The organism is Duncaniella sp. (assembly GCF_029056165.1).
Classification (GTDB): Bacteria; Bacteroidota; Bacteroidia; order Bacteroidales; family Muribaculaceae; genus Duncaniella.
The window spans coordinates 1-41250 of the sequence record NZ_JAIDBW010000022.1; the positions used below are offsets into that span (position 1 = coordinate 1).

33 protein-coding genes are annotated in these 41250 nt (G+C 50.4%); 10 read left to right on the plus strand and 23 right to left on the minus strand.

Annotated features, from left to right (window positions below; all coding sequences use genetic code 11):
• Nucleotides 1-348: 348 nt before the first annotated feature.
• The 5 genes from K2G41_RS05095 to K2G41_RS05115 form a co-directional block, all read right to left on the minus strand.
• On the minus strand, nucleotides 349-1785 hold the full coding sequence (locus tag K2G41_RS05095) for a glutamate decarboxylase (RefSeq protein ID WP_300115558.1): 1437 nt from the start codon (nucleotides 1783-1785) through the stop codon (nucleotides 349-351).
• Between the two features lie 94 nt (nucleotides 1786-1879).
• A complete protein-coding gene (aspT, locus tag K2G41_RS05100) occupies nucleotides 1880-3580 on the minus strand; it encodes an aspartate-alanine antiporter (protein WP_300115567.1) in 1701 nt (566 codons plus the stop codon).
• A gap of 67 nt (nucleotides 3581-3647) precedes the next feature.
• Nucleotides 3648-3821 (minus strand): hypothetical protein, encoded by a 174-nt coding sequence (locus K2G41_RS05105; RefSeq protein ID WP_300115570.1) that lies wholly within the window; start codon nucleotides 3819-3821, stop codon nucleotides 3648-3650.
• A 260-nt stretch (nucleotides 3822-4081) separates the two neighbouring features.
• Complete coding sequence (locus tag K2G41_RS05110; RefSeq protein ID WP_300115573.1) at nucleotides 4082-4363, minus strand: DUF3791 domain-containing protein; 282 nt, start codon at nucleotides 4361-4363, stop codon at nucleotides 4082-4084.
• A 302-nt stretch (nucleotides 4364-4665) separates the two neighbouring features.
• Nucleotides 4666-5715 (minus strand): PDDEXK nuclease domain-containing protein, encoded by a 1050-nt coding sequence (locus K2G41_RS05115; RefSeq protein ID WP_300115584.1) that lies wholly within the window; start codon nucleotides 5713-5715, stop codon nucleotides 4666-4668.
• A 544-nt stretch (nucleotides 5716-6259) separates the two neighbouring features.
• On the opposite strand from K2G41_RS05115, the gene K2G41_RS05120 reads away from it, so the two are divergent.
• The 4 genes from K2G41_RS05120 (at nucleotide 6260) to K2G41_RS05135 (ending at nucleotide 9673) form a co-directional block, all read left to right on the plus strand.
• Nucleotides 6260-8311, plus strand: a complete 2052-nt coding sequence (locus tag K2G41_RS05120) for a cytochrome c biogenesis protein CcdA (protein WP_300115598.1) — start codon at nucleotides 6260-6262, stop codon at nucleotides 8309-8311.
• Nucleotides 8312-8324: 13 nt separating this feature from the next.
• Nucleotides 8325-8864, plus strand: a complete 540-nt coding sequence (locus K2G41_RS05125; RefSeq protein WP_300115601.1) for a DUF6155 family protein — start codon at nucleotides 8325-8327, stop codon at nucleotides 8862-8864.
• A gap of 107 nt (nucleotides 8865-8971) precedes the next feature.
• The gene (locus tag K2G41_RS05130) at nucleotides 8972-9130 is read left to right on the plus strand and encodes a hypothetical protein (protein ID WP_300115603.1); all 159 of its coding nucleotides are present in this window, start codon (nucleotides 8972-8974) and stop codon (nucleotides 9128-9130) included.
• A 9-nt stretch (nucleotides 9131-9139) separates the two neighbouring features.
• Nucleotides 9140-9673, plus strand: a complete 534-nt coding sequence (locus tag K2G41_RS05135) for a GNAT family N-acetyltransferase (protein WP_300115616.1) — start codon at nucleotides 9140-9142, stop codon at nucleotides 9671-9673.
• A gap of 93 nt (nucleotides 9674-9766) precedes the next feature.
• Here K2G41_RS05135 and K2G41_RS05140 read toward each other — a convergent pair whose 3' ends face one another.
• From K2G41_RS05140 to K2G41_RS05175, 8 genes are all read right to left on the minus strand, one after another.
• Nucleotides 9767-10198 carry a DUF695 domain-containing protein gene (locus K2G41_RS05140; RefSeq protein WP_300115624.1) on the minus strand — a complete coding sequence of 144 codons (432 nt, stop codon included), beginning with the start codon at nucleotides 10196-10198 and terminating at the stop codon, nucleotides 9767-9769.
• A gap of 45 nt (nucleotides 10199-10243) precedes the next feature.
• Nucleotides 10244-10579 (minus strand): type II toxin-antitoxin system PemK/MazF family toxin, encoded by a 336-nt coding sequence (locus tag K2G41_RS05145; protein WP_300115627.1) that lies wholly within the window; start codon nucleotides 10577-10579, stop codon nucleotides 10244-10246.
• A complete protein-coding gene (locus tag K2G41_RS05150) occupies nucleotides 10576-10875 on the minus strand; it encodes a hypothetical protein (RefSeq protein ID WP_300115629.1) in 300 nt (99 codons plus the stop codon). Before K2G41_RS05150 ends, K2G41_RS05145 begins: the two co-directional genes overlap by 4 nt.
• A 276-nt stretch (nucleotides 10876-11151) precedes the next feature.
• Nucleotides 11152-12498 (minus strand): TlpA disulfide reductase family protein, encoded by a 1347-nt coding sequence (locus K2G41_RS05155; protein ID WP_300115643.1) that lies wholly within the window; start codon nucleotides 12496-12498, stop codon nucleotides 11152-11154.
• Nucleotides 12499-12505: 7 nt separating this feature from the next.
• Nucleotides 12506-14050 carry a hypothetical protein gene (locus tag K2G41_RS05160; RefSeq protein WP_300115651.1) on the minus strand — a complete coding sequence of 515 codons (1545 nt, stop codon included), beginning with the start codon at nucleotides 14048-14050 and terminating at the stop codon, nucleotides 12506-12508.
• A gap of 55 nt (nucleotides 14051-14105) precedes the next feature.
• Nucleotides 14106-14858, minus strand: coding sequence for a DUF4843 domain-containing protein (locus K2G41_RS05165; protein ID WP_300115654.1), 753 nt, complete (start codon nucleotides 14856-14858; stop codon nucleotides 14106-14108).
• Between the two features lie 33 nt (nucleotides 14859-14891).
• On the minus strand, nucleotides 14892-16355 hold the full coding sequence (locus tag K2G41_RS05170) for a RagB/SusD family nutrient uptake outer membrane protein (protein WP_300115657.1): 1464 nt from the start codon (nucleotides 16353-16355) through the stop codon (nucleotides 14892-14894).
• Nucleotides 16356-16373: 18 nt separating this feature from the next.
• A complete protein-coding gene (locus K2G41_RS05175; protein WP_300115675.1) occupies nucleotides 16374-19430 on the minus strand; it encodes a SusC/RagA family TonB-linked outer membrane protein in 3057 nt (1018 codons plus the stop codon).
• A gap of 358 nt (nucleotides 19431-19788) precedes the next feature.
• On the opposite strand from K2G41_RS05175, the gene K2G41_RS05180 reads away from it, so the two are divergent.
• The 5 genes from K2G41_RS05180 (at nucleotide 19789) to K2G41_RS05200 (ending at nucleotide 24714) form a co-directional block, all read left to right on the plus strand.
• Nucleotides 19789-21153, plus strand: coding sequence for a chloride channel protein (locus tag K2G41_RS05180; protein WP_300115686.1), 1365 nt, complete (start codon nucleotides 19789-19791; stop codon nucleotides 21151-21153).
• 153 nt (nucleotides 21154-21306) lie between these two features.
• Nucleotides 21307-22173: a prolipoprotein diacylglyceryl transferase gene (gene lgt / locus K2G41_RS05185; protein ID WP_300115688.1), complete on the plus strand. Its 867-nt coding sequence runs from the start codon at nucleotides 21307-21309 to the stop codon at nucleotides 22171-22173.
• 67 nt (nucleotides 22174-22240) lie between these two features.
• Nucleotides 22241-23260 carry a phenylalanine--tRNA ligase subunit alpha gene (locus K2G41_RS05190; protein ID WP_300115691.1) on the plus strand — a complete coding sequence of 340 codons (1020 nt, stop codon included), beginning with the start codon at nucleotides 22241-22243 and terminating at the stop codon, nucleotides 23258-23260.
• Nucleotides 23261-23323: 63 nt separating this feature from the next.
• The gene (gene nth, locus K2G41_RS05195; RefSeq protein WP_300115693.1) at nucleotides 23324-23974 is read left to right on the plus strand and encodes an endonuclease III; all 651 of its coding nucleotides are present in this window, start codon (nucleotides 23324-23326) and stop codon (nucleotides 23972-23974) included.
• A gap of 77 nt (nucleotides 23975-24051) precedes the next feature.
• Nucleotides 24052-24714, plus strand: coding sequence for a trimeric intracellular cation channel family protein (locus K2G41_RS05200; RefSeq protein ID WP_300115696.1), 663 nt, complete (start codon nucleotides 24052-24054; stop codon nucleotides 24712-24714).
• Here K2G41_RS05200 and K2G41_RS05205 read toward each other — a convergent pair.
• The 6 genes from K2G41_RS05205 to K2G41_RS05230 form a co-directional block, all read right to left on the minus strand.
• The gene (locus K2G41_RS05205; RefSeq protein WP_300115713.1) at nucleotides 24599-25150 is read right to left on the minus strand and encodes a hypothetical protein; all 552 of its coding nucleotides are present in this window, start codon (nucleotides 25148-25150) and stop codon (nucleotides 24599-24601) included. The two genes, K2G41_RS05200 and K2G41_RS05205, sit on opposite strands and share 116 nt — an antisense overlap.
• A 173-nt stretch (nucleotides 25151-25323) precedes the next feature.
• The gene (locus K2G41_RS05210; protein ID WP_300115719.1) at nucleotides 25324-27486 is read right to left on the minus strand and encodes a S9 family peptidase; all 2163 of its coding nucleotides are present in this window, start codon (nucleotides 27484-27486) and stop codon (nucleotides 25324-25326) included.
• Nucleotides 27487-27574: 88 nt separating this feature from the next.
• A complete protein-coding gene (locus K2G41_RS05215) occupies nucleotides 27575-28519 on the minus strand; it encodes a ribose-phosphate pyrophosphokinase (RefSeq protein WP_300115721.1) in 945 nt (314 codons plus the stop codon).
• Between the two features lie 123 nt (nucleotides 28520-28642).
• On the minus strand, nucleotides 28643-30301 hold the full coding sequence (locus K2G41_RS05220; RefSeq protein ID WP_300115724.1) for a putative transporter: 1659 nt from the start codon (nucleotides 30299-30301) through the stop codon (nucleotides 28643-28645).
• A gap of 263 nt (nucleotides 30302-30564) precedes the next feature.
• Nucleotides 30565-31956: an MATE family efflux transporter gene (locus K2G41_RS05225; protein ID WP_300115739.1), complete on the minus strand. Its 1392-nt coding sequence runs from the start codon at nucleotides 31954-31956 to the stop codon at nucleotides 30565-30567.
• A gap of 300 nt (nucleotides 31957-32256) precedes the next feature.
• Nucleotides 32257-33597 carry a trigger factor gene (locus K2G41_RS05230; protein WP_300115747.1) on the minus strand — a complete coding sequence of 447 codons (1341 nt, stop codon included), beginning with the start codon at nucleotides 33595-33597 and terminating at the stop codon, nucleotides 32257-32259.
• Nucleotides 33598-33821: 224 nt separating this feature from the next.
• Between K2G41_RS05230 and K2G41_RS05235 the strand changes: the two genes are divergently transcribed.
• Entirely contained in the window at nucleotides 33822-34235 is a 414-nt protein-coding gene (locus K2G41_RS05235) for a hypothetical protein (RefSeq protein WP_300115750.1), read from the plus strand.
• Nucleotides 34236-34422: 187 nt separating this feature from the next.
• On the opposite strand, the gene K2G41_RS05240 is transcribed toward K2G41_RS05235, so the two are convergent.
• The 4 genes from K2G41_RS05240 to K2G41_RS05255 all read right to left on the minus strand — a co-directional run.
• Complete coding sequence (locus K2G41_RS05240) at nucleotides 34423-36978, minus strand: alpha-amylase family glycosyl hydrolase (protein WP_300115753.1); 2556 nt, start codon at nucleotides 36976-36978, stop codon at nucleotides 34423-34425.
• Between the two features lie 173 nt (nucleotides 36979-37151).
• Complete coding sequence (locus K2G41_RS05245) at nucleotides 37152-38618, minus strand: hypothetical protein (protein WP_300115755.1); 1467 nt, start codon at nucleotides 38616-38618, stop codon at nucleotides 37152-37154.
• A 220-nt stretch (nucleotides 38619-38838) separates the two neighbouring features.
• Nucleotides 38839-40536: a glutamine--tRNA ligase/YqeY domain fusion protein gene (locus K2G41_RS05250; protein WP_300115771.1), complete on the minus strand. Its 1698-nt coding sequence runs from the start codon at nucleotides 40534-40536 to the stop codon at nucleotides 38839-38841.
• Nucleotides 40537-40903: 367 nt separating this feature from the next.
• On the minus strand, nucleotides 40904-41250 hold a 347-nt coding region (locus K2G41_RS05255; RefSeq protein ID WP_300115795.1), incomplete at its 5' end, for a CPBP family glutamic-type intramembrane protease.

Consider the following 41250-nt stretch of genomic DNA (forward strand, 5'->3'; position numbering starts at 1 on the left):
ATGCTTGAAGTTCATATTTTCCAGTTTTTGTTTCTATTTCTATTAATAAGACCTTTTTGAAGACAAAAGTTTATTTTTGGTGGTAAACAACATCTATTCAATGGCTAATGGAATATAGGGTAAAATGACTTAGGCTGACGCATCTTAAAACCACAAATCTTCTGAAAGTTAGATGAACTGCACCCCAAAAGTTCGGTGTCTAACTTTTGGGGTGCAGTTTTAGGTTCTAATTTTCAGGGGGGATTTGAGAGATGCCTTTTACTTCTGGTCGGTAGCTATTTTGTTATACGTCAGAAGTGAGTACTATCACTTTTTTACTTCGGACAGAAAAATGATTATCCCTACGGATTATTTTCCTGTATGGTTAAAGCTTTTGGTGACGAGAGGGAGATTCTTCTCCATAGCTATACGGCTGGGAGTCGGATACTCAAGCTTGTCAAGTTCGGCCAGTGCGAAACTGATATCGTCAAGCAACTGATCTGCCATATCGCGGCTGAAACCCTGCTTGCAGAGCACGCGCATCACCACCATGTCCTCAATATTGGCCGGCATCGTATAGGCCGGTACCATCCATCCTTTCTGAGCAAGCTTGTCCTGAAGATCATAGAGCGTCCATTTAGCCGATTTCTGATACTCCTCATCCATGCGCCATACGAAGATAGGATTGGGGACTTCAGAAGAGTAGGGCACAAATTCCTTCATGCCGCCGATCTTATCGTGAAGATACTTGGCCACCTGAAGAGAATTGTACTGCACGTTCTTATATCCTTCAAAGCCGAGACGTATGAACTGATAATACTGACCGAGGATCTGTGCGGCAGGACGTGAATAGTTAAGACCGACCTGAGTGACCTCAGCTCCGAGGTAATTGACGGTAAATGACATGTCGGCCGGCAGGTATTTCTTATCTTTCCAAACCACCCAACCGAGTCCCGGATAAACAAGACCGAATTTGTGACCCGACGTGCTGATTGAGAGCACCCATTTCAAGCGGAAATCCCATTTCTTTTCAGGTTCGATAAACGGAAGGATGAAGCCGCCTGATGCGGCATCGATGTGGATGCAGACTTCATTGCCGGTCTCCTTATTATATTTGTCAAGGGCTGCATCGAGGGCCTCGACGTCATCATTCATACCGCTCCATGTCACGCCGAGGATAGGCACGACGCAGATCGTGTTTTCATCGCAGAGACTTATAGCCTTGTCGATGTCGAGGGTCGGATGTTCGGGAGTGAGCGGAACAAGACGCATCTCTACATCCCAGAACGTGGCGAATTTCTCCCATACTACCTGATAGGCTGTACTGATGACAATGTTCGGCTTGTCGTAAGGCTTACCGGCTTTCTTCCGACGCTCTTTCCAGCGTTTGAGAGCTGCGAGACCGCCGAGCATACAGGCTTCGGACGAACCGATGGCCAGTGCGCCGGCCTTCCATTTAGCTGTTTCAGGAGTGTTCCACAGATTGGCCATGATGTTGATACACTTCTGGCACATGACTGCGATACGTGGATATTCAGTCTCGTCGATGTAATTGATGCCGATGGCTTCATTCATCAGACGGGTTGCATATTCATCCATATACGTGGTCACGAAAGTGGCGAGGTTCAGACGTGGTTGTGTCTGCGCATAAGTCTCGTCCTTCACCATCTGATAAGCAATCTCAGGGGTCGTAGGTCCCTGAGGGATTCGCTCGGTAGGAGCCGGCTGGAGCATTGCTTCCGAGCCGAATACGTTTGTCTTGGCATCGCCGTCGCGATAATTCGGATCTGATTTCGGGTCTAACATAGTTATGTGTGTTTTATTGGGTTGAAAAATATTTTAGATATGGAGATGCGACCCGTAGAATTTAATCTACGGAGAGAGGCAATTTACTTAATGGTCAGCTCATGAGAAGTACGATCACCACACCCCAAAGGATCAACAGCGTATTGCCGATGGCGTAAGTCACGGTATAGCCCATGGCGGGGATTGTACTTCCTATGGCATCCTGAATCGCACCCAGCGAAGCGGTGGTCGTGCGGCTGCCGGCACAACAGCCGAGATTGATCGCGGCCGGGAACTTGAAGATGGTCTTTCCGACGATCATACCGAGTACGAGCGGAACCGTAGTGCAGACCACGCCCATGAGGAAGAGCATGAAACCTACTTCCTTGAGTCCGCTTACAAACGACGGTCCGGAGGTGATGCCTATGACGGCGATAAACATGTTAAGACCGAGATTATCCATCAGCCATACTGCCGGCTGAGGTATGCGTCCGAATGTCGGGTGCTGTGTGCGCAACCATCCGCAGACGAGACCTGAGATAAGTGCGCCACCGCTCGTGCTGAGGCTGACAGGTACGCTTCCGAAGTGAATGGTCAACGCTCCGAGCAGTCCTCCGAGGAAAATACCGATACCGACAAGGATGAGATCGGACTTGACCGAACGTTTGTCGGCGAAACCGATGGATGCGGCTGCGGCGTTGACCTCGCTCTGCAGACCGATGATGGTCACCACGTCGCCAGCCTGCAACTTTAGCTGTGCAAGTACCGGGAGGGATGCACCCGAACGGGTGATGCTCTTGATGGAAACGCCATACATCTCCTTGGTCATCCTCAACTGGTCCACAGTCTTTCCGGCCGCGCCCTTCTTGGAGACGGTGACGCTTACCTGTTCGGCGGGAAAGTCAAGAAGTTCAGCATCGTTCACCTCTGCTCCGATCCACTTTTCATCGCCGATGATATATTCGCGGCGTCCGCTGAGCACTATCTCATCACCGCGCGCTATCATGCTGTCAGGAGTCGGATCGGCCACCTTACCGTTTTGACGGATGCGCTCCACGAATATGCGGCGGTCCTGCTGTCGGAAGTAATCCTCGATTTCCTTTACGCTCTTAGGCTCGCTGAAGAAATCTGCTTCGGCCTTGTATGCTCGGAATGCCACCGGACGGAGTGCGTTGATGTAATTTGGGTCTGCCGATGCGCTTCCCTGATTCATCTTCTTCTCAAGTTCAGCAGTCTCGGCCTTAACCTTTTTCAGGCCACCGAGCATTGCCGGGCCTAAGTTGGCGAGGATATAGGCCGAACCGATCGTACCGAACACGTAGGTCACCGCATAGCACACGGGCATCACGTCAATCCATGCTTTTTTCGTCTCCGGAGAACCTGAGATTGATGAAATAGTGTCCGTACCCACTCCGAGTATGGCCGACATGGTCTGAGCTCCGGCGAGGAGTCCTACGGCCTCACCGATATTGTAGCCCATGATTTTCGCTACGATCCATGTGGTCAGTAGGCAGAACACACAGAGCACACAGGCAAATGCCACTTGTTTGAGGCCGTCGCCACGCAGCGAATGGAAAAACTGAGGGCCTACGCTGTAGCCGATTGAAAACAGAAACAGCAGGAAGAAAGCATCTTTGATAGGTCCGGGAATAGAGATGTCGAGCTGGCCGACAACTACACCGACAAGAAGTACGGAAGTGACTGTTCCGAGCGAGAAGGTCTTGTATTTCAATTGTCCGATAAGGAATCCCAGACCGAGGGTGAGGAATATCGCCAGAGAGGGGTTGTCTCTCAGTGTTTCTACAAACCAATGCATAGTATCGTAAAATTAATGTGTGTTTTTATACGGGGTAGGTTGTGTAATTTGGGGCGGTCACACTCCGTCAATTCATGAAATCGGAGGGGTATTGGACGAAGGGGGCGGCTTCATCCGCGATCTGATCCGCAGTCCTGACTCCGGGATTAAGGAAGGCATTTTTTGTGAAACCTTCGATGTGGTATGCTGTACGTGTGTCAGTCACTCGGCCGGCTGTTATGTTTAGGAAGATTTTTTTCATGCTGATGTTGAAACTTATGAGGGAATATAATCATACAACATATCCTGAGTTACAAAAGTTTTAATCTTCTGACCCCTGTCTCCACATCAGCCCCCTCCTTCATGCCTCCCATAGTCCATCTGCCTCGAACCGGTCACTGTGCGCTAATCTTTCAGGTGTGTTAAATTGTTGGTGATTACATTTCAGACTGATTGCCCATTACAAGTTTCCTGATATTCATCCCACACCAAGGTCGCAAGATATTGAAGCATGGTATAATTTCATTGTGGCAACACTCCTTTCTCTTTCATGTAGTCTGTTAGATCATCCATCAGGTAGCGGGAACTGAATGTGTGGAGGACATCGTAAGATGGCACAATATAATCATAGAGTATTCCTGAGCGGTTCAAACGATCATACACCTCATTTTGGCTCAAATTCAATCGTTGTGCAAGCCTACTGATACAGTATGTCATAAATTCAAGAGTATTTTTATCCATGATTGTATTGAGTGATAATGGTGTTCCTGTATAATTGTAATTAATCTGCTCAGAAATTTTCATTTGTCTGCTTGTAAGTCAGCTGTTCTGGCTCAGACCATTTTTGAATATTCTAACAGTTATCAGATATGTTTGATTACTTTAAGAGCAAAGATAGTGATTTTTTAAAATTAGAGCAATACTCCAATAAGTTTATTGCAATTTACTGCTGAATAGAGATATATGAAGCGGAACAAAGTATGGTAAAAATGGAGATAATGCTCATGAATCATCCCCGCGATCTTAAAAATCTTTGCTTATTTGAGATTGCTTTCATCTTAGTGTATTCTCATGGGGGAGTGATCGAGGGGGCATGAAGCCGTATTTTATCCCTTCAGGCGTTTAAAGTTTTCTTTTGTCTGTTCGATTTCTCGTTTTAATTCTTCTTCGGTAGGCAGGATCAGTTTATATTTTGATGCGAATACACCGATATCGTTGCGGTTGCCGAGCGTATATTCAATCACAGTGTCGTTCTTTTCGGCACAAAGGATGATGCCTACAGTCGGATTGTCGTCGGCTGTACAGACTTCGCGGTTAAAATAGTTGACATAGAGCTGCATTTGCCCCACGTCGGCATAACCGGCCTTTGCCATTTTCAGATCGATTATCACGTAGCAGCGGGCCGGGATGTTGTAAAACACCAAGTCGGGATAGAAATGATCACCCTCCAATGTGAATCTTTTCTGTCGGCCAACGAAAGCGAATCCTCTGCCGAGTTCAAGTAGAAAATCCTCGATATGGGTCAGGATTGCACTTTCAAGCTCTTTTTCCTGTAGGGCGGGATCTTCCTTCATGTCAAGAAATTCAAGCACGAACGGATCATGCACTAATCTCAGAGGATCGAATTTTTCGGGATTTACAGGACGATTCTTTGCCATAATCTCTTTGACTTCCGCTTCATCACGGTGCGATGCAAGGAGTCGTTCATAATACTGTGTTTCAATTTGCCTTTCGAGCTGCCTGACACTCCATCCACCTTTAGCAGCCTCCTCGACATAATATTCTCTGGCCTTAGGATTGGATACTCGAATGAGAGTCAAGTAATGTGACCAAGACAATTTACCGGACAGTGTCTGGTAAATTGGGAAAGTCTGATAAAATTTGCGCATATCTCTCAGATTTGAACGTTTGAATCCACGTCCAAACTCTACAGTAAGACGGCGTGAGATCTCGTCGATCAGTCCATTACCATACTTAGCTTTTGCCTCACCGCCCTGTGCGTCAACAATCAGTTTGCCTATGTGCCAATAAGCCTGAACCATTGCCGTATTGACGGTAACAGCGACTTTACTCCGTGCCTCTTTGAGAATCTGACTGATCTGATTGTAAAGATTCTCTGACTGGAGGCCTGTGGTCTTATCTGTGATCTCTGACATGGGAGGGGGGATTGATTTCGATTCTGTCAAATATTTCTATTTTGGCCGTTAATCGCAAAATTAGCAAAAAATACCGGTAACAATATCGATCACATCAAAATTTTCATCAAAACTTTGTCTATCAGATATCGCTTCCGTTTTTGAGAGCCTGTAGAAGCCAGCAGGGGAGAAGGATGAGAATGAGCAGGAGTGTCATAACGGGATGAGGATTTTTGAAGGATAGGGGAGAGGGTTAAGGATTACGGATGCAAAGTTATATGCCGCATGAGTCTGATTAGAGCACGGCGATGTTAATAAATTATAATTCATTTGCTTGTCTCATTGATCCTTTGGTTCTCCGGTCGATGTCGGCGAACGTCCACTTCCGACGGCCGAACCACTGCCTATGGCATGTAAATGTTACAGATCTGTGAGGATTTTACGTTTCAAGAAGGATTTACAGATATTATTAAGGAAATATTCGTAAATTTGCAGAGTGAAATTTCAAACATTCCATATATCAAATCAATCACACATTTCGAAACAAATTGCATTTAACTTCCCCATGAGAAAACTTGCATTGACTTTCTCTCTGTTGGTCGCGCTTATGTGCAACATGGCGTTGGCCCAGATCATGACCCCAGTCAAATGGTCTGCAAAAATTGACATGACCGGAGATGACCGTGGGCAGGTAGTCCTTACGGCTACAATCAGCAACGGATGGCACATGTATTCGCTCGATTGCGATCCCGATGCCGGCCCACAGATCCTTGAGATCTCTTATCCCAAGCTTGAAGGCGTGACGCTGGAGGGAAAGCCGACCCCCGACAAGCCCTCTCACAAGCAGTATGACGAAATGTTTGGCGCAGAGCTCGCTTGGTGGACACAGGGTGTCACCATCAAGCAGAACTTCAAGGCCACTCAGCCCGATTTCAATATCGACGTAATGCTCGTCTGCTCCGCATGCAACGACGAGAACTGCATCCCCCCCTCGCGCTCTACTTTCAATCTCTCAGGAACAGCCAAGGTAAAGGCCGCTCCCGAAAAGAAGGAAGAGGCAAAGGCTGCCGTTGAGGATCTTCCTGCCGTCGTTGAGACGGCTGAGAATGCTCCTGCGGATGAGGCTGCTTCCGCCGATACTCTCGCGGCTGTCTCTGACTCTCTTGCATCGTCAGTTCCTGCCGGAAAGACGGCCGATCTTTGGGCTCCCGTATCGTTCGCCGAATCAGAAAGTGCGGAGGATTTCTCGACCACATCTCTCTGGTACATCTTCTTCACCTGCTTCCTCGGCGGTCTCGTGGCTCTTTTCACACCCTGCGTGTGGCCGATGATCCCCATGACTGTCAGCTTTTTCCTCAAGAAAGGTAAGGACCGCAGCAAGAGCATCATCGATGCCTGCACCTACGGTCTCTCCATCATAGTGATCTATGTAGCTCTCGGTCTGCTCATCACAGGTATCTTCGGCGCAAGCTCGCTCAACGCCCTTTCGACTTCGGCCGTCTGCAACATTATCTTCTTCCTCCTCCTCGTGGTGTTTGCCGTCAGCTTCTTCGGCGCATTCGAGATCAAACTCCCCTCGTCATGGTCAAACAAGATGGATGCAACCGCTGAGAAGACCACCGGTCTCCTCTCCATCTTCTTCATGGCTTTCACACTCACGCTCGTATCATTCTCCTGCACCGGCCCTATCATCGGTACACTCCTTGTAGAAGCCGCTTCGCAGGGCGACCTTTGGGGTCCTGCCATCGGTATGCTCGGATTCTCGACAGCTCTCGCGCTCCCGTTCATGCTCTTCGCCATGTTCCCCACCATGCTTCAGGCAGCACCCAGCTCCGGCGGTTGGATGAACACCCTCAAGGTGGTTCTCGGCTTTGTCGAGCTCGCCCTTTCGCTCAAGTTCCTCTCCGTGGCTGACCTCGCTTATGGATGGCACATCCTTGACCGCGAAGCTTTCCTCGCGCTCTGGATCATCATGTTCTTCCTCCTCGGCCTCTATCTCCTCGGCCAGTTCAATTTCGCTCACTACGGTAAGGCCGACAGCTCCATCGGAGTGTTCCGCTTCTTCCTTGCCCTCTGCTCACTCTCGTTCACCGTTTATCTCATCCCCGGTCTTTGGGGTGCTCCTCTCAAGGGCGTGAGTGCCTTCGTTCCCCCGCTGTTCACTCAGGATTTCAACCTCTACGGCAATGGTTTCAAGGAATATGATGACTTTGAGGAAGGCATGAAGGTGGCCAAGGAAGCCGGCAAGCCCGTCCTGATTGACTTCTCAGGCTTCGGTTGTGTCAACTGCCGCAAGATGGAAGGTGCCGTGCTTGACGAGCCTAACGTCAAGGCCATGATCGAGGACAATTTCACCGTTGTCAAGCTCATGGTCGATGAGAAGAAGAATCTTCCCGAACCCATCACCGTCAAGGAATATGGCAAGGATATGACTCTCTACACCTACGGTGACCGCTGGAGCTATCTCCAACGCTACAAGTTCAACGCCAATGCCCAGCCTTATTATGTCATCCTTAACGATGAAGGCGAGCTCCTTTCAGGCCCCTATACTTATGATGAAAATGTGGCCCGCTTCTCAGCCTTCCTTGAAAAGGGCATAAAGAGCTACAAGAAATAAATTCCATCCGTCTATGTCCAAAACCACTCTCCGTAAGGCCATAAAAGATTTTGAAGCTCCCGAACTCCGGGAGCTTCTTATTGATGTATATACCAAAAGTAAGGAAGCGCGTGAGCTTCTTGACTTCTTCGCCGAACCCGACATCGAGAAGAAAGCCGAGACTTACCGCGCGATGCTCACCAAGGAAGCAACGCGCTACACGCGTCGTGCCCATCATCCGCGCATCACCAAACTTCGGGCCGCTATCAAGCGTTTTCAGACCTTCGAGCCGGGTAGCGAGGCGGTGGCTGATCTCATGGTCCACGCTTCTGTCGCTCTCCTTTCCATCGGCAATGATGGGTGGCTGCGCGAACGGCTCTACATCCAGATTCAGAAATTTTTCGGTGAGACGCTTGACTATCTTCTGCTTAACAATCTACTCGACGATTTCATGCCGCGAATCCGCAAGGCCACCGGTCAGCTCAAACGCATCGGAGCTTTCGCCAATCCCCTCTCACGCATTACCGACGCAGAACTCCGCCGCATCGAATCACTCCGTGAACAGACAAGCTAAAGATGTTCCCATAGAAATGCCGTTGGAATCATTTTATCATCAAAAGATCTTATAATCACACATATTTGTTATATCTTTGTAAACTATAAATTTAAACAATCATTGGTATGGCAAGACCTATTAAAGAAACACCAGAACTCTTTGGAAAGGATGCGGAACGCTTCGAGAAGCTCATTTCGCAACCCAAGCCTGTATCCAAGGAGGAAAAAGAAAGGGCGCGTAAAGCCTATGAAATGATGAGATCCATCAGTAATTTCCAATGGTAGGGTTATCCTATGGATTTTTCAAAATTAATACAGATTCAGTTATCATCTGATACTGACATAAAGCCATTCAAATGTGCGGACGACGATTTGAATGGCTTTCTTTTTGATGATGCAAAGCATTTTCAAGAGGAAATGATGGCTGTGACATATCTCTTGGAAGATCCATTTGAGAATGTTACAGTTGTATATTTCAGCCTTTTGGCGGATAAGATATCATTTAATCCTGATGAAAAATCAGTGTGGAACAGGTTGAACAGGAATATCCCGAATCCGAAACGGAGGAAGAGCTATCCTGCTGTAAAAATTGGCAGGCTTGCTGTTAATGAGATGTTTACTGGTAATGGTGTCGGTACATTTTTACTTGACAACATAAAGTACGCTTTTACTACAGTAAAACGTCTTGGATGCCGTTTCCTTACAGTAGATGCTCGATGTTCTGCAACGTCATTCTATGAGAGGAATGGTTTTCAGTTTTTTACAGAACAGGACAAGGATGAAGAAACCAGATTGATGTTCTATGATCTGAGAAATTTTAATGTATGATAGCTATTTCTGTTAGTTTCTGGTTCTAAAATTCAGTTGGCTACAATTAACGTACAGGTTGATTGCAGACAACTGAATTTTTATTTTCTCCCGTCAGTCCATCTTGATTTCAGCCTCGCTCATTTCGTCATACTCTTCCCAGCCGGGATCATTCTCTGTATAGATGGTGAGCGGCAGAAGTGGGAATGAAGCAAGCGACTCATTGAGCTTACGCCCGAAGATATGCGTGCTGAGTGTGTAGAAAATCCAGTCACGCTGATTATCGCCGGTAAAGATACCGGTCAGCACAGCCACAGGATCTTTCTTGAACTCCTTCTGCAGAGCCTCCTGCACTTCCTCCATGAGTGTGGAGGTCTCCTTGTCGGGCATACCGCTTGCGTCGCCGTCATACTTCCATGTTACCTCCACCCTGATATTGAAGCGGGGATTGGAACGGAATTTTTCAACGTCCTTGCGTCCGGTGACCATTATGAGTTTGCCCGATTCGCTTTCGGTGGGGGCTGTCCACCAATTCTCGTTATCCATAATATTATTGATTTAGCCTGTTGATTAATATTTTAATGGTGTGGATCAGTAGGAAAACAGTTCGAGGAGCGTTTCAGTGACTGCCACCTTCTCCTCATCTGAAATATCACCGATGATTTCATGTATGCGACGTTTATCGACGGTCTTTATCTGGTCGAGCACCGCATAGCTGTCGTTTGTCAGACGGTTCATCTCCGACGGTCTGATCAATATTCTTGTCGGTAGCGTGCGCGGTGGGGTAGAGGTGAGCGGGGCGATGATCACCGTCCGCAACACATTGTTCATCTCCTCCGGTGATATTACGAGACACGGCCGTGTCTTGTTGATCTCCGCGCCAATCGTTGGGTCAAGATTCACTTTGACTAATAGAAATTTCTTCATTGCTGCGGATCGTTGGACTGGTTAGTAATTTCAGAACCTGATATTCGTTCCATGAGGTCTATAGCCTCTGAATCTATGTGGTCGGGGAGCATCAGCTCATCCTCGCCGTCATTGGCATACTGAGTGAACGCCTCAGCCCAACCCTCACGCTTGCTTTTAGCTTTAGTGATCACGATCTTTTGATCGGAAAACTCGATATTAACGGGTGTGCCTTTCGTGAACCCTCCTTCTGTGGCAATGTAGCGCGGGATTATCACTCCGACGGACGTACCGATTTTAGTGATTCTTGCTTGCATGTCATATAGCTTGTTTAGTCATTCACAACTCGTCGGTAGTATGGCCGGTCTAAATTGTTAGTCCGACAGTCTGTCCGACCCTGCAAATATACGAATACTTACCTGCAACTCAAATAATATTATAATAAAAATACTAATGGGATTATAATATGTCAAGAGGGTGTTTAATATCTGTCATGAAAGATCCTCTAAGAAAACAATCAGGGGAACGCATCATTCTGCGCTCCCCTGATCGTTAGTATGGAAATACTTAATATATATAAGTAATGGCTGTTCTTATTTCAATGATTGGAGTATCTCCTTGGTCTCCGGATCGCTTGGACGGGTAGCCTTGTAAGTGTAGAGCTTACCCTCTGGATTATAGATCAGGAAATGGGGGATACCTTTGACATTGAGCTTTTTCGGAAGTTCGCCATCCTTGTTCCAAAGCCGATTTCCGTGCATGTTCAGCTGGGTCATCTTTTTGAGCCAAGGTTCTTCCTTCGAATCGATCGAAATTGACACGAATACTACATTCGAATCCTTGAATTCCTTTTCAAGCTCCTGAAGCGACGGGACTTCGCGGCAGCAAGGACCGCACCATGATGCCCAGAGATCCACATAGACATATTTTCCTCTGAACTTGCTGAAATCAACTTTATTGCCCTCTTTATCCACGAGTACTACATCGGGAAATTCTGCACCGGCTACAGTGGCACGGCGTGCGCGGAATGTCTCTACGGTGCTTTCGGGAAGTGAATACTTCTCGCAGATGGCTATGAGACGGTTTTCACCATCGGCGAAGTCCGCTGTATAGTCGAATGAATCCATGAACGAATTGACCAGCATCCGTGTGCCCTGCTGGCGGATCTCATCAGTCTTGTAGAGATCATGGAGTGCTGCGAGTCGTTCCTCCACTGTCCCCTTAGGAAGCGAGTTTGTGATAGCAAGATAGGATGATGGGAAGGCTGCTGCCATTTTTGTATCGAGTACTGTCTGGGCAGGTGGAAGGATTTCAGATGTCGTGAAGCCCAGTTTGCGACCTGCGCGGTGCGTCAGATGGCCGGCGAGCGAATATGCATCCGAGGCCGAAGTATAGGCCCACAGCTTGATGAAATCCTTGACCTGTGCCGGAATCTCGTTTGCGGAGATGATGGAATCGGCATCGGTCATATAGCTTACCAGCAGACCCTTTATCTGTACATCGGAAAGCTCCGGCAGGTTTTTACCGACAGCTATTGCCTTATCGACAACGCATGATGCGAAGGCACTGAGTGCCTTGTTAGCCGGATCTGTAAGTGATGTGTTGGTGGTGTAGTTCGGACCGTCAGAGATCGTGAGGCTCTGTTTGGTAGTTTGAGGAGCGACATAGACCGGAATTGACATCTGCGCGTTAGGAGTCGTCGAATAGATATAGTACAGACCGTCGGGGTCTGTGCTTACCTGTCCGCTGAAAGTGCTGCCGGCAGAGCGGTTAAGCTCGATGGTTGATTGCGGTGAAGTCTGTCCGATGGGGCAGAGATACACATGGCTTTCATCCGGATTCATGTTGCCGGACACGGTGATGTCCATATCCAAAGTCTGTGCGCCGGCTGTGAGGCCGAGACACAGAGATGCGATTAGTGGTAGTTTGTTCGCTTTCATATAAAGATCAGTTAGCTACACGTGGTTTATAGAAAATATTCGAAATTCTGTCTGCGCAGTTCTTGTATTCAGCGTTTGCAGGGGTGTCGGGCATGTCTGTGCGGACATTTGCGGAGTCATACATATAGACGCTGCCACGGCCGCTCTGCTTGTTGGCGGTAGCCACTATAAGCTCCTCGCTCGACTCGTTGACGGTCATGAAGGTCACTTCCTCGTCGTCCGGATAGGTGAGCACGGCCTGAGTGGTTGCGGGCCAGTTCACGCCGTTTTCGCTGATGAGCATGACATACACACGGTTTCCGCATGAATAATAGACACGGTGATATTTAGCCGACACGGCTATCGCGCCTTCTGTCGCGGGAATAGCACTCTGGGCGTTATATGTGATTTCGTTATGTGACACAAGCACGAGTTCTGTGTCATTCGGGCTGAAACCTCTGATCTTGGAATGGTAATATTTACCGTTGGTGACATCTCGTGTGATGATATGACCCGGATAATAGGAAACCCATCGTCCGCTGATCTGATACTGTTCGGGCTCGCCCATGAATACGTTGACAAGCTCCTTGTCCTTCAGTATCGAATAGCCGTTTCCGTCAGTCAGATCACCGGCATCGATTCTGCCTTCGTATGACTGATGCCAGATGGCGAGAGGTGAACGATTCACGAAAAAGTTATGGTAATACTGAGTTCCGTAGGCGTAATAATTGCCACTGAAGAATGTATCGAACGGATCTCGCTTCACATTGGATTCAACTCCGAGCATATCCTCGCCGCGGATGGTGATGAACCGCTGAAGATCGGTATCGTATGCGATGGCATTTGTTCCGCCGATCAGCATATCCGCGTGAAATCCGGGTATCACCTTTTCATTTTCGATGGTAGTGATGGAGATGAACGTATTCGGATCGATGAACAGGATTTTGCTTCCGCAAGCCACCACTATTCTCGTGATTTCTGATGGCCATGACATACGCATGACGGTAGCACCGGCAATTTTATCCTCGCCGATGTTCTGATTCACGCGCTCCAGACAGTGTTCCATCACGATTGGCGACATTCCGGCCTCCACCTCTTCGGGTGTGAGATCCTTGATGAACGCGAGATTGCCTATATTGCGTGCGTCATTGGAAATGATGATGAAGCCTTGTTCGAAAGTACGGTTAATATTGACCTGATATTCCTGTACCACACCTACTGTGCCGTCTGTCACCTTTAGATGTGCATAGTAACTGCCACCCTTAGGGAAGAAATAGGTAAGGACTTCTTCGTTACTGACCACCTCCAGCTCACCTTTGGAGTCGTTGTCGTATGTTCCGATACTCCACTCGTATTCGAGTTGTCCGTTACCGTCATATCGGATCTGGGGTGTGATCACACAGTTCTCGCCGTAATTGAAATTGACTTCCGGAAGCTTGTCCGGATCGGTGGCGTTTGTTATCACCGAGAGTTCCGGTATCGGCTGACCTCCGTAGGAACTTGAATCATCGATGCAGCCGGTCAGGGTGGCCGTAATGGCCATTAATCCCGGCAATATATATCTGAGTTTCATGTTATGATTCTATTTATTTAGAGCGTAAATTTTTAATATGGGCCGCGATTGTCACTTACCACAGAGGCGACTGTATCCATTCGAGTTCGGGATGATCGTTGTAGAGCGGGATCAGTACGTACTGACGCAGGAATCCTTCATACAGGGTGAACGGGCCGAGTACGCCGGTGGCCTTGACGAAGTAGTCTCCGTAACCATCAATCATCTCATTGAATATTTCCGGACTGGCTTCTGGCGCGAGACGGTAGAAATATTCAAAGAACAGCTGGACATTCTCGTAAGAATAGACCGGTTTCGGACCGAATGTGAGCCACCATGCAGGGCGTTCGGTCGGGCGGATGTCGGAGTATTTGATGGTTATGTGGGTCTCGCCGACCGATTTGAGATCATCGTTCTCGCCGATGGTCAGCATGAGTTTCTTGGATTTTATACGGATTTCAGGATCGAGGTCGCGGAGGAGATTGACGTGGATCGTACCTTTCACGGCATTTGCCGGGATCACGTTGTTGGTGATGGTATAATTAATGCCCTCCTTCATTGTCGTGCTGTCATGGTCCGCGATCAGGCTGATCGTACGCTCATAATCCTTGGGCATACCCATTAGGGTAACGGGTATTTCGATAATGTGTGAGGTCGCTATGTCATAATTGAATGCATAGTCTATCGTATCGGTGATCTCATTGCGATTGTTGCGGTATTCGAAGAACACCGAATCCTTCTGGGTGGGATCATAGAGCTTGTAGTCCTCCTCCGTACAGGCCGAAGCCATGAGGAGAAGAGCTGCGCCCCATAATATATGTTTTGTCATTTTGAGCATCATTCGTTGGCTTGTTTCTGTGGTTTACTTGTTGTCTTCCGGACGGTAGTCAAATTCTTCCTGCGGGATAGGTAGCACATAGATTGCGTCCGATCCGGGAATGGTCATGCTCTCGTTATTCGAGATAATGTCGGCGTTTATGCGCTTCATGTTGAACCAGTGCTGGCCTTCGCCATAAAGTTCCTTATGATATTCATTGAATATACGGTTCGCGGTGAGGACATCTCCTTCACGGAGTTTTGTCAGACCGCGGGCCGAGATTTCATCGTTGAAGTAGCCTACAGCCTTCTGATAATTACTTTCGAGGAGAGCGTCAGCAGCGATCAGATACATTTCGGAGATACCGATGATGTGAATGCCGTGGATAAGTGATTCACGGCGTCCTATGCCGGTTTGATCATTGTCATTGGTGACATAATCCACAAGTTTCAGGCAGGTAGTATAGCCTTTTGCCTGACGGAAATGGCCCTTGCGGTAGTCCTGCATTGTCGCATCGACATCCACTTCGTTGAAAAGTTTATGCCAAGGCATCGGATGGACAGAACCGCTTGAGTCATCGTATGCGGTGTAAGTCTTGTAGAACTGATAGTTGAAAAGAAAATCGGTTGAAAATTCAAGATACTGTGTGGAGTACAGGCCGAAAATAGTCTCCTTGGGGCAGAGCACTCCGGCCACATGCTCCTGAATCTCGGTTACATCCACGAACTGGAAGCGGCCGGAATTGATTACTTCCTCCGCATATTCGGTAGCTTTGGCTTTATTGCCGAAATACCAGTGGACGCGGGCGAGCAGGGCTTTCACCGCATAGAGATTGATATGATTCTCACGCCAGCGGTTGAACGCTTCATACTGATCGTTGTCGCGGGGATAGCTCATGGTCTCCTCGTCGGCCATCAGACGTTCGGCTTCCGTGAGGTCATTCACGATGAATTGGTAGCATTCGCCGACGGTCGAGAACGGTTTAACCGAGAAACTGTAGGCAGTCACGTAAGGGATACCGCGCTTCGACTGGTCGGTCGGAGCGAAGAGGCGCAGCAGATCGAAGTGGAGCATGGCTCTGACGCCGAGCATCTCGCCTTTGTAGAGATTATAGAGGGGAAGAGCGTCTTGGTTGTTATTTTCGAGATTTTTAAGCACATTGTTTGCATAGCCGATAGCTTCATAGGCATTCTTCCATATACCGAGTATCTTGTTTCGGGTTTCGGCATTGGTCGTGTAGTCATACTTTCCGAAATCATTTCCGTAAGTGGATGTGCACACGAGATTCTGATCGAGGAGTTCGGGTATGCCCCATACCATGTCCATGCCGTAGAGAGCTCTGACGCCCATGTAGCCATAGACACCGTAGATTGCATCCTCAAATCCTTGTGCATCCTCAAAGAGATCGCCTTCGACCTTTTCGCCCTTGGGATGTACGTCAAGGAAGTCGTTGCATGAAGTGGCGGCGAGGGCCATCAGGCAGACGAGGGTAAGATATATTTTTTTCATTGTCGTGTCAGTATTGGATTAGAATGTCACACTGAGTGAGAAGTTAAGACTGCGGCTGTAGGGATAGGATGTACCGCGTTCGTATTTCGCGCTTGTGAGGCGGAAAAGATCCTCTGCACCTGCGCTGAGGTAGAGGCGTTGGAGTCCGATGGGCTGGATCATCTTCTGCGGGAAATTGTATTGCAGCATGAGGCTTGACAGCCAGAGCTCATTGTCCTTTTCGACGAAACGGTCCGAGTAGGCGTAGGTCACGATGTCCTTGTCGTCATCGAGCAGATTGATGGCGAGATAGGGCACACGGTCACCCGGCTGCTTCCAGCGTTCGGTGAACGCACGTATATCGACATTTCCTCGCGGATTGATGTTCTCCACCTTCGCCATACGAGTGGAGTTGTAGAGCTTACCGCCGACTCTGTATGAGAAGTTCAGGTTGAGCGAGAGGTTTTTCCATGTCAGGAGTGACGAGAACGTACCTTGGAGTTTCGGATTGGTGTCGCCGCAGGCCACTTGGTCAAGCGCGTCATACTCGTAGGTATATGTTCCATCCTTCTTGATGAAGATTTCCTTACCGGAGGCAGGGTCGATACCGGCGGAGCGCACCGCATATATAGTGGTGGGCGAGTAGCCTTCGCGGAACTGGAGACGGGGTGCTGTCTCATTGTTCGCCTCGGCGTTCTCCTCGTTCTTGCGTTTGAGAGCGTCGGATATGTTCAGGATCGTGGTCTTTGAGTGCAGGCCGTTCACCGAGAGATTCCATCCCCAGTCGCGGGTCTGGATAATCTTACCCCAGAGTGAGAATTCGATACCGTTGCTCTTCTGCTTGCCGAAATTGTTCTTGACCGAAGTCGCGCCTGACGATGGCGGGAGGCTCACGTCGATGAGCATATCGTCGGTCGTCTCGCGGTAGTAGTCGAAGTTGATGTTCACACGGTCCTTGATCAGCGATGATGTCAGACCGATGTTGAACTTCTTGGTCGTCTGCCATGTGAGGTCAGGGTTGGCGATACCCATAGGAATCGCGCCTACGCCTGCGTAGTGGAGATAGTTGATAGAATAGAAGTAGGTCGATACGGCCTGATATGAGCTGAACTTCACGCTACCAGTGTAGCCGTAGCTGCCGCGGACGCGGAGGAGATCCACGAAACCAAGGTCACGCATGAAACTTTCGTTGTGAAGGTTGTAGCCGAGACCTACCGACCAGAAAGGTGCGGTGCGGTTGTCTGCACCGAATTTCGACGATCCTGACAGACGGTAGCTGCCATCGACCACATAGCGGTTCTTGAAGATGAAGTTGGCCGCTGCGAATCCGCCGACACTCGTCGAGAGATCTTCACCGCCGCGGGGGAGTTCCTGTATGGAATAGGTGGTAGCGTAGGCTATATCGTTGAGGTCGTCCGAGAGGAAACCGCTTCCGGTGAGATAGCTGCTTGTTGATTTGTCGCGCTTCACTTCCCATCCGAGGTTGAGGGTGAACATCGTACCCTCCTTGTCGAAGTTGTGGATCCAGTTACCGATGATCTTGCCGCTCCAGTTGTCCGCACCCATGTTGCCGAGGGTGTATGAACCGCGTTGATTGAGTGCGGTCGATGCCGAGAAGTAGTTCGACTCCGGTGAACGGAACACGTCGCTTTTGCCGGTCGAAGTCGAGTAAGCTCCCTGAGCGGTTATGTAGAGGTTCGGCTTGAAGTTGTAACGCACGTCCAATGACAGGTTCTGTGTCCTCGTGTTGGATTTGCTGAAGCTGCTGAGCGATGCCTCGTAGAGGGGATTGTTACGGCTGTAAGAGAGTTCCTTTCGGTAATTGCCGTGTGAATCGTAAGGCGATTCGTAAGGATTTGCGGCGATATATTCGCTGAACGATCCGTAGGGTGAGTTGTTGGTCTGAAGACTGGTATGGTCAGCGCGGAGGGTGACTACAAGTTTGTCCCTCACACGGTAGCTGAGATAGATGTCGAATCCGTAGCGGCTGCGGCCATCCTCTTTCATGACACCGTTGACGTCCGAATAGTTGGCTGTGAAATTATAATCGAGGCTCGATCCGCGGCCCGACACGGAGAGTGAGTGGGTGTGCGAGAAGCTGTTGCGCACGGGTTTTGAAATCCAGTCGATGTCAGTTCCGGAATTGACAATGGCAAGTTTGTCATAGTAACTCTGGTCAAGCGCGCCTGACGGACTTTTGTAGAGACCTGAGAGGCGTTCGAGTTCGAGTTTCTGGGCTGCGTTGCAGAGATCATAGCTGCTGAGATCGGCGAAACTGAACTGCGGGGTGAAATTGTAGCGCACACGCACGGGTGCTTGTGTCACTCGTTTGCGCTCGATGATGATCACACCGTTGGCTGCGTTCTCACCATAGAGTGCGGTAGCCGATGCGTCCTTGAGGATGTCCACGCGCTCTATATCCTGAATGTTCATGTCGTAGAGGGCTTGGAGTGAGCTTTCGACACCGTCGATGACGATGAGCGGCGAGTTGAGGCCGACCTCATTGCTGGTTGCGAGCGATGTCGTGCTTCGTATCACGAGATCAGGAATGTTGTTGGGGTTCGATCCCATGGCATTGTTCTGAGTGATGTTGAGACCCGCGTCCAGAGTGCTGATGGCCTGAAGGATGTTGGTCGGCGATACGCTCAGAAGCTCATCGCCTGAGATGGTCTTGGCCGCACCGGTGTAGGTGTTTTTCTTTCGGGTGAAGTAGCCGTTGACAACGACTTCATCCATTGTTTCAGCATCCTCCTTGAGGACGATATCCATTGATTTGTTGAACACGGGGGCGAGTTCCTGAGGTGCATAGCCGATGTAGGAGAATTTTAGCTTTGCTCCTGCGGGGACTTTGACCGTGAATTCGCCGTCAAGGTTTGTAGATGTTCCTGTCACCATCTTTCCGCCTTTCATTACGGCTACCGTAACGCCGGGCATCGGAAGGTGTTCCGCTTCATCGACGACAGTACCGTTGACCGTACCCCCGTTTGAAGTCTGTGCGGACGCTGTTCCGACGGCTGTCATCATGCATCCGAGCCAAAGGGCGAGCATGACTATAAACCGCCGCGTTCCGCGAAGGGAATTTTCACTGAATTTCATTGCACTGAAAAAATAGATAATGATGGTTTGATAAATCGGATTAAAACGAATGTGTGAGGTTTCGTGTATGGATACTTACATATTCTAATTAAACTTCAAACTTAGGCAATTTATTTTAAATTTCAAATTAGTTATGATTGATTTCTCGTGTCCAAAGTTGATTCTTAGAATATTGTTAATATCTAAAGCTATTGATGATTAGGATGTTAAGGCTTATTTTGTTTTAAAATAGTTAACCTATTTTAACTATTTTAACTTTTTGTCTCCGGCAAGAACCTTGAAGTGATAAAATTTGTTTATTAATCATCCTCCTCCCCGTAATTTTCACCCCACCCAACGTCTGAATTCAGAATTTATCATGCAGCGACATTCGATTGACAGATTCCTCACATGGCGTGAAACCCATATTTCCGATAAGGCTTTCGGGTTTATAGTCGCGTCCGTAATCGGTCTCCTATCGGGGACCGGAGCTTTTGTGCTCAAGCGCATGGTTGCTTTTATCTCACACTTGCTGACCTCGCATTTTCACATCGGATCGTCCAACTGGCCACTGCTGCTGCTCCCGTTGGCAGGTATCCTGATCACCGGCATTTTGTGTCGATATGTCTTTCATGCCGATATGTCCAACGCCACAGCACGCCTGATCCGTGATCTGAAAGACAAAAACTATTCCCTCAAACCTAAGCTCACCTATTCGTCCATCCTCGCAAGCTCCGTCACTCTCGGTTTCGGCGGATCGGCCGGATCGGAAGGCCCGATAGCCTATACGGGTGCGGCCATAGGCAGTAATATCGCACGCCTGCTGCGGATGAGTCCGGACATGATGATGCTTATGCTGGGCTGCGGTGCGGGAGCAGGCATTGCCGGTATCTTCAAGTCGCCTCTTGGCGGCACGCTCTTCACCCTTGAGGTGTTGAGGATACCGATGAGCACATTTGCCGTGCTCGCGCTTCTTGTCACCGCCATCATCGCCGCCATGACAGCCTTCGCGCTTTCAGGCTTCACTCTCGACATTCCCTTTGACTGCAGTGTCCCCTTTGATCCGGGACTATTCCCCTACATACTCCTTCTCGGAGTTGCCTGCGGATTCTATTCGTTATATTACAGCTTTGTAATGAAAAAGATAGCCCAGTTGCTGCACCGCATACACAATCCGTGGGTCAAGAATATTATAGCCGGAGCATTCCTGTCGGTACTTGTCTTTCTATTCCCGATGCTCTACGGCGAAGGTTATGGCTCTGTCGGCCATATAATCAACGGCAATTTCTCAACCATGCTCAACGACAGTCCCTTTGCCGGCGGTCACGGTATGTTGTTGCTGATCCTCGTGGCCGGCGGTACGGTACTCGCAAAATGTTTTGCCACATCGGCCACCAACAATGGCGGTGGAGTCAGCGGCAACTTTGCGCCGACGCTTTTCGCCGGCTGTATGTTCGGATTTGTTTTCGCTGCCGGTCTCAACGAATTTTTCGGACTTCAGCTCCCGGTTGGGCATTTCGCATTCTATGCCATGGCCGGTGTGATGGCCGGTGCTATCCGTGCTCCGCTCATGGCTATCTTCCTCACGTGTGAGATGGGAGCGGCCTATGCCTACTTTCTTCCACTGGTTGCCACGGCTACGATCTCGTTCGGTGTTGTCAGACTTTTCACCGCCGACGGCTATTTCTCCCGTTATCTTGACAGACACAACGGTATCATAGCCCATATCCTACATAAGTTGTGACACCGGCTTCGACGTTAAATTTTGTAAAAACAGCCGATGGTGTTGATTGGCAGGGTGATTCTGCGTAATTTTGCAGGAATTTTTCAATGAACTGATATAAACCTATTTTTAGATCAGCTCAATTACCCTCCAAAACAACCACATCGATTCAAAATGTTAGATTTCATCGTCTGGAACGCCGATCCGTTCCTTTTCCATATCGGCAATTTCGGCATCCGTTGGTATAGCCTCGCTTTCATGGTAGGCTTCCTTATCGGCTACGAGATCGAGGCCCGTATCTACCGCCACGAGGGTGCGCCTGAGAAATGGCTTAGCCTCCTGCTCCTGTGGACCATAGCCGGAACTATTATCGGCGCGCGTCTCGGCCACGTGTTCTTCTATCAATGGGATGTCTATAAGCAGGATCCCATCAGCATCCTTTACGTCTGGGAGGGTGGTCTCGCAAGCCACGGCGGCACCATCGGTATCATAATTTGCGTGATCCTCTACTCCATTTTCACCACCAAACGCAGTCCGCTGTGGACATTTGACCGTCTCGTAATCCCCATAGCCCTTGTCGGAGGTCTTATACGCCTCGGCAATCTCATGAATTCCGAGATATTCGGTCATGCCACCGACCTGCCTTGGGGATTCATGTTCGTCCGTTCGGCAGAATGGCGTCACTATTATATGGGACAGGCTTGTCATCCGACTCAGATCTACGAATCGCTCTGTTATTTCATTCTTTTCGGTCTGCTCATGTGGATGTACTGGAAGAAGAATGCCGAGGAGCGTCCGGGTCTGATTTTCGGAGTGTTCTTTATCGGAATCTTCCTCCCCCGCTTCCTCATAGAGTTCATAAAGAATCCTCAGGTGGCCTTTGAGCAGACCATGACCATCAACATGGGTCAGTGGCTCAGCATCCCCTTCATTCTCTTGGGTATCGGACTTGTGATCTATGCCATGTCGCGCCCACGTCAGCATCTCACTTTCCCAAATAGGTTCGCCGATGAGCAGCCGACAGCAAAAAAGGGCCGTTGACCCGACTGCCGTTTGCTGAAAATTCACTAAATTTGCACTTGTAATCATCAGAATAAACCAATCAGAAATGATAGACAAGATAAATCAGCTAAAAGCTGAAATTGAGGCTCTTGAAGCCAAGACCCCGCAGGATGTGGAAGCACTCCGCATCAAATATCTTAGCAAGAAGGGTGCAGTGTCGGAACTCATGGCCGATTTCCGCAATGTAGCTCCGGAGCAGAAACGTGAGCTCGGACAGAAACTCAATGAGCTTAAAACCCTTGCGACCGAGAAGCTCGCCGCACTCCGCGAGGCTCTCGAAAATGTTGATACCGGTGCATCCGAGCTTGATCTCAGCCGCACGGCCGCTCCTATGCCCCTCGGCACACGCCATCCGCTCTCACTCGTGAGAAACGAGATCGTCTCCATCTTCTCGCGTCTCGGCTTCACCATTGCCGAAGGTCCGGAGATCGAGGATGACTGGCACGTGTTCTCATCGCTCAACTTCGCAGAGGATCATCCTGCACGCGACATGCAGGACACTTTCTTCATCCAGCGTAATCCCGATGTGCTTCTCCGCACCCACACTTCATCCGTGCAGAGCCGCGTGATGGAAAAGACTCAGCCCCCCATCCGTATCATCTGCCCCGGACGCGTGTATCGCAACGAGGCCATCTCCGCACGTGCTCACTGCTTCTTCCATCAGGTCGAGGCTCTCTACGTGGATAAGAACGTATCCTTCGCCGATCTCCGTCAGACACTCCTCTATTTCGCACAGGAGATGTTTGGCCCTGAGACCAAGATCCGTCTGCGTCCGAGCTACTTCCCCTTCACCGAACCCTCTGCCGAAATGGATATCTCCTGCAATCTCTGCGGAGGCAAGGGCTGCTCGTTCTGCAAGCACACCGGTTGGGTCGAGATCCTCGGTTGCGGTATGGTCGATCCCAATGTGCTCGAAGCATGTGGCATCGACTCCAAGGAATACACCGGTTTCGCACTCGGAATGGGCGTTGAGCGTATCACCAACCTGAAGTATCAGGTCAAGGACCTCCGCATGTTCTCCGAGAACGATGTCCGCTTCCTCGAACAGTTCCAGTCGGCTCACTGATCAGGTGATCTGTCATCTGCGTAAGCCGCACTCATCATTTTCCCCATGCAAAATAATTAGCCTGTGACCGTCAAGGAACGTTTTGCACGCGTGATCGAATGGTTCTCGGCCACTATGCCTGTGGCCGAGACCGAACTTCACTATGACAACCCCTATCAGTTGCTCGTAGCTGTGATCCTCTCGGCCCAGTGTACCGACAAGAGGGTCAACATCATCACGCCTCCGCTTTTTGAGGCTTTCCCCACCCCTGAAGCGATGGCTGCAGCTTCCGTAGAGGAGATCTACGAGTACATCAAAAGCTGTTCATATCCCAACAATAAGAGCCGGTCGCTTAGCGGTATGGCCCGCAAGCTTGTGGAGGATTTCGGGGGTGAAGTCCCTTCGGATATCGACTTGCTCATGACGCTGCCGGGCGTGGGACGCAAGACGGCCAACGTGATTCTGTCCGTGGTCTATAATCAGGCGACTATGGCGGTCGATACCCATGTGTTCCGTGTCAGCGAGCGCATCGGGCTCACCACCGGTAGCAAGACTCCTCTTGCAACCGAGAAGCAGCTTGTGAAGTATATTCCTGAGGAGCTTATCCCCAAGGCTCATCATTGGCTCATACTCCACGGACGCTATGTCTGCAAGGCTCGTCGTCCCGACTGCCTGAACTGCGGTCTGAAGCCTGTCTGCCGCTACTATTCTAAAAATACTTCTGCTGAAAAGTGATAGGGCCGGGGTGTGTCCGTCTGTGAAAGGTCACGTTTTTCCCGGTTTCCAAGATTGAAAGTATCCCCACTACGCGAATGGTACAATCTACATTCATCTTCATTATCGAGATCCTCGGCACTCTGGCTTTCGGAGTCAGCGGTGTACGTCTTGCCGCGAAAAAGCACTTTGACTGGTTCGGTGCCTATACCATCGGTGTCATAACCGCCATCGGCGGAGGAACGCTCCGCGACCTTCTGCTTGACATACCGGTCTTTTGGATGCAGACATGGCTCTATCTGGCTGTCACCGGCGTTTCCTTCCTGATTGTGGCTGCTTTCACGAAGGTGCTGACTTCAGATTCCAAAGCCCTTTTCATGTTTGATGCTGTCGGTCTGACGCTCTTTGTCATTACAGGTGTCGAAAAGACTCTCGCCGCCGGTTATCCGATGTGGGTGGCTATAATAATGGGCATGATCACAGGTTCGTTCGGTGGTATTCTCCGTGATGTGCTCCTGAATGAAGAGCCACTCTTTTTCCGTAAGGACATCTACGCTACCGCCTGTCTGGCCGGAGGTGCGTTCTATTGGCTTGCCGATATCGCCGGGGCATCCGTGTGGATTCAGGAGCTCCTATGTTCGGTCACTATCCTCGTGCTCCGTTGGGGAGCCTTGCGCTACGGCTGGCATCTGCCTGAGATGAAGGAGCGCACGGTTTCGGAACTCCGCGAGCAGGTGCGTCGCCGCAACGGACAGCAGTGACACGCTCACCCCTCATGGCCTGTCCGTCGGCTTTAGCCGTTGTTGGATTGGCTTTTTCCTCCACGTTTTCCTTATCGTATTCCTTATCCTCTGATGCGATCTGTGCCTCTTTGCGGGCACGGCGTTCTGCCGCGCGCTGACGTGCGGCAGCGGATCGTCGCACAGCTTCATCCACATCGTAGCGCAGGGCGGAGAAAAGAGCCATGATGTATTCCTCGCAGTAATACCGTGTCGGTAATTCTCCCGACACGAGATAGCGGTCAATCATTTTCATCATTTCGTCAGTGTAGCCGCTCACATATCCCAAAGTCGTTATTATCCCCTTTATCTTGGCGCGCAGTTTCTCATAGAAAGCCCGTGAAATCGGCTTGTCCCAGTTGGTTTTCTTGCCTGTCGTTGTCTTACCCCGTTGAATATTCTTGCTTGTGGTGTTCATAGTATCGTTTTTTTGATGCAAAATTAGCATCGGAAAAATGCGGAAGGGGTGCGATAATGAAAACGCAGGCAAAATGTAAGGCAATATAAACTGACATGAGGATGCACAAAGGTTTGTCACCTTCTGCGCATCCTCATGCTTAATATGGTTGATGTTACGGTATGATCAATCCATTATTCCGCAGGCTTTTCAGCTGCTTCGGGCTTGAGCCACTTGTCAAACCAGCGGAAGAACAGACGCTGCCACATCACGGCATTCTGCGGTTTCAGGATCCAGTGGTTCTCATCGGGGAAGATAACCATTTCGGCGGGAATGCCGCGGAGCTTGGCGGCATTGAACGCCATTTCGCCCTGCGATGAGAGGATACGGTAATCAAACTCACCGTGGCTGATCATGATGGGAGTGTCCCACTTGTCGATAAAGCGATGGGGCGACATTGCAAACGTGCGCTGTGCGGTTGCATTGTCTTTCTTCCAGTATGCACCGTAGTCGGGAGCTGTGGTCACATCGGCGGGAGCTTTGTCGGCACCTCCGCCCATATCCCAGTTGGCAAACCACATTTCCTCTGTCTCAAGATACTGAGCCTCGATATTGAAGATACCTGCATGGGCGAGGAAAGCGGCGAAACGCTTCTCGTGGTTACCGGCAAGCCAGTAGGTCGAGAAACCGCCGTAGCTTGCACCTGTGCAGCCGATACGGGCAGGATCGATGAAGGAATACTGCTTCATGTAATCGACGGCAGCGAGATAATCGCGCATGTTCTGACCGGGATAGTCACCGGAGATCTGTGCGTTCCATTCTGTGCCGAAACCGGGGAGACCGCGACGGTTGGGAGCGATGACGATATAGCCGTTTGAAGCCATGAGGGCGAGATTCCAGCGGTAGCTCCAGAACTGGCTGACCGCGCTTTGCGGACCGCCCTGACAGTAGAGCAGCGAGGGATAGGTCTTGGTCGAGTCGAAATCCTGCGGATAGACAGCCCAGACAAGCATCTGCTTGCCGTCGGTTGTGGGCACCATGTTGCGCTCCACGCGGGGCATCTTGAGCGATGCGAGGAGTTCGGTGTTGACGTTGGAGATCTGCTTGACCTCACCTGCCTTTGCGATGCACACCTCGTTGGGGGCGAGCATTGAGTGGCGGAGTGTCACGATGGATTCCTCGTCGAGCGGAGCGAGAGCGGCGTAGTCACATTCACCGTCAGCCACTACCTTGACCTCCTTGGTGGTGATGTCGATAGCGAATACGGGGACGTCGCCATCCTTAGCTGCAAGGAAGTAGATCGACTTACCGTTGGGATTCCAAGCTATTGCGTCAGCCGTATAGTCCCACTCGGAAGTGAGATCGGTCTTTTCGCCTGAAGTCACGTCCATCAGGAAAATGCGGTTCTTGTCAGCCTCATAGCCGTCACGCTCCATTGAGAGCCAAGCCACATACTTGCCGTCGGGCGAATAGGCGGGAGCTGTGTCGTAGCCCATCATGCCTTCAGTGATGTTGCGGGTGCTCTTGTCTGCTATATTGTAGAGATAGAGGTCAGAGTTGGTTGATACGGCGTAGTCACGGCCGGTCTTTTTGCGCGAAACATAGATGAGCGACTGGCTGTCGGGTGACCATGCGAACGATTCGATGCCGCCGAAGGGACGCATCGGGGCTTCATACATAGGCTCGTCGGCCATGATGTCCTCGATGTTATCGACGTTCGATCCGTTGAAGTCACCGATGAAGGGGTGGGGGATTTCAGTCACCCATTCGTCCCAGTGCTTATACATCATGTCGTCGATCACACGACCGGTAGCCTTGGGAAGATCGGGATAGATGTCCTTGGCCTCGCGTGCGAACTTGATGGGTGAGATGAGCACCACTTTCTTCTCGTCGGGTGAGAAGAGGAAGCCCTCGATACCTTTTTCAAGGCTTGTGACCTGCTTGCGGCCGCTGCCGTCGGGGTTCATTACCCAAAGCTGGTTTTTGCCGTCGGCATCCGCGTAGGTGAAGGCTATCTGCTTGCCTTGGTTGATCCAAGTGAAATTGCCCTCCGATTTGGGAGTGCGGGTGATGCGCTCAAGGTTCGATCCGTCAGGATCCATGACGTAAAGGTCATTGTTGGAACGGTTCTGTTCGAGGCTCTCGTAAGAGATACCGAAAAGCACCTTGCGGGTGTCGGGCGATACGCTGACGGCCGATACGCGGCCGAGTGCTTCGAGTGCATCGAGGTCAAACACGCCTGTGGTCGATTTGAAATCGGGCTTGTCGATGATCTCGGTGTCAGTCTCGCCTCCTGCAGAACATGCGGCGAGCGTGCCGGCTGCGAGGATGGTAGCCATGATGTTGTTTAGATTCATGTCTGATAGGTGAAAGTGAGAGGAAATGAATGAGGGGACGTTGCGCTGGTGAAATTGATTCGGCGCACCGTCCCCTCTGTGATATTATTTATTTGATAAGATACTGTGACGAAATGGATTCGTGAGTGTGGACACGACGGATGGTATCGGCGAAGAGTCGTGCTACCGAAAGGATTGTAGCCTTCTTGCAGTTCTTGTTGAAGGGGATTGAGTTGGTGAACATCATTTCGGTAAGAGCGCAGTTGTCGATGCGTTCCGAAGCGGGATCTGACATGATGGCGTGGGAGCAGAGGGCACGCACCGAACGGGCACCGTTGGCCATCATGAGGTCGGCGGCTTTAGTGATTGTTCCTGCGGTATCGACCATGTCGTCAATGAGGATCACGTCCTTGTCAGTGACATCACCGATGACGGTCATTTGGGCTACGACATTGGCCTTGGCGCGCTGCTTGTGGCAGAGCACGAGGGGCACGTTGAGATATTTCGCATAGCTGTTGGCGCGCTTTGCTCCGCCGACGTCGGGCGATGCGATCACGAGGTTTTCAAGATTGAGTGACTGGATGTAGGGGATGAACACCGACGATGCGTAGAGGTGATCCACGGGGATATCGAAGAAGCCTTGGATCTGGTCGGCATGGAGGTCCATGGTGATGACGCGATCGACTCCTGCTGTGGTGAGGAGGTCGGCCACGAGTTTGGCTGCGATTGACACGCGGGGCTTATCCTTGCGGTCCTGACGAGCCCATCCGAAGTAGGGCATCACAGCGATGATGGAGGCGGCTGATGCGCGTTTTGCCGCATCGATCATGAGGAGAAGCTCCATGAGGTTGTCCGTGTTGGGGAAGGTGGACTGCACGAGATAAACCTCGCAGCCACGGATGGATTCCTCGAACGATACTTCAAATTCACCATCGGCAAAGTACTGGATGTTCATTTTGCCGAGGTTACAGCCTAAATCACGGCAGATTTCTTCTGCCATGTAGTGAGATTTTGTCCCGGAGAAAACTTTGATTGGTGGAAGGGAATCAATCATGGTTATTTTAGGATAATGATGAGTTTGAGTGCAAAATTACAAAAATTCCCTCGGCTGTAATGTTAAAAGCGAGGGAATTTTTGACTGTTTATCTGAACTAATAGATTCTTAGAAATTTATGAATCAGAAAAGACAGAGGATGAGTGCCTGAGCTGCCACCACTCGGAGGAACATGGTAAGAGGATAGACCGTAGAATAGGCCACGGCGGGAGCGTCTGAACCGGTTGAGTTGTTGGCGTAGGCGAGTGCAGGGGGATCGGTGCATCCGCCCGACACAAGACCCATGATGGTGAGGAAGTTGATCTTATAGACTCCGCGTGCGATGCAGCCCACGATAAGCAGCGGCACGAAGGTGATGATGAAGCCCCAGATGACCCACCACATACCGGTGGTGTTGAACACTGTCTCGGCAAATCCGCGGCCTGACGATATGCCCACCGATGCGAGGAACAGACAGATGCCGAGCTCTCGCATGAGCAGTGAGGCCGATGACGACGTGTAGGTGACGAGCTTGAATTTGTAGCCGAAACGGCTGAGGAGGATAGCCACTACGAGAGGTCCTCCGGCGAGACCGAGTTTCATGCCGAAGCCTACGTTGATAGAGCCGACGATGATACCGAAGAGGATACCGACGAAGATTGTGATGAGGTTCGGGTGGTTGAGACGCTTCATCGAGTTGCCGAGACGGACGCCAAGACGCTCGATGTCGTTGAGGTCGCCCACGACGACGAGACGGTCACCCATCTGCAGACGGAGGTTGGGCGAAGCGAGAAGATCCACGCCGGCACGGTTGACGCGTGTACAGTTGAGCTGATAGGCTGTGTGGAGGCGGAGATCGCCGAGAGCCACACCGTTGTATTTACTCTGGGTGACCACGATACGGCGCGAGAAGATCTGGCTCTGAACCTCTTCCCAGTCAGCCTGATCCATCTGGATTTCATGGCCGATCACGCCTTGGAATTTCATCTCGTCCTGAGGTGCGAGCACGACGAATATCTTGTCGCCTACATGGAGCTGGGTCTTGGATGTCGGGATGACCACTTTGCCGTCCTGACCCATCAGACGCGACACGACGAAATCGCTGTGGAGGATCTGGTGGAGTTCATGGAGGGTCTTTCCGTCGATCAGTTTGTTGGTGACTTCGAATGACACCACGAGAGGTTTCTGCTGTGAAGCCTCGATCTCATCCTCGATGGCACGGATCTCATCCTCGGTGCGGATCTTGAAGATGGCTTTCACCACGAGCATCGAAAGGATGATACCGATCACACCGAGCGGATAGGCAGCTGCATAGCCCATGGCCATGATGTTGATGGCCTCGGTTGTTCCGGCTGTCTGCTGCGCTGCTGCAAGACCGGGGGTATTGGTAACTGCACCTGACATCACGCCGACAAGGGCTGTGATCGAGGTGTTGCCGTCGATGTAGAATATCGCCAGTGTGATTGCGACGTTGAGCGCGATGATGAGCACTGCAAGTCCGTTGAGAAGCACTCCTCCTTTTTTAAACGAGGAGAAGAAACCGGGACCGACTTGGATACCGATGGCGAAAATGAAGAGAATAAGGCCGAATTCACGCACGAATTTCAGGACTTCAGTGTTGACGATGTAACCGAAGTGGCCCATAACGATTCCGACGAAAAGCACGAAAGTGACACCGAGCGAGATCCCGCCGATCTTCAGCTTTCCGAGGAATATACCCGCCGCGATGACGAAGGAATAGAGCACAAGTGTGCTCGCAAGCTCCGTATGGCCGGGACCGATTAGGTCAAATAACCATTCCATTTTTTAAGAAATCTTGACTATATGAATTTTAACAATCTTTAATCTTCGCTATTGGAGTGTGCGTTTGGGCCTGACCGTATCGGTCACCCTCTTTTTGAAAGTGCAAAGGTAGGAATTTTTGAGCGTTTTCTAACAAAAACAAGTGTGCAAATTCTGCACTTTTTTCATTTGTCGTCGTGCTGCCCACATGAAAAATGTAAAGTCCGCCGCTTTTAAGGCGACAATGCAGCCCTATTCATGCCTGTGGATGCACTTTTGCAGGTTTACTGACGGCTGGCCAGTTCACGCTCTTTTTTCCCGACGGCTTTCCGGAAAGCGCGATGGAGCAGAACCGAAGCCACGATCAGTGCGCCGGAGAAACTGTAATAGACACCCATATTTTGAAGTTCCAGAACTTTTGCAAGCGTCAGCAGGAGGGGCACTCCCACGATTATGTAGCTCACGATGGAAATCCAGAGGAGAGGTTTCACATCGGATGTGCCTCGTAGGGCGTTGGCGTAGGTGAGCTGTACGGCATCGCCATACTGATAGAGTATGAGGGGTAAAATGAGAGTGAGAGCTGTGGCGATGACTTCCGGGTCAGGGGTGAAGGCATGGATGAGATGACGGCCACCGATCAGGAAGACGAGGGAGGCGATAGTGGCGAGGAGCATGTTGAGATGCAGTCCGGCAGAAGTGATGCGGTTCATTCCGGCTATGTCGCCGAGGCCGTTGTAGTTGGCCACACGGATGGATGTTGCCACTCCGAAGCTCATGTAGGTCATGAAACCGAGCTGGGCTATGGTGTTGACCACCTGATAGGATGCAAGCTGTATCTTGCCGAACCATCCTGAGACTATTGCTCCGAAAGTCCAGAGGAAGCATTCGACTCCACTCTGTATCATGACCGGATAGGATGTGACCCACACTTTGCGGCGGACTCCCCCGATATTGACCGACCCTTCACGCAGACCTTTTATGTAAGGACGGTAGCGTTTTGAGATAAGTAAGAATGTCACGATACCGAACATGGTGAGATAACGGGCGATCATCGTGCTCAGACCTGCTCCCGCCAGTCCGAGTTCGGGTGCTCCGAAGTGTCCGTAGATGAAACAATAGTTTCCGAATATGTTGACCACATTTGCTCCGAGTATCATCCACATTGGGGTGGCAGTGTCGGTTGTGCCGTTGGCGGTCTGCTGACAGCAGTTGAACACTGCCATCGGCAGGAGCGTCGTGAGTACTATCAGATAGTATCTGCGGATGAGCGGCAGAAGTTCTTCCGGCTGTCCGAAACGGTCGAGGAAGAAATAGAGCGAGGCCATTATGGCTGTGAAGGCGAGCGATACGAGTATGTTGATCTGGAGTCCACCACGCAGCGTGACACCTACCTCATTGTTCTCCTTACGGCTGTAGAGCGCACCGATCAGAGGGGTCATGCCTGCGGCGAAGCCTATCTGCATGACTATGGCCACCATAAATATGGAGTTGACGAAGGCGGCGGCGGCAAGTTCGTTCGTTCCGTAGGCCCCTACCATCATGGTGTCCGCGAAACTTACGACGATGATACCTACCTGAGTGATGAGCACTGGCAGACCGAGTCGCCAAAGGTTCTTATATTCAGTTTTATAGGCTTTCCAGAATCCGGCCTTGCGTGTGAGGGATGAGGGTGTCATATATAAAGGTCAGTTATGAATCGGGATGATCATTAGGTTTTGACGATGCAAAGTTACGCATTTTTACCGGTAGTGCCTTTGTCAAAGTAATTAAATTTCCGACTGAAGGGTCTGTGCCCGTGCTGGCCGGATTCCATGCGATCAATCGGCTTGTGTATTATCCATTTGTCCATCCGGCTGTTTGTGGTTTGCATATAATAAAAAAAAAAAGTCGCGACATGCGCTGTCTGCGCATGACGCTACTTTACTTTTTGGTTATGATATCGCTGTATGTATATATCAGCGAAGCGTGTGTATCACTTAGGCTTCCTGAGCGATTTTCTTGAAATCGTCGAGGCTTACGGTCTGCTTGTCGAGAGTAACGGTGTTCTCGATAGTGTCGTAGAGCTTCGAAGTGATCACCTGCTGGGTGAGCTGATTGCGGATTTCGGGCTTCTCAAGCTGCTCCTTAGCGTAGCGGGTGATGATTTCGTCATCGATACCTGCCATGCCGTACTGTGCGAACTGACGGGCAGTGAGATACTTGGCCATTTCAAGAACCTCGTTGGCATCAACCTTGACATCAAGCTCCTTGAGGAGGTTGTTCTCGATGATCTCATGCTTGATGCCGTTCTGCTGAGCGTTGTAAGCCTCGTCGGCGTTCTCTGCGTCAGCGAAGAAGAGCTTCTTGATGGTCTCTGCGGGGAGAGTCATGTCACCATACTTCTCCATCATGGCCTTGTCGAACTGGTTGCGGAAGAGGATGTGGCTGTTCTGGGAAAGCTCGTTGGAGATGATCTCCTTAACGGCCTCGCGGTATTCCTCTTCGTTGTGAACCTTGTCCTCACCAAACACGGTCTTGTAGTATTCCTCGCCGAGTTCAGCGGGAACGCTTACGATGATTTCAGAGATTGTCATCTCGAAGTCGCCCTTGATGTCGGCGGCGATAGCCTTATCGACATGGAGCATTGAAGCGAGTTCGCCTGCATCGCCACCGGCTGCCTTCCAAGGATTGAACACGACCTTGTCGCCGGGCTTCTTGCCTGCGAACTTGGCAGTTTCTTCCTTGTCCTTGAAGTAGAGGGGGAACACGATGCCGTCAGTTACCTGAATAGCACCTTCGTTCTGGCTTACTTCGCCGTTTTCGTCGAGCTGCATGAGCGCGCCCTTGACAACACCGTCCTCGGTCATTTCCTGACCGGGCTCCTGCTTGCCGAAACGCTTGCGCATGTTCTTGTCCTGCTCGTTGATCATCTCGTCGGTCACCTCGATTTCATAGAAGGGATAGTGATCCTCCTTGCTGAGGTTGATGTTGAGCTGGGGAACGAGGGCGAGGTCATATTTGAATTCCTGATCGCCTTCCTCGAAAGCCTCCTTAACCTCTACGGGTACGGGATGACCCATCACGGGGAGATTGTTTTCAGTGATATAGTCAACCACGGCACGATATACGGTGTCATTGATGACATCGCTGGTCATCTGCTTGCCGAAACGACGCTTGAGTTCGCCGAAGGGAACGTGACCCTTGCGGAATCCGGGGATTACATGGGTGCGACCAAGTTCTTTAAGTTTCTTGGTGACATCGTCCTTGTAGTCATTTTCTTCAATCGTCACGGTAAGACGGATATCTACCGGTGAGATCTCTTCCTTGTTGATTTTCATTTCTTAAAATGTATTCAGTTGTTGTTAAATTTTCAATTTTTCAGGACAAATGCCTTCTCATGAAGCTGATTTGCCCTATCAAGGTGCAAAATTAACAAAAAAATCCCGAAATGCAAAACTTTACATCACTGCGACTTTGACAGCGGAAAGACATTTTGTAATCTTCCGACATTTTAAAGGTTTCCTATTTTTCATTATCAAAACAAAAGAAGTAATTTTGCGCTATGACAAAAGCAAAAAAAATAAAGATATGTGACTGGACATTAGCAGTCCTACTGCCAATTATCCTTGCCTCAAGCATACAGTTGGAAGCGACATCAAGTAGTGGTTTCTTCCCGGTTGTTTTCCATATCATCGTGGCACTACCATTTATGTGTATTATTGTATGGCATATTTACCTCCATTTTCAATGGAAAAAGTGGCTTACAAAATTTAGCAAACTTAAAGTACCGACACGCATACTTTGGTGGTTGTATATTCTTACTTTCATATCAGGTGTAGCAACTTTTATCCATTGGCTCCTATCAAATGAGCATAGTCCATTAGGAGGCGTTCATGGGAAAATAGGATTTTTAATGATAGCATTTGCCATAGGACATACTATAAAGCGTATAAAATTCTTTAAAAGGAAGAAATAAGCGTCTTTTCGCAACCGTCATAATATCCATAACTTCGTTAAAATTAATTAACGTGAGTTCGATAAAACTATTGATATTTGATCTGTTTAGTTATAATTTGATATTAGAAAGAATTATCCGCTCATTGATGATGGAGAGCAGAACTCCATCATCAATGAGCGGATAATTTTGTATTCAAATTTCTATATTACATCACTGCGACTTTGACGGCGGAAGAATCTACGCGTATGATGTAGATTCCGGGGGTGAGCTGTGAGTCAGCAGGGAGGCTCATACCGCTAAGGGTATAGACGGAAAGCGAGGTGTAGGGGGTGAGTACACGCACACGGCCACCGTCAATGACCACAACCGGTTTCTGACAGCCGGTCTGATCGGCTGTAATGGCATCTATGGCTGATTTGGGGCCGCTGGCATAGACGGCAAATGCTCCGGCCGGGAGGGTGACTCCGGTTGCAGTGAACGCGGGAGTGACGTTGGCACTTGCAGCGAGGAGTTCATACTTTGTGTCGGAAAGGAAAGCTGTCTCGTTGGTAGCAGGATTTTTCGGGAACGGAATTGTAGCCGTTACGTTGGGTTTCTCAGCTTTAGGATTGACCACAAGATAAATTTCTGACGTTCCGTCGGTCAGGGATATGTAGCGTTCGTTAGCTGAACTGAGCTGGACGTCGGCTGTCGCTGTCTCACGGAAAAGTGCCGGGTAGTCAGCACGGATACCGCAAAGAGCCTGATAGGTGGCGACCAGTCCCTGACGAGCTGCCGAAGTGTTGAGCGAGGTCCAATCCACTTTTTTAGGGTTAGTATCGTTGTCACTGCCGTTTTTGGTGGTCTGCTGGTTGGCCATCTCCTGAAATTGCCAGATCATGTGTGCGCCGGGCGAGAGGAGCATCTGAGCCGCCAGCGAACCCATGCGCTGACATGCGCCGCTGAAATTACCTTTGAGGATAGAGCCGACGTTGGTGATATTGTAGGCCACGCGTTCCTCGTCGTGACTTTCGGCATAGCTGACAGTCGATCCCCAGAGGCGGTCGCCGTCCTGCGGAGCATAGAATCGGCTGAGCGACATGTCGCCCGTACCGCTCACGTAGTTGCGTGAGGCCCAGTTGACGTTGGCCCAGTTGATCTCGCCGTCGCGTGCCATATCGTTTTCTTCCTGTGCTCCTGCAAGATTCTCGTTGATGAAATATGCGTTGGGGTTGGTGAGCATCATGCCGTCGCGGAGTGATTTCATGCGGGCCACGCGTGAAGCGTTGAAACGGTTGGTATTGTTGTCGTTGGGAGTGCCCCACGTATTAGTGGCCGCATAATACATATTGCCGTATGAATCGTTGTCACCAAGACCCTTCACGAGATCGAAGCGGAAACCATCGACCTTGTAGGCGGTCATCCAGTAATCAAGAGCGTCGTGCCACTGCTGCTGGACGAGGGCGCAGTCCTGATTCCAGTCACGGAGCACACTGTAGGCGTGGGGTGCAGATCCGTTGTAGAACGGTGTGATGTTGCGACGGATCATGCCGAACCACGGATGACCGCCGTCACTCTGATTAAACACGATGTCAAGGATCACGGCGAGACCCTTCTCATGTGCGGCATCGATGAGCGCGCGGTAATCGTCAGGAGTACCGTAAGCCTTGTCAGGAGCCATGTAGAAGTTGGTGTTGTAGCCCCATGAGTTGTTGCCGGCAAACTCCATGATAGGAAGAAGTTCGATGGCGTTGACACCAAGACTCTTGATGTAGTCGAGTTTGGAGATGACTCCCTGAACCGTGCCGTCGCCCCGCGATTGTCCCTCTGTTCCGGTAAAGTCGCGTATAAGGAGCTCGTAGATGATGAGGTCGCTCTGGGCTACACCCTTGAAATCGGTCACTTTCCAGTCATAGTTGTCGCGTTCGGTATTGAAAACCGCGAGGGGAACACCACTGATGCGTTTCGAGGGATAGGCGGGGAGATTGGGGAACACCTCGGCGGGAATGTAGGAATCGTTGCTTCCGTCAAGCACGAGATGTGCGTAGGGGTCGCCGACGTTGATCGCGCCATCGATATTATAATAGTATATATAGTCCTTGCCTTTTTCAATGTTGTCGAGTGTCAGCCAGAAATAGCGGACGCCTTCATAGTCCTGATAATTCATGACGTAGTCAGGGGCCGGAGTGTAGTCGTTCCATGAACCCATCATCACGACATTGGTCTTGCCGGGAGCGGCGAGACAGAAGGTGACCGATCCGTCGGCGTTGACGTTAGCTCCCATCCGGGGCTTTCCGCCGGGATAGTCAGCAGCCTTGGACGCCGGGAAATTGTCGGGGAACACCTGTACGAAGATATCGCCCCAGTTACCTGTCTTACACTCCATGTCGCCCGATGCGCTGCGGAACACGAATGCGAGACGTTCGATGCTCTCATCCGAGGCCGAGATGCCGTAATAACTGCGGATATCAGGGATCTTCAGCTCCCAAGTGAAGGGGGCTGTGTAGGTGAGTTTGTACTTGGCGGAATTGTCGCCCCAAGTGGGAGCATTCTTCCACTGGCCGTCGCTCTGATTGGTGATCACACCCGTGTGGGCATAGACCTCGGTTGACTCGGTTGCGTCAACCATCCCTTGGTTTCCACCGTCGGTGTGGAAGGTGATGGTTATGTCCTTGGTGCTCTCGGTGATGATGGCGGGCGATGTGGTGATGCTTTGTGCGCCCATGGCGGAGGTCACGGATAGTGCCGCCATTGTGAAAAGATAGTGTAGATTTAATCTCATCTGATATGGAAAATTTATTGGTTATAGTTCGGATATTAGATTAAGCCCGTAGGGCCATTGGCGTAATTTGTTATTGGAAAGGGCAGTCGGAGCTGCATAAGAAAGGATTTGAAGAGGAGGGGTGAAGGAGAGAGGGTGGAGACGATAGCGGGACGAGATTGCGACCGCTATGCTTAGATGAGCATAGGATCGAATTCGTCGGCAGGAATATTGTCCGGCGATTTCATGGAATGGATGATACGTTTGATGTTTTCGATATATCCGATCACCATTGATCCGGTTGCGGCCGGTGTGAGACGGAACATCGAGCTGAGTTCCGTGTTGCTGTGGGTCCGGCGGTAGGTCCGCAGGGTCTTGAGTATATCCTGCGCCTCCGAGAGAGCTTCTTCGCGCTGACCGAGGCGGACAAGGCTCATGAGGTAAGGGAAGGTGATGGTGGGGAGATATGGCCAGTCGATGATGGATGACTTTTCGCGGTAGAGCCTCACGACATCCCTGAAATTCAACGCGAAGTAGCAGACTTCAAGCACGAAGGGGATATCGTTCTGAAAGCCGTTGATCTCGTCATAGACCAGACAGACTGTGGCAGCCGAGGAGAACTGGCCGTGAACCACGTGGCCGCGTGCCCATTCGACGGCATCCTTCTCGCTGATAAGTCCCGTGGCCATGAGGGCGCGGAGATACGGTTCGGCATAACGGCGGTCGAGCACGAGGAGCACGTCGATGACGAGACGCGAATGGATATGGTCTTTGAGATAGGCCGAGAGCATGGCTATGGCCTCTTCCTGACGTCCGCATTCGATAAGGGCGGCGGCGAGGGTTGATACGTCGGTATCCTCTGCCTCGCTTGACTCGATGACTTTGCGGTAAAGCTCGGCAACAACCTCCGGGCCGCGCTCCAAGCGGTAGAGGGCCGCTCCTTTTATGCGCATGGCCATGATCGAGCCTGCGTCGATGGCAAGAGCGTAGTCGGCCGACGATAAAGCACCCTCGTAGTCCTCACTGTTGATCTGGACTGTGGCGAGGCGCAGCCAGAAGTCGAGTGTGAAGGGTTCGAGCATGGTCAGCTCCTCGAAAAGCTGTATGGCTGTTTCGAGATCGTCGTTTTCTTCAGAACGGTCGGCAAATTCGTAGAGGAAGGTCTGCGGATAGGAACATTTGGCCTGTATGCGCTTGCGGTTGGCTTTCAGCCAGTCCTCAAGGTGCATTTCCATCGCATAGTCCGTGAACTGTATGATCTCCTCGTCCTCGAAGTCATCGGTGGCTTCAAGAATTTCGTTGAGAGCCTTGGTCAGTTCTTCAGGCGGTAAGGAAAGATCGGCATTGCGCGCGCGCAGACTTAACAGTTTGTTGAGGACACCTTCACGGCTGACGCGATTATTGACCTCAGTGGTGACTTCAACATCGCCAAACGAATAGTAGAGCCAAGCACGGCGTGTGGCGAGTGCTTCGCTTTTGGGATAGTGAACAGCTCCGTAGAGAAGCACTTCCATTTTGACGATATAGTTGTCGTAGTCCGAGGCATAGTCGAAGATCTCGACGAGATCATTCTCGTCGAAGAATGCTTCGGTGTTGCCGCGTTTGACCACTTCGGATTCAAATTCTTCGTATAGGTCGCGTCGGTCGTTGCGTTCGTCCATTTAGTTATTTTTTCGTCAGAATTGGTTTTATTCGGAAGGTTGTGTCAGAGATATAGGATTTCCGGTCGTAGGGCCCGCGCTTGTGGCGGCCGACTCATACAGGATGATTGGTTGATCATCACAAATGCCTGAACTTCCGCCGGCGTAAGCGCAGGCCCTACAACCGATTTAATTCTGACGTATTCGTCAGATATCTATTTCTCTATACTTTATACTCGAATCACGCTTTCCAGCTGTCCTTGAGCGCGATGGTGCGGTTGAATACGAGTGCGCCGGGCTTGGAATCGGGATCGAGAGTGAAGTAGCCGATACGCTGGAACTGGAGGGGCAGTCCGGGTTTGGCTATTTCGGCGAGATAGGGCTCAACCTTGATGTGGTCGATTACCTTGAGCGAATCGGGGTTGAGCATTTCGCGGAAATCGCGGTCGGGTTCGGCTGCAGGGTTCTCGACACTGAACAGACGGTCGTAGATGCGGGCGGTAGCATCTACGGCATGTTCGGCCGATACCCAGTGGAGTGTACCTTTTACCTTGCGTGCGCTGCCGGGGAGACCGCTGCGGGTGTCGGGATCGTAGGTGCAGTATATTTCCTCGATGTTGCCGTCGGCATCCTTCTTCACACCGGTACACTTGATGATGTAAGCACCTTTGAGACGCACTTCGCCTTCAGGGGCAAGACGGAAGAATTTCTTTGGAGGATTCTCCATGAAGTCGTCGCGCTCGATGTAGATCTCGCGGCTGAAGGGCATCTGGTGTGTGCCGGCTCCTTCTTCCTCAGGATTGTTTTCCATCTCGACCATCTCGACCTGTCCCTCAGGATAGTTGGTGATGATTACCTTGACGGGGTTGATGACGGCCATGCCGCGTGTAGCAACCTTGTTGAGATCGTCGCGGACGGCGTGTTCGAGAAGCGAGATGCTGTTGAGAGCTTCATATTTCGTGTAGCCGATGGCATCGATGAAGTTGCGGATGGAGCGCGGTGTGAAACCACGGCGGCGGAGTCCGGAGATGGTCGGCATTCGCGGATCGTCCCATCCGGCCACGAGTCCTTCCTTGACGAGCTGGAGGAGCTTGCGCTTCGACATCACGGTGTAGGTGAGGTTGAGGCGGTTGAACTCGATCTGACGCGGGCAGTAGGTCTCGTCGGCAAGTTCCTTGACGAAATATTCGTAGAGGGGACGGTGAACGGTAAATTCAAGGGTGCAGATCGAATGGGTCACGCCTTCGAAATAGTCGCTCTGACCGTGGGCGAAGTCATACATGGGATAGACCTTCCACGTAGTGCCTGTGCGGTGGTGGGGGGTCTTGATGATACGGTACATGATAGGATCGCGGAAGTGCATGTTGGGGTTGGCCATGTCGATCTTGGCACGGAGCACACGCGAACCCTCGTCAAACTCGCCGTTGTTCATGCGGATGAAAAGGTCGAGGTTTTCCTCTACGGAGCGGTTGCGGTAGGGGCTTTCCGTTCCGGGCTGTGTCGGAGTGCCTTTCTGAGCGGCAATCTCCTCTGAGCTCTGGTCATCGACGTATGCCTTGCCTTCCTTGATCAGACGGACTGCGAGGTCGAAGAGCTGCTGGAAGTAGTCAGAGGCGTAGTATTCGCGGTCACCCCAGTCGAAACCGAGCCAGTGGATGTCCTCACGGATTGAATCGACGTATTCGACGTCCTCCTTCACCGGATTGGTGTCGTCGAAGCGGAGGTTGCATGTGCCACCGAATTTCTCGGCGATTCCGAAGTCCATGCAGATTGCTTTGGCGTGGCCGATATGAAGATAGCCGTTGGGTTCGGGCGGGAAACGGGTGTTGAGGCGTCCGCCGTTCTTGCCAGACTGGAGATCCTCCAGTACGAGTTGCTCGACAAAGTTGAGGCCCTTGGTCTCCTGAGGTGTTGCTGTAGCTTGACTATTGTTTTCCATTACGGGAGATGTATTTTTTTAGTATGATTCGTTCTGTCGGTTGGTGGGTTTGGCCGATGGGTGGATGATATGAAATTTCCCGATCGTCAGGATTGAAAAATTGCTTTCCCGTCCTCCGGCTTTTAAGATGCAAAGATAGTCACAATTTTTGTAAAACTCCCCACAACCCGCCAAAAATTGAAAAGACGGAACACGGCTCTCTAATACAAAAATTCTAAGCCCTGAAAATTTGCAAGTTACAGATAAAAAGTACAAATAAGGGGCAAAAGTCTTTTTTTAGGTCTTTCTTTATATGTATTGATGGGATAAAAAAAGGACTTTACACTACAATGAATGTAAAGTCCGAAATATGATATATAGTGGTCATTTAAAAAGACCAAATAGGATAATCAAAAACGTTCTCTCCTTTTTTCTTATGATAATAAATTGTGATACCAATTGCTAAAGCTATGCTTACAATACGAACTATATTTGATATTAAGCCACCTGCTGCCACTTCTGTTCCAGTTACATTAAATATGACCCATGCAGCATTCATCAAAAAATGGAGCCCGAATACAACCCATAGGTTAAAGTTCCAAGCAGCATACATCCAACTGAAATATAATGCTCCTATAAATGTAACTCCAAAAGCAGCCAAGCTTGAAACTAAGTCATATCCTTGATATGTATGTGCGAGTCCGAATAAAACAGCAGGTAGAAGCGTAGCCCATA

Excerpts from the sequence above, each read along its gene's own strand:
- K2G41_RS05110 (WP_300115573.1), bottom strand. The coding sequence starts at position 4,363 with ATGAAAATTTCTGAGCAGATTAATTACAATTATACAGGAACACCATTA.
- K2G41_RS05245 (WP_300115755.1), bottom strand. The coding sequence starts at position 38,618 with ATGGACGAACGCAACGACCGACGCGACCTATACGAAGAATTTGAATCC.
- K2G41_RS05120 (WP_300115598.1), top strand. The coding sequence starts at position 6,260 with ATGAGAAAACTTGCATTGACTTTCTCTCTGTTGGTCGCGCTTATGTGC.
- K2G41_RS05155 (WP_300115643.1), bottom strand. The coding sequence starts at position 12,498 with ATGAAAGCGAACAAACTACCACTAATCGCATCTCTGTGTCTCGGCCTC.
- K2G41_RS05215 (WP_300115721.1), bottom strand. The coding sequence starts at position 28,519 with ATGATTGATTCCCTTCCACCAATCAAAGTTTTCTCCGGGACAAAATCT.
- K2G41_RS05200 (WP_300115696.1), top strand. The coding sequence starts at position 24,052 with ATGGTACAATCTACATTCATCTTCATTATCGAGATCCTCGGCACTCTG.
- K2G41_RS05250 (WP_300115771.1), bottom strand. The coding sequence starts at position 40,536 with ATGGAAAACAATAGTCAAGCTACAGCAACACCTCAGGAGACCAAGGGC.
- K2G41_RS05115 (WP_300115584.1), bottom strand. The coding sequence starts at position 5,715 with ATGTCAGAGATCACAGATAAGACCACAGGCCTCCAGTCAGAGAATCTT.
- K2G41_RS05125 (WP_300115601.1), top strand. The coding sequence starts at position 8,325 with ATGTCCAAAACCACTCTCCGTAAGGCCATAAAAGATTTTGAAGCTCCC.
- K2G41_RS05095 (WP_300115558.1), bottom strand. The coding sequence starts at position 1,785 with ATGTTAGACCCGAAATCAGATCCGAATTATCGCGACGGCGATGCCAAG.
- K2G41_RS05135 (WP_300115616.1), top strand. The coding sequence starts at position 9,140 with ATGGATTTTTCAAAATTAATACAGATTCAGTTATCATCTGATACTGAC.
- K2G41_RS05190 (WP_300115691.1), top strand. The coding sequence starts at position 22,241 with ATGATAGACAAGATAAATCAGCTAAAAGCTGAAATTGAGGCTCTTGAA.
- K2G41_RS05205 (WP_300115713.1), bottom strand. The coding sequence starts at position 25,150 with ATGAACACCACAAGCAAGAATATTCAACGGGGTAAGACAACGACAGGC.
- K2G41_RS05105 (WP_300115570.1), bottom strand. The coding sequence starts at position 3,821 with ATGAAAAAAATCTTCCTAAACATAACAGCCGGCCGAGTGACTGACACA.
- K2G41_RS05225 (WP_300115739.1), bottom strand. The coding sequence starts at position 31,956 with ATGACACCCTCATCCCTCACACGCAAGGCCGGATTCTGGAAAGCCTAT.
- K2G41_RS05180 (WP_300115686.1), top strand. The coding sequence starts at position 19,789 with ATGCAGCGACATTCGATTGACAGATTCCTCACATGGCGTGAAACCCAT.
- K2G41_RS05230 (WP_300115747.1), bottom strand. The coding sequence starts at position 33,597 with ATGAAAATCAACAAGGAAGAGATCTCACCGGTAGATATCCGTCTTACC.
- K2G41_RS05175 (WP_300115675.1), bottom strand. The coding sequence starts at position 19,430 with ATGAAATTCAGTGAAAATTCCCTTCGCGGAACGCGGCGGTTTATAGTC.
- K2G41_RS05165 (WP_300115654.1), bottom strand. The coding sequence starts at position 14,858 with ATGACAAAACATATATTATGGGGCGCAGCTCTTCTCCTCATGGCTTCG.
- aspT (WP_300115567.1), bottom strand. The coding sequence starts at position 3,580 with ATGCATTGGTTTGTAGAAACACTGAGAGACAACCCCTCTCTGGCGATA.
- K2G41_RS05145 (WP_300115627.1), bottom strand. The coding sequence starts at position 10,579 with ATGAAGAAATTTCTATTAGTCAAAGTGAATCTTGACCCAACGATTGGC.
- K2G41_RS05150 (WP_300115629.1), bottom strand. The coding sequence starts at position 10,875 with ATGCAAGCAAGAATCACTAAAATCGGTACGTCCGTCGGAGTGATAATC.
- K2G41_RS05240 (WP_300115753.1), bottom strand. The coding sequence starts at position 36,978 with ATGAGATTAAATCTACACTATCTTTTCACAATGGCGGCACTATCCGTG.
- K2G41_RS05235 (WP_300115750.1), top strand. The coding sequence starts at position 33,822 with ATGACAAAAGCAAAAAAAATAAAGATATGTGACTGGACATTAGCAGTC.
- K2G41_RS05170 (WP_300115657.1), bottom strand. The coding sequence starts at position 16,355 with ATGAAAAAAATATATCTTACCCTCGTCTGCCTGATGGCCCTCGCCGCC.
- lgt (WP_300115688.1), top strand. The coding sequence starts at position 21,307 with ATGTTAGATTTCATCGTCTGGAACGCCGATCCGTTCCTTTTCCATATC.
- K2G41_RS05220 (WP_300115724.1), bottom strand. The coding sequence starts at position 30,301 with ATGGAATGGTTATTTGACCTAATCGGTCCCGGCCATACGGAGCTTGCG.
- K2G41_RS05140 (WP_300115624.1), bottom strand. The coding sequence starts at position 10,198 with ATGGATAACGAGAATTGGTGGACAGCCCCCACCGAAAGCGAATCGGGC.
- K2G41_RS05130 (WP_300115603.1), top strand. The coding sequence starts at position 8,972 with ATGGCAAGACCTATTAAAGAAACACCAGAACTCTTTGGAAAGGATGCG.
- K2G41_RS05160 (WP_300115651.1), bottom strand. The coding sequence starts at position 14,050 with ATGAAACTCAGATATATATTGCCGGGATTAATGGCCATTACGGCCACC.
- K2G41_RS05210 (WP_300115719.1), bottom strand. The coding sequence starts at position 27,486 with ATGAATCTAAACAACATCATGGCTACCATCCTCGCAGCCGGCACGCTC.